Consider the following 57,671-nt stretch of genomic DNA (forward strand, 5'->3'; position numbering starts at 1 on the left):
TTTCGGTGGGCTTGACTTATTGTTGCCTACCCTGGTGTTTGACGTCCCTGCAAGAATGTATCCGCCATCTGAGGCACTTATTACTTTTCTCAGGTTGTCCTGCGGAAACATCATACTAGAATTTGGAACTCCATAGAATTCCTTTTCCCATATTTTCTCTCCGGTGTTTGAAATTTTCAACAGCCCATACCTTTTAGCGTTCGAGTTTGTACCTAGAATATATCCTCCATCACCTGCAGTTAGTATCGATACCGTATATCTAGAATCTTGCCAATCAAGCGATTTTTTCCAAAGGAGCTGTCCGTTTGCATTAAGGCTAATAATTTGTTTTGAGTACCAACCATTTATCGCAGCGATACAGCCTCCATTTACAGACTCGGTTAAATGGAAGTCGATACTATCTTGAAACTGTCCAATATCGGTTATCCATTGCCGTGTATACGATTCAATTTTGATGTTTTCAGTCCTTGTTAATGTGACTGTTTTATTACAAACAGTTTCTACTACGACTGTTACCCTAAATTCGCCACTCTTCGAAAAGTTTTGCGTTACTTTGGTTTTACTGTCTGTTTCAATTTGGACCGTCTTTTCGTCGCTAATAATTGTCCATGCTACCTTACCGATCGATGCGCTATCGGTGCCGATAAGTTCAAAGCTCACGTCCTGCCCCGAAATATGTTGTATTTTAACCTCAGTTGGCGTAAGGCATTGATTTTGAGGGTCTACTTGACTGTTTTTTTTCTTGCATGCTGCAACGAATACGAAAATAACAAGTAGTATGGGAAAGGTTCTCATGTAGCTATTATGGAAAGAGTTGGGTCTCGAGTCTCAAAGGTAACGCTTTCTTAATTAACACGGTAAACGTGCTTGTCGCTGCTTTCACTTGGCATTATTTAGTAGCATAATGCTAATTAACGCGACTAACGCTCACATTTACTAATCTCGAAATTCGTTATCTTAGGCTAGGTATCCACTGGCAGCACGTTGAGAAAGATCTGAGCTTTGAAGGATTTTAATTATTCAAGTGATTGAGTCCCCAGGGACAAATCTTCTCCTTTCCGAAAATATTCTCATCAACAATGTCCGAGGCTTTCAGAACAGTCCATGTTTTTAATCTGCTAACATCATCTCGCGCGCTTCTATTAATTCCTCCTTTCTTTCATATTGGTCCAACGCCTCTGGATTCAGCGTATGTGATATGATCCGGATTAGTCTCCGTCTTAAAATACACTTCATGTACCCAGTAATTAACTGCCCGGCCGTGCCATGGCCGATCATCTGGTAATGCCATTTGACTTCTCCGGATCCGTATTCTACCATACCAGAAATTGAGGTTTCGATTGAAACTCTCATCAGCTAGCCCAACTATTTCGCTCTTGGAACGATCTGATCCGCGGGCGTGATCTCCATTCATACTTCCGTCCGGTAGGAGCCATAGGCCACAAAGATAACTCTTGCTCGGTTCTATCAGCCCAAGCGCGCTGAAGGCGACTGAATTTTCCTAGGTGGGCGAAGTGGGCTTTGTCGGTTTCGTATTGATTTTCAAGCGAATACTCAACTCACTGTGAACAGCTATATTTAGAGCAGATTCTGAAAGACGAGATCATCCAACATAAACATTTGAACTCGAGAGCGGCCTCGATACTCATACACCAGATGGATAAGTCCCAATGTCAGCTTACATTACAAGTTGGGCCCACTATGTCGTTTGCAAGAGCTCTTGCAAGTGTTTCTCAAAACCAGAATTTTTGGGATCTTAATCTCCAGGCGCGAAGTAGCGCTCGGTTTTGGAGCATGGGAGATGAGCAGGTTTAGTAACAGCATCAATACGAGTCGCCCCTTACGTTAAGGTGAGTTCGAGAACGCTCTCAGCTAAATCAATCGTATTCAGGACGCTGACAGCCTACCACCTTTTGTATAAATACACCGAATCAAGCTTCTATTTCCTACTGTTCCAGCGCGCTATTTACGCGAATTATAGGTATCGAGTCCGGCCCCAGAAACTGCTGACAGTGCGTTCTTTTTAGACAAATTGTAGGTTATCCCGAAAAACATCTTTCCCTCAAATCGTTGGTAATACGGAATATTGAATGATGAATAGGAAATGTCCTTTGATTTCACAATGATGTTATTTCCATCAGAGATGAAATTGTTTGCTGACAAATCCAGACGCTTTACCAGGCCAAACGCACATCCGGCATGCAAGATAATACGCTCTGACTTACCGAGGTGAACTGCGACAGATGCTAGTGCTTGTAATGACTTATTACCGGCGTAGGCAACGCCAAAGCTCAGGCCGCCGTTGACCCATTTTTCTCCATTTCGCCTAACAATATTAACCATTCCGCCAAACGCAAAATCCGCCCGTCCAGCATTTTGGCGTTTGATTTGAATGCTATCCACCCCAGATGTGTCGGTAGAAATCAGGACCTTATTAAATACGTCGTCGAGAAGTCGACTACCAAAGAATCCCACACTGAAATCAACCTTCAGGCCACCCTTTAGCCAGTATTCGTAGACATATTCGGAGACCTTGATGTCCTTGCTGGCAACCTCTTCACGCCTTATGACAAACCTTAAAACATCACAGTTGCCAAAATTGGCCGTTGTTGGCATCAAGTTTTCACTCGTGGTTGATTTCTGTACAGTGCCCAGGCTTGTCAATATTTTGTTAAGCAGGATGGAGTTCTTATTAACATTTGTCGCGATCTTTTCGTAGAGAGCGACATTGACGTCGAGATAGCTCATCAGCATTTGCATATCTGCGTCGGTTTGCCGGACATAGATTAGAAAGTCGCGCAGTTTTTGAGTTTTAACATTGATTCGATGAAGCATTGTCGAGTCAATTGAATTCAATGCCAGTACTTCGTTATGAAAGGTTGCGTATTTTACCGCATGGTCCTGCACAAGCATTCCTATATTGGTAGCAACCAGCAACACGTAATCCTGATAGATTTGAAATCGCTTTTCAAGTATTTGCTCGCGAAGCGAGCTCAAGCTCTCCTCTACCGAAATACCGTGATATTCTCCCACCGCTGGGCGCTCCCAATCCAGCTTGTATTTCTTTTCCAGTTCAAGAAAGTGCTTATTTTGGAGACCATTCTTCATGTCATGTGGCTGTGCACTGATATGAGCCAAGAAGTTTTCCAGAGTATCGAAATCGCTGTATCTGTTTTTGAAATCATTTGCAAACTCTTGTTTAGCCACGTCTATCGAATAGTATAAGGTAGCAGTGTCGGCAACCGTCGACATCAATCGTCGGATAATTGCATTGTCTAAATTAAGGATGGGCAACTTGCGGATGTAGGCGATGTAATCCTGAATTTGAATGGAGCGATCAAAACTATGCCCACGTAAGCGTTCGCTTAGTTTACGATACTTCTCATTGCTGACAATGAACAAACTATCAAGATATCTTCGCTTTCTAATTACCTCAATGGCGGCCTTTTCCTCAGCAGCAGCCATTTCCTTTTCCCTTTCTTTTTCAGTTTTTTCTTTCGTTTCTGCCCCAGTGTTCGTTTTTTGATCCAACTTAACGTCGTGATGCCCGTGCGCAACAACAGATTTTGGAGGGGAATATTTCGTAATGCGTGCTAGATCCATGTATAGTCCTTGCAAAGCCTTACTGACTTTCCTAAGGGAATCCGCAGTAGCAACCCTTTTTGCGTTGAACTCTGCTAATTTCTTCCGAATCTGACTCTTCGTTGTATCGGTTGAGAAAATATCGGGGATGACAATATCGGGATTAACAACGCCATTACCACTAATCGTCTTCGACTCCTCAGAGTCTATCGTAGTTGCGTCAGTAAAATGAGAAATTACTACGTTGTTGACTGTATAGCGATATTTAAGAGGGTTAATGTCGGTGACACGAAAAATTGTTGTCGCATCAAATTTCCCATTCCCGCCCGTTATCTTGGATTTGCTAGGAATCGTTCCATGCAAGCGAAGGTCCGATGTTGATAAGCGATATTCGGCCGACGAAGTTGTCTGAGCAAACGATGCTTGACCAAGGGTCGCCAAAATAATAACGATGAGATATTTCATGATAAAGTCAGGGAATATTAGTGCAGTGTTTTCCATTAAAATTTATCGAATTATTCTAATAACTCATTGGTTACAAGAGGCTAAGTTATTATTCGGCAAAGAATAATCTTTCCAATATCTCGACTCGGGCCATGCAAAGGCGGCCCTCTGGCGATGCTATAATTACGGTTCACCGTACGTATCAGCGATTCGTTATAATTTCATTTTGTACCACCAAAGTGTAATTCTATGTGGCCGATTCCAATGTTAGGATGATATATTGGCGAACCTATCGGTGAGTACAGAAAGATGATCGGATTAGTAGCACGGGATGCGGTATAGATAATATCTATTGACGCTAGAGTCCGATCTATTTGATTGGACTTTGAATGCACTTAATTCCGTCAATCAGGAAAAGGACAATGTAGTGAATAATCGATAGTCACATATTTGTGGGATTTCTCACATAATGCCAGCCTCCGAGGGGCCGCCGATCTATCTTAAACTGCTTCCAGTTGAGAAGGCGTTACTCGATCGGTTGAAAGAGGCAAAGTGATCAACGCTTCCAAATTTATCCACGATGCATTGCCTGTTTCAATTTTATCCGCCAATAGCTCCGCCCGACCACCTGGCAAAAAATATAAAATTTATACACGTACCAGGACTGCGGTGGATGCGGATGCATCCGCATCCAAAAGTCGCGCTCTGTGTCATCGAGTTTTTTAAGAATGCGCCGGCTTTCAACCAGATAACTCATCAACGTTGCTGGTTAAGCCTGGACACACGCATTAGATCAATCTAGGAGTTGTTCCGATATCCCAACGGATACCTGAAGTCGACTGAAAGTTAAACTTAGGTGGCTATTGGTAAAATATCCATGTCCAGGCCAACCGTTTCCAGTTTTTAATGAGTTGGCCCGTAGAGTTTGCCCATCTCTTCACTGTACAGTGATCGAAAAATTTGCCAGCTTCATTGACCGTAGACCCATGTTGCAGAAAATAAATCCTGACGCGAGTTTCGTCAGGGGGGCATTGACTTCCAAGGCCTAATGAAGATAGCTTCTTCTTCATTTGACCGGATGAGTTTTGAACTTTTCAAACATTTTATCGATGTCTGCCCGGTCGTAATAAATCACACCGCCAATCCGCATAAAGCCAAGTTGGCGGCTTGCGCGCATAGCATGTAGTTTTCCGGGCGATACGTCAAGTAACTTTCGTACTTCTCGAGATTTGAGCCATTGTTTGGATGGCAAAGCAACTCCGCCTGCAAACAAGCGTCTCATTTCTGAGAGCACTTGCTCTTTAAATCTTTCCAAATCCGCTAATGTAACTAGTTGATGCGTGAACAACGCTGAATTCTCCTCTGATTGCTTGCCCTTCTTTTCCATTGCTTTTATTTTGCGTTACCAATCAAAAACATCCATTACCATGTACAATCGATGTTTTTGACCGGAAAATAATGAGCAGCATTTGATACTTTTTTCCTCTTTTTCCCAGCGGAACAAAAAGAATGAAAGGCAGTTGGATGCCGGAGACATCGAACTGCCTTTGGGGTTTAATAATCCGCGAATACATGACCTTCGTATTCACTGTAACCTTCTAAAAATAAATCTTTCGCGAAGGCTTCATAGTCGAAATACCTTTGGAGATTCGCTGGCACGCCTGACAGCAGCCCGGTCTCTTCGACGTATTGGTAGGCATATTCAAGTTCTGGATCTTTCATCGATCCGCCAAAGAATCCGCGGTAGCTGTCTTGGAAACTTTCGATTTGATCTTCCATCTCGTATCCGTTGGACGGCCAGTAGTTGATCTGCTTGCAGTAAATCTCGAATGCTTCGGCAGTCTCATCGTCCATTTCACCGGCAGCCTCAAAGTAGGCAAACGCATCTTTATGAAGACTGCATTCAGATATCAAAAAATCCGGGATATTTCCCCAGTCCTGGAACATTAGCTCAGGGTCTAGCTCATTCCGGTGGAATTCAAAGCAGTCTTGAAGAAATTCTTTAAGATTCGCATAGTCAGTCAGATCAAACCACTTACCGAAGAGCGACCCACTGTTGTACTGACCGTAGGTTCCCACGTAGATTCTTGGAGCATTTTCGAGATTTCTCATGATTGAAAGGCATTTAAATAGCTTAGGCCCTGCACTGTGCTCAGGGCAATCGCTGCCTTCCACTCAATGAAAAAATGACGGGGCTTGTCCCCTTGGTTGCAAGCCCATCTGGCGGTTTAAGGTGCGGCTGGCTAAGGCGGGTTCAGCTAAAAAGGCGGATGACGAAGTGCAGGCTTGCAACCGTCATTTTTTACTTTGTAAATTTCGTTTGCACTGAACGCATCCTCTAGTGACTCTTATCGGCAATCCAAACAAACTACTAAAGGCATTGTATTCACCTCCACCACTAAAATCCAATTGCAGTCACTCGCTCGTCGAACACCGCTTCGGCTAAATCCAGCAGGCTAAAGACCCGTGCAGAGATTAAATTATGATCCTGCTCGCTGACTTGATAATGCTGATTGTATCTGGTCTCTAAGTACGCGTCTTCCAAAAGCTGCAATAGCCTTTCTTCATCCGACGAACCCCCAGGAAAGATTTCATTTAACTGAGGCGCTAACCTATGGTTGAACCTTTTAAGTGATCTGATGGAATGGGTGCGCCGTTCGCTTCCATAAAGTGCGATAGCGGTAGTGCGAAATGTAGTTTCAGTAGCTTGCTGAAGCATAAACATCGATAGCGCGTGCTCACTTACCCGCTGGTAGTACGCTGCTCCCTCAAAGAACTTTCGGGCTTTGCTCATTCCGATTGTAAAGCCATGCCTTGACTGCTCAATCAATCGTTCGAACGTTTCGGGAAGTACTTTCGGCAATGGTGAAGAGTTCCTTTGGTAAACTAGGTTGTCGGTGGTGCAGGCCAAAGAGAAATACACGTGTCCGCTGGTAAGCGCCTGATGAATATCAGACAATTTGTGAACCGAGCAGCAAAGCTTTTCATCACTGGTACTGAATAACTCAACGATGGACTGATGCTCTTTGAAGCTCTTTTGATTATCATCGGCAAACACAATCAGCAGATCCTTGTACGGCTTTTGATCCGTTGATTGAGGCGCGGGATGCTTGACCTCAAATATCAGAAGTGGGTCGAGTGCTGCAATTAGTAATTCTATGATGGCTTTGCTCCCCGCCAGTTTCCCAAGGCGGCGTTTCTGATACGGAACCCCCTGGTCGTGTCTTGAAATCAGGTAAACGGCTTCGAGAAGCGATTCCAATAACTCGTACTGGATGATTTCAGCACATTCGCCAGTCGCTTCGCAAATACTCACTTTGCTTAATCCATACTCCACCCAGTCTTCCAGAATCTCTTGCCACTGGTCATAGCTGTAAATCCCAAAAACACGCTTGATAGCCAAAAGCGGCTGCTCCGTTTCAGCGAGCGACAACCGACGGATCATGCCTCCATGTCGGTCGTTGAGCTCCCGGACATCACGCATATACTGCCGATCAGCTTCAATTTGCGCAGGACTGAAAGGATGAAAATCGCCCGCATGCAGATCAGTTCCATCATCTTCGGCAACATCTAATAGCAGTCTACATGCCAAAATAATCTTTTGCAAATGCCTTTCTAGGCAAAGCACCGTAGATGGATCACCCAGAAATGAAAAAGGTTTCTCTGTCGTCACTGCTTTCAAAAATTGCCACAGTTCGACACGCATGTAGTCCAGATCGGTCGCATGAAAGAATTCTGCGACCAGATCGCGGGCCTCAGCAAGCTTCTGTTCGCTCGAATCCCGATTGCCGTTTGTTGTTAAGTTTACAGTCTCCATAGGCTTCTCTTTTTTTGACAAAAAAGAGGCAGCGGGTGAACGTGCCGAACCACTGCAAGTTGTATCCTACCAAAGAACAGTGGTAAAACACTTCGCACCCATTGTTGATCTTAGCGTAGATATTTCCTTTATTTGTAACCATGAGCACAGCAACAAAGCCAAACCACATAGGCCACAAGATTGGCCGTATTCGTGAACTCCGCGGTCTGAAGCAGGAGTTTGTTGCCCACGAATTGAAGGTGAGTCAGCAGACAATATCAAAGATTGAACAAAGTGAGGTTGTCGATGAGCAAATGCTTGAACAGATCGCCAGCATACTAGGAGTTTCGCCAGAAGGCATCAAAAACTTCAGTGAAGAGGCTGTGTTCAATATCATCTCTAACACTTTCAACAATACCAGTAGTGATAGTTCCACGCTTATAGCTAGTTCCCTAAACTATCAGCCGACTTTCAACACTATTGAAAAGATCGTAGAATTGTATGAGCGTTTGCTTCAAAGTGAGCGAGAAAAAATAGAACTTCTAAAAAATAGGTAATAGCAAAAAAGCCGCAGGATTGCGGCTTTTTTCGTTTTGTGATTGATCTTTTGATAAATCGAATTCTACGGCGTCTATACGCGTGGCTTCCTACCACGAGGTTTTCCTGTGTATTCAGGCTTGGGTGCCTCGGTTTTAATAGCCAGCTCAAATCCTTTCGTGGCTTGATCAAAGTCAAATGTCGAGATTTTGAAAATCAGCTTTTCACTTTCAAAGTTGACATTCCCTTTCTTCAAAATGATCGCAAGTGGAATTACATGGCCTCGACCACTTTTCTCGAATGAGAAAGTTTGATCGGAACTTGCAGATGGTACCAGATATACGGATTTGATTTTCCGCTTTCCCTCCTGGGTACCTATTTTGAATTTGGTGGACTCTGGATCAATCCCCAGATCACGCAGTGCAGTTGCCGGAAAAACAAGCTTGCCTGAATTAGAAATGTAACCAGTTGGAAGCAGTGCTTCTTTTGCAGCCTCTTTGGTTTTTGATACGTTTTCCTCTGGGGAAAAGAATTTAATTGCTCTAAGCTTCATGGGTGTAACGGGTTATTTTTGGCTAAAATAGGTTTTTCTTCGCAGAAACGTGCTTCTACATGCCAATACCTTGCTTTTTCTGTTTTTTGAACTCAGGTTTTACTTGTTTTTCCACACCCATTTCTAAGTTTTGCGAGAGCCGCTTTTCGATAGAAGAAAGCGAATAGTTACGCCCAAGATCTGATCCTTTGATCTTGATTTTTTTTCGGACGTCAAAAAAAATACCTCGTCCGGTGTAAGTTTTGTAGCCCTTGGCTGCCAAATGCCTTTCTAATTCATCGATCGACGCTATGCTATTTATGGACTCATCAATTGACCTTCTAAGTTTTAAATGACTCTGGTCAACTAATGGAATTTCGATGCCACGTGATTTATTGATCCGCATATCAGGCGTTTCGGCTAATCCCAATTCCTTTTCCATTCTCCGGCAGAACTGACCTGTTCGGGCGTAATTCTTAAAATGATCCGCAGTGTTCTTTCCGTTATGGTTGATCCGGTTTGCAACAATATGGAAATGTGAATTTTCACTACCCTCATGTCTGAAAACAAGCATCTGGTTGTCATCAAATCCAAACTCTTTGGCAAACTCGGTAGCGATTTGGGCTACCGTTTCGTTTCCAGGCCTTTCACCTGGCGCGAAACTAAACGACTGATGCCAAACGAATTTACTAAGTTTGGTATTTTTCATGTGGTTATCGATGAATTGCTTGGCCACATAGTTCATATCAAGCCGTCCGTCACTGTGTGTTTTGACGGCAAGGTTTTGAATGTGAACCAATTCGCCTCTGACCATATCCGCACCAAGCTCGGTTTTGATCTTTACGGATAGCTCCTTTCCATAATAGCAGTAGTCCAATATCCCTTTGGCGTAACTGCCCAAACCAGCTTTTCCGATCATTGCTTTACCCGCTTATGCATCGTCCGTAATGCTTTTTCGATTTGATCATGCACCGACTCGGGATCAGAATCCCGAACCTTCCAAATAGGTGCCAGCTCTGCTAACGGTGAGGCGTAGTACGCTTCATACTTACTAAGCAGGTCACCAGCGAGCCGATGTATCGATTTAACTCTTTCGAGCAAGAAATGTCGACTCCCTGATTCACTCGTGCTATGGTTTAAATAAACCGCTAGCTCATCCGCCTACCGGCAAATCTGGGAAAGACTTTTCTTAAAACTCGGAATCTCAAAGTTTTCGAAAATCCAAAGCGTTATCAGATCAGCGAGCAGTTTGATGCGCTGGCTGCTCTGTTCCCACTGAGCCGAAAGCATCTGATGACCCTTAGTCTTTAATACCGCAACAGACAAAGCGCCAGCGAGCTGTTCCAGTATCCTGATCGTGTCCGCAGTTGCCTTCGGGAGCGTCCGTTTCTCCGGCCGTTTGAACGGAATGTCCAGTGCTAATGTCAAAAAGAATTGGCTTGCTGAAAGTCCGCTTTTTTCGATTAACTCATTAATCTGTCTTTTCTGATCAGCACTTACCTAGACCGAGAAGTGGTCCCTTTTGGCAGTGCCTTTTTCCTTGGGCGGTCTGCCTTTTTGTTTCTGATTTTCCATGTCTCTTTTTTGATTAGCTATGAGCCGGAAGGCGAATAGCAGGGGTCCAGGGGTTTTCCCATGGCCAGCTCCCGCCGGGGAGTCGCATTTCGCGACGTACCGGCGATAGCTGGCTGTGGAGGAAACCACCGTGCAGGATCTTTCCTGACCTCTTTTGGCTCAAATTTTCCTTTAAACGATTTTTCTGGATTACTTTTTGACTCTTCAGGGCAATTTCTGACTCTAAATAACCATAAATGACCCTTTGAGAGCACATTTAGACCTTTTTGTCTCTCTTTGGGATCAATTTTTCCTCTGCAAAGGTACTTTGACCAATTTTCGTCGCGAGTCGAATTCGTAAGACTTTCCGAACACATATTTGCCGCTTTTCGACGGAGAGAGAATGAGATACTCGATGCCACCTGACGTTTCCGTCTCACCTTCGCGGATCAAGGCCACATAGTCCGGTGCATTTTTGTAAGCTGAAACGAAATCCTCGATCCGCTGGTAATCCACATACGTACTCATGTATACGTAGTACAATATTCCAAGAACGAGTGCTGTAATCGAATACGGCAATCCCTTACCTAGGCCATGCATAAAGGCTTCCAAGATCGAGTTAAATTGTATCGTCTTTACGGAATCCTTGATCTTGCCGCTAAGCCTTTTGTTCTCATCAAGGACGGCCCTGAGCTGACTATCCATGTTTTGAAATTGAGCTTGATTGTCCAGCAATATGATTGCAGACCAGTCGTCCATCTCGATTTCATACCTGGCCAGGTACTCTGCTTTGATCCTGGCCAGGATTTGTTTGCTGATTGATTCGCTAGACATCGGCAAAGTTGATTTGAAGTTCTCTTTGAAGTCTTAGTCTTGGCCCCATGGTGTAGGTATCCAGCGCAAGGCCTTTCCGGATGCCTGTCAAGATTTCTGCCCCGAGAAATGATTCAGGCTCAAAATCTCCAAACCTGCGAAACACGAGCCCTGAGTCCTTACAGTTTTCTCTAAGCTCCTGGGTCAAGTGTGGAAACTTGCGAAAGGTGGCCATGCTCTGCCATACGACGATTTCAAAGTCCGTTTTAACAAGGTCAAACATCCTTAGTAAATAATCGATGGATGGATTGTATGCACCGCCACCGCCAATCACAATATGAAACGTGATTTCAAAACCTAGTCCTTCGGCAAATGCTTTGAGCGGTATGTCGTATTCAATGAGCGATGGAAGCTGTTCGCTTTCAGGAGCGCCAAAATCAAAATAGGCGTCTTCAAAGTCTTCCTTTGCGATGCTCTGCAAATAAGCCAACAAATTATCACGGATCAAAAGGCCTTTCTCGTCTAACAGGTTCGCAACATCGGATTGATCCTGATGGACGAATTTGAGCTGACGTGTACTGGTCTGCGTTGAAGCGTCCACGTCAATGAACAGGCACTTGGGGTCTTGGTAGTGCTTGAGTGCAAACAGGTACATCAAAATGGATTTGCCTACGCCTCCCTTGGCTTGCACTATAAAATGTAAGTTTTTCATCGGTCAATATTTTTTAGATGGTTTAACATATGGCTCAGGCTCAGAGCGGGGAAATTTCATTGCCGCTTTGGGTTGAGTCTGCCCTTCGGTCATTTCAATTTTTTGAACTGACATTTGCTGGTCACCCCACTTTTTCATTTTAGAGCGGATGTATTTGACATCATACAGCGATACCACCTCGGTCGAGAGCTTCTCGTTGATCACATCCACAAGGAACCTGGCTGACGTGGTAGAGGTGAACAGATCGCGATACAGCTCAAAAAGCATGCGCTTACGTTTTGGGTCTTTACGCTCACAGAGCTTTAAGACCAATTCCTTGGTTATCTCCATAGCGTCAATGGTTAAGCTTGTGAGGTTTCCCCGATTCAACCCTGTCGTGCCAGTACCGGAGGACTGCCTCGGAGAAATACAGTTTTCCCGCATGGCGAATAAATGGAAGATGTCCCTTTGCACAATGGTAGTAAAGCTTTTGGGCAGAGACAGTTTTGAACATCCGCTTGGCTTCGCGCACATCAACGAGATAATCAGAGCTGGCCGCAAGATCGGAACGGATTGTTATCGGCGCTGCGTAATGAGTGGTGAGGTTTGTGTTTGGATTGTGGCTACACGAATCCGGAGTTTTCATTTTCATTTTGCCTTTCTGTTTGATAAAACATGCTGGCAAAATTCAGAGTCAAGTGTCAGGATTTCCTTCCTGCAATTCGCCCGAGAATGAAAAGAAGTGTTTATTTATAAGTCGCGAAGGAGCAATCTTACCTCCGTTAGGTATTTAGTGCGAGGATTTCTTTCTCTGCCGTCAAACTGACTCAACTCTTCTGCCTGAAAGGCCTTTATAAAAGAGCTTTGCTCAAAATCATGCACCAACCAAGAGTTGAAGGATGCGGCGATCTGCGGTGCATCTGCTGTCATCTTGATATAGCCTTTCTCCATTAGAACGTAGTAAAGCGCGGCGATGTAAAGCCGTCCGCCCTTGGCCTGTTTACAGTACCTGTAAGTATCTGTATCGCCGATCGGGACAATCCACCGCTCAGTCAATAAAATAACTTTCAGGCGATTAAATTTGAGCAAGCTTTCGGCGATATCTACATCTGTAAATTGTTCTTGAAAGCTTTCCGACGCCCGCGTACGTGCCGCCCTTTTTGTAGCAGTCTCTGGCTTTGGTATTTGCTGGACTAAAAATGCTAGCTCTCTTTTCCACCCATCCAGATCGATAGATTTGTCGGTTATTACTTCTAACGATAAGGTATTAACCCAATTTGAAATTGAAGTAAGAGCATCATAGATGGCTTTCTCAGACCCATAATCTTCTCTTGCCAAAAGGTGCTCAATTACCTCCGGATTATGTCGTAGGATGAATGCTGTGCGACGCTTGACTTGTCGAATCCGATCTCGCTTGGACTGACCGAACCACCAATGTAGCCAGTCAGGCTTGGAAATGCCTTGCTCGTGCGAAGTAATGAACTCCCCGACATCGTTCCTCCTAACCGTAAATGAATACCTGTTATGATATAGAATCAGAAGCCTGCTCAGGCTAGTTAAGTCATCCTCGTAAAAAGTGCCAGACAATTCTTCGATCATATATTGAAAAAAAGGGTAACGGAGATTGGAGTGAAGATTCATAACAATTCCTTTGTAATTGTTGGTAAGGCAATATAATCACCAATAGTTACATTTTAAGCCTCTATACTTGTTCCGTAAAAATTTTTATAAATAAAAATTAGTCAACATAGCCATACCTTGTTTTGAAAATTAACTACTCATAAAGGCGCAGGAAGGACATTCCCTACGACAAAAATGTCAATTTGCAAGTTGACAGGAGAAGCTTTGGCAATGAACGGGCTACATGCTATTTTGCGACTGTAGACCTTCTGTAACTAAAATGAGTCATCTTAACGAAATTGTTGTCGAGAAAAAATTCAATTCTGCTATTGACTTTCTGGATTTTCTTAGTCCAACGAGAGACAGTTTTGGCAAGGGGAGTTGGGTCTATCGTGGGCACGGAAATGCAAACTGGGACCTATTGCCTTCATTATTTCGAACTCCACGCGATATTACCGTCAATAATTTTTTTAACTCGTGCCTAAAATTCTATCGAAGCAAGGGATTTGAAGACAGCTGGGAGACTTATCCGTTTCCCGATCGACACGTAGTTACACAAATAACCCACCAAGTCGAAACAAGATTTCTGCGTAGCTTTGCGAATCGAGCCAATAAAATCGGCCTTCCGGTTCCTGATATTGAGAAGATTTTGAATAAACCGAAAGATCAGCTACCGAATTTTCCAGAGTACGCCACAATGGAACCTCCCTTGTTTAAACTGAATGCAAAATACTACTGTGAATTTCTTATGGACGAAAACCGCAGGCCGGGGCTTTACGCAGGATTAGCTCAACATCACGGGATTCCGACAAGGTTGCTGGATTTTACCTTTAATTCAATGAAGGCCATTCATTTTGCCGTTAAATCCGAAACTCCGAATGATATATGTGTTTGGGCAGTCAACTCAGACTACTTTGAGAGAGACATGTTTACTCCGTGGGAAGAACTACTTTTCCAAAGCCAGGGCCACAATATGATTTCCCAACACTCTGTTCTGAGAATGCCAACTAGCACAAATCTGTTTCTACATCATCAAGAGGGACTATTCATTTACCCTGATCTGCCGTATGACTTCTACTTCGGAAACAACCGCTATCCGACTATTATAGACCATTTGAGCTTCCTGGCAAATAACCCTTTCGATGGTTCGCCAAAACGTTTTGGCGACTACGCTTACAAGTTAGTCCTGGCTTCCGAACACTACAAAGACCTCAAGTCGCTAATTCGAAAACTCGGATTAACTTTAAGTTCGGTCATGCCAACCTATGACAATGTTGCAGAAGAAATTAGACAGGAAGAAACGGATTTTTGGTAGCAGCCTGCTCTTTATTAAGGCGGTTAATATATATTCGGTGCCTTGCATAGAAGTTTTATATAATTAGATAAAACAAGTTTGTCAAGCAATTTTCATAAAACCGTAAAAAATGTTTACCCGTAATCCTTCGTTCCGTTTTACGTAGAAAAGAAAACGATAGATCGCTTGTGCAATTTCAAAATTTTATTTATGTAATGCTTCAAGCCAACCCGAATTCGTATTATCAAATACACTGATTGATACCAAACCGCTACAGCATGGGAAGAAAAGGTGATCTAAATATTCGTATTAACAGAATGGCCCGCATTGTGATCGGCACAACTTGCATTTCGTCTATGGTGCTCGTTGTTTGTTTTCTCTGGAACGAAATTGAAAACTGGTCTACAGAACGTGAGATTGACGACGGTAAAATCGCAAACTTTTTTACCTCATTGGAGGCCATAATCATTGTAGCCACTTTATATTTCGTAGTTGAGCAGCTTAACGAGACAGCGAAATCAAGAAAAGGCTCAATAAGACCTGACTTGCTACCCATGCAGACTAAGTTACAAATGCGGGAAGTTAATGCTGCAATGATGGTTTGGCCACGGCAAATAGATGAAGCGACACAATTTGCGATCGGAATTTTCTTTACTGACAGGCTAGAGATTAGGAATCTTGGTGCTGGGATTGCCAAAAAAGTCAAAGTCTCATGGCAATATGATACCGAAACTGTGACTAGAAAGCTGAAAGAATATAATGAAGTTGGAACACGGAGCATCTGGAATTCTCGTGTTGACGAAAACAGTGAAACTGAATTCATTTTGACTAACTCTAACTACTTGGGATACGTTCCGACGTACTATCTTCTCATGTGGTCTGATAGTCAAGCTTGGACGAGAGTAATATTTCAAGAAGAAGAAGAGAAAGTTCCGCTTTATCTTAGGATTCAGTGTACGGATGTGGAAGGAAACGAATACATAAACCGTTTTGCTGTCGACGTGAGTCTTACCCAGGTCGACGAAAACAATATTTTGCTGTTAGACTTTCGGCATTTAGCTTGATACCCAATTCTCCAAATCTTGTAAGTTCCCCTCTTAGATCCCAAATTTTTGGCCTTCGTCGAATTTTGATCTGCGTTAGAAAGAAACAATTTCTTGTTTCTTGGCAAATGTTGTCGGCGCTAAGCCAGCCAATGCTTGATGACGATGAAATCGATTGTAATCTTCCATACTGTGTGGCGATTTCTACTTGCAATTATTTGTATTACTCACTATCCGACGTCAGTCCCAACTTGTTATATGCTAGAAGGAGCCTCTGGGTGTCTATTCCGTCAATTATGCAGTATCTTGAGAGCCTATCAACACGTGAAGCAAACGCATGAACAGTTTTTCTAACATCCTGAGAGACATTGTGGCAGTGTTGGACGATAAATATATCTGCTGGTTCATCAAACAGACGCACTAGTTGATCCCCGTTCTTGCCCAGATCTCTCATTCGCATTGTTTTGAAATGCGAAGGTCCTTTTAACACGAAAGCCGCCTTCCGTCTTTTACCAGCCAAGCTCAAATTGCAAGTAAATAAATCCGACGATTCGCCGCCCCAGTCTTTCTCGATGTGACGTTCACCAAGAATCTCAGCGATATGGCGCTTGATGGCCTGTTCCGGAATCTTCCTATTTCTTTCCAAATCCAACGAATTATCTGCTCTTTCTATCAGTCTAACTTTTTTGAATTCTTCTATATCTTCAATGTCGAGCTCAAGATCGCTCGTTTGGAAAGGCCGATTGATGCCACCTCTGATTATTCGGTCGCCAACTAAGAATGTACGCAAAATAATTTCATCCTCTGAGCAGCTTTGAATAAACCCTAGCATGAACTTTCGGTTTCTTCGCGACAAGAACTGTAACGCAGAAGTTGAACACAAGTGCTCAGCATTAAGTTGGCCAACAATCGTTTTGGGAAATTGGTCCAAACTACGGGAAAAAGAAAAATAGGCTGGCTTACTGCCCTCAGACAGCTTAGTAACCGCTTTTGCAATCCCCGAAAAATAGAACGCGCCCTCGACCCAGACTACTGTACCCTCAATCAGCTCCACTCCCTTAGTAAGAAGCTCCTCAATTGCTGGAATTTTTCGACGCTCGAGATAGGACAAAAGTGCATCCGTAAAGACTGTATTAATATACGCACGTTTTAGACCACCTTGATAAGTATCTGCATGCAGCAGATACTGTTCTAACGTTCTCCGACCAAAAGAATCTAACATTGACATTGCAAGAGGCTGATGACAGAAGAAAGCGTCCATACCGTACTTTTGATCCATACATTTAGTTTTAAGGTTGATGTGATGTGAAATTTCTAACCAGTCCGTAAAAAACCAAAATCGCAGACTGACCGTAAGCGGGTAAATGAAATTTATGGGAGTATCTGTAACGGAAGGCAACAGCCTCCACTTCAATTATGAAGGTGGTCAACAGTCTGCGACTCAATAGGTCAATCGAATTAGACAGGTGCTGCTCACCATTAATTGTATAGCTGGTGTACCAATTACTGTTTTTAATGTGAGCAATGCAAACTAGGCAAGTTCGAAATTCTCGCTAGTCAGAGGGCAAGTGTGCGCACACCTACTACACCCTGAATTCATTTTACCATAAATGCATGTTTGATTGACTGCTCGATACTCGGCGACGATGCGATCAGACGAATAATCCCCTAATTTGTGCAAGTCAATAATATGGGCAGCAATCTTGGAAGCCCTGATTGCTTCGATAGAGGATTCAACAGAGGGTATTTTTCCTGTGTGTTCCTCTCGTGTAACAGCGGCTATTATGTCGACGCAATTCTCCATACCAAGTATTGTCGAGCCAATGGCAGAGGAAATGTGATCCTGTCCGATGGCGATATCAGTTGGAATTGGGCCGAGTGGCATTATAGGATATTCCATTGCTCGATAGTATTCTGCGATTCGTTTAAGTGTTCTAGGGGAACTGTGCCCAGGACCTTCGATGATTACATCAACACCTCTGTTGCTGATATAATCGGCTATTTCCTTTTGAAGCTTAAATTCCTCAAGCTGACATTGATCAAGGCTGTCAAAAATATTGGCGGAACGGAAGGATGCTCCAATACTTATAGTGGTTCTACCAATCTTTGCTGCTTTCACAATTTCATCTAAAATCCTAACATAAACGTTTTCAACTGCAAAGTTTCGCTTAACAAGGTCGTTCATAACCAATGTTCCCCCTCTCGAGGTGGAGGGTACCAAGCGTGTGTTTGAAAGACGCATGATATACAAGTTTGAAGTTGGGTGGATTGTGATAACGCCAACTCCGCAGGCTATCTGTTCTTGAATAATCGACAATAGCTCTCCATCATCAACAATCCCTGAGTTTTGGCGGCATTGGTAAATCGGGAGCGTTGCGACAACATAATCAGGATAATTCGCAATGATATACTTATAAATTGACGCCTTGCTTTGCTCAACACTCAAATCAGAAATAATATCCGGCCTTTCACTGACATCGAGCTCATTGATGGCGTCAATTTTTCTAAGCTGATTGTATATATCTTTAGAGGTAGTTGCTCCTGTTAACACCGAAATTAAGGTTTTTCTTTTGTGTCCGACCTCCTTAGTACCATTTCTATAGACCAATGTTGCGTTTCGCATTTTGATTGTATTTAACTAAGAATTTGTTTAACCAGAGCAATAACATCGGCTGGGGTGGCTGTTTGGGCTTTTACTTTCTGCACATACGTCGGATCAAAATAAGTTAATCGATCTGTAACAATTGGTTGCTCCAAAAATTGCCAGGTGGAAGATCTAGAGTCTTTGAAAAAAGGAATAACTATACAGCCGACTTCAAGCGCCACCTCAATTTCCGCTTTTGTACCCATTCCCCCATCAAAGGCGATCATAATCTGCGTTGCTTTTAGCAGGGGAAGTCTCCAGTTCTTCAAAACACTCAATAACGACGGGTCATTGGAGAACTTTTTATTAGAAGCATATGGGTTGGGGAAAAACCGGAGCCTAGTGCCTAACTCAATCTGCTTTGAAATGATTGCTTCCGTGAAAATCTTAGCAGCCGTTCGCATTGGTCCTGTGGACTGCCCGTCATTTAGGGCAATGTCATCAATTTCAGCTAGTTGTCTACTGATTTCTTCGATCTCAAATCCATGATCTAAAATATGTGAGCCGCTCACAAAAATACTTTTTCCACGCGATTTAAGGGAGAGTATACGTAGTATCTCTGTTAACTGTGAAAAATTTTGAATTCTAACAACTCGAATACCATATCGCCTAAGATTACTACACCAAAATGGAAATGCACTGTTTTCCGGCTCATCCTTGCAGATCATGTAGTGTTGACGAGTATTTCTACCAGCTAAACGTCGCGCCTCTGATACTATATTTCCTATATTCACATCGTTATAACCGTAGCCTATGAACAAGAAAGACTTCTGAATTAAATCCAATCGAAGCCTCTGGGACAAGGCGGGACGATTGATAAAAAAATCCTCATAGTCCGATTGCGTGATAACAATTTCATCACGATGTGAATTATAAATGCACCCATGCATTTTGATTATTTCTATTTGCGAGTTCGGTAAATCTCTTGAAACTGAATCATCACTGAATTTTACGTCTTGAATGTGACTTGCAAACGCTTTTTCAATCAAGTTGTCATAATTAGTTGTCCAAATAGTTTTAATATTCGTTTTCGCAATTAGCTCGTGATAGGCATTCGGAGAAAAAGATCGTCTCAGTTTCTTTGAAATTGAATTTATGAATGGCCCTCTATTTCCGGATTCTTCGTTGATAACATACTGAGCCACCAACGGGAGATTTGCCGCAGCTAAGTCCTTGATCCCAATCTTGTTAGCATGCGGAGCTAACAAGCTACTCCAATCGGGTAGATTTGAGGGCTTGGAAATGCCAGCACCTATGAAGTATGCGGCATTTCCCGAAATCATTTCCTCAGTAAAGTCCTCAAGAAATTGTATTATCTCCGGCAGAAAGTCGCCCGTTGTGTCTTCATTCATCGTAACGAGATTTAAGTATTTTCTGTGAAATTGACATGAACGCACTCTATCTGAAAGTGTCCTATTTCAAACTAACCCGAATATTAACCTATCCCATCGGAGGCGACATTTGTCTCTCTCTCGAAATGGTGCGCCCCATACTGGAAAACGACGAATCAAAGGGAGAGACTTTTGCGATATTGGGACAATAACAATCTTCGTACATATCGGATAAATTTCCGTTTCGTGCCCCATTGCATCCTATGGTAGTGCTGTGCTCTGAAAGGCATTGAAACCTACTAAAAAAACTCGGTTCTACTAACACCAAATTTGGTCTGGTCTACATTGTAATTGGTCGATGATAAAAATGTTACTGTTTATCTTTCCGGGCATTAAATTCTCTTCACGTCACAAATTTTCATAAGTTTCTCCGATGGAATGGTTGCCAAGTGGAGCAAACTTTGCACAATCCATTGCTAAGCGGGCAAAATGCCAATGATGGGTTCCAAGTCAATACCCGTAGAGTAAGAAAGATTATACTCTTTGGTGGGTACATAAGTAAGAGCAATCTCTGGATGAGTGAGAAAGACATCGTAGATCGATATAGCGGACAATTTTGGCCCCAAAGAAGATACAATTATATTATAATCAGGTTTAAGCCGTTTTATTTGATCGTCCAAAATTGCGGATGCGGCGCGCAGGTCATATGCATCAATTTCAAAAAAACTAACAGTGGTCTGCCCCTTGCATTCTGCGGCATGCTGATCTTGTATATTCCTTTGCTGGTTGTCAAATTGGATTCCCTTCTGGATACCGAGTACAGTTAGTGAGGGCTCGTAGAATCTAACCAGTTGACTAGTCCGATCATAGTCGAATCCAGTCAAGATTATTAATGCAGTTGACTTTCCAAATTCCGCAACACCCGAATGCTTATACAACAAGCGCGGCTTATCCGGCTCCTTACATAGCCAATCGCCATAGTGTAAAGGCTTGAAATAAATAAATCGCAGCTCTATATTTTTCTTTCGAGCAAAGAAAATGAAACTCCAAATTGTCTCGCGTGGCATCGTAGAGACGTCTAAGATACTATTTTCCTTCTTGACAGCTGGGTGTTCAATAATACTCCCAATCTGACTCCAAGCATCCGCTGTCCTCGAGTATGAAAGTTCGACTATTTGTAGCTCAATTCTTTTTTCTAAGCATAATTCTTTTATTCTTCCGAGGTTAGATGAAGTGTATTTAAGATAATCCTTGAAAACCAGCAACACCAATTTTGAGACAGAAATAATGCCAGATGTCTTCATGACTCCCAAATAACACCTCTCCTCCCAGCCAAGAACTGAGATCAAATTATACTTAATTTTATTCGAAAGGAATGTTGATGGTGCCATTTTGTTTAACTTCTAATTTATCAAACGGGATTTTTTTATCCTTACTTGCAGCATTCCATAACGCCGAGGCCCTAATACTGATTGTAGAATGCTGCCCAACAGGGTCTAAACCTCTATCAGGGAGCAGTAATCTGTTCAATTCATAATAAAGTGTGTTTTCACCATTGTCCTTGTCACGTCCCAATCTAACATAAAGTAATTGTGCTTTCTGAGCAATATTGATAATACTATCTAACCTTCGCATAGCATCCCTACTTGCGTCGGATATTTTAAACTTAATTGCCCTTGGCTCAGATATATCACTGTAAAGTCTTTGTCTCAGGAGAATAGCCAAGTTGTTAAATAGGTTATATATATATTCCTTTTGTAACTCCGAACATCCCTCAACATTTCGATGCAGACTGTTAATACTTTCCCATTTCCTCTTGCTCACTTTTTCAATTGCTTTGCTTTGTATATGCCAGGGAATATGGTCAATTTTCTTATTATCACCTGATTCAGACATTGCCATATCGAACATCTCATAACATGGCGTTAGTAAATTTCTTATCACTCCGGTTGAAAGCTGAACAATGGTGTCAAAACCCGAGTATGGCGGCAAATTAGCCTTGCCGGAACGAGATCGAAAATATTCGGCTCGAGCATATTTATATACATAATCGTTAATCTGCTTAGGAGTTCCTTTCGGAAATTTCAATTTGGCCTTTGCTAATGTAATATTCTTAGCAGTAGCCAAATCTTCCTCCATCTCAGGATTTATTGGAAAGAAACTTTCAGGATTCTCGTCTATCCCAAGATACAATTTCAGTCTTCTGCCAATAATATCCCTGGCCATTTTTCCAAAGTCGGAGCCTGAGCTTCGGTACGGGTTTTCTCGCTCTACCTTTGTAAAGTCGTGCCCCTCAATAATACTACCTCCAGACGCGGTGGTAAAGGAATATTCTCGATCAGATGTGATGGCTACTTTAAAACTAAAATCTGAGTGGTCCCGATAAGCAATCCAAGAATTGACGGTCTGAATCTGATAGCTATTCAAATCGTGAGCATCGTCCAACATAAACAAAAAGTGCGATTTTGAAAAAAGCTTCACACTTTTGATCATACGTAGAACAGGCAGAACTAGGGAATTAAAGCTGTACGTATTGTAATAAAACTCATCGGAGTTTTGGTCGTTTACTTTTCGTTGAGTGTCAATTACCTCTTTCTTTACAAAAAGTTCGATTGATTTGAGAAAGGAATGTGATGGATGTAGTTTGCTGCTTGTTATATATTCAAACTCCGTTTTTAAGGTTTCGTTTGAGTTCTCAAAGGCTGTTTCAGTTTCATCAGCACTTTGCAAGTTTGAGGCCAATTCATGCAAAATGTACAGCGACAGATAATGCTCTCCGATGAGAAAGGCTCTAAAATCGGCAATTAGTTCAAATTCCTTCTTGTATATTAGTGGTGTCTTACATGGAATATGAATTCCGATTTTTTCAAATGTAAATGGTATGCCGAGATTTTTAGCTTTTCTATACTCTATTCTAAAAGAGTTGTAAAGAAGTGTCATCGTCTTACCGGTACCTCTTTCACCTGAAAGAAAGATGTTTCGACTCGATAGTATGAATCGTGAAAAGTTATGATCTTCAATATAGAAGTCTAAAATCTCTTCATCTGAGAGATTACTTGCGGCTTCAAATTCAAATGGATTGCGCATCTGCCTCTGTTCTAGCTGTTCTTACTGCGGAAATTATGTTGGGAATTTTGTAATTATCAAATCTTTCACCCAGCTCCTTGTAATCCTCACCAGGGACCGTGACGTCGTCTAACACACAGTTGTTTAATTCCAGTGTTGATTCCCCATTGATTTCAATATTTATAGTTACCGACGTTCTCTTGAATGCACTGCAGTAATCTGAGTGGTGACGGGCATATTTCCGTTCTTGATCCAGCTTATGTACGCGGAGATATATAAAACTGAGCATATCTGAAAGATTCTTCTCTTGCTCAGGGGTTAACTGACCATTGACATCTCTCATTTTTATATCATACGTTAAACCGATCCGCTCGTTATTTCTATCGATAAAAATTGACGTCTGAGACGCATACAAATGATATGGTTTACTTGGGTCATCAAAAAGACCATGTTTGTTCATAAAGTAGGATGTACGCTGAGGTCCCTCGGCCAATTCATCAGCAAACCGGAGAACTACAGCCATATCTCTCAATCGAATTTGGTGGCCGTCTATGTCGCCGAAAATGTCAATATCCTTCATTGTGTCTGCCGATCCGTCTCTTCCTTTTCCGCTATGGGCCTCAGCGGCCTTGCTTACAAAATATCGTTCTCTGCTATACTTTGGGTTTTCTCCGATAATATGATCATAGATTTTCGCAATAGTGTCAAATTTCCAATGTTCTTTTCTTTCATAAACATTACCGACGTCGTGAAAGAGAATCGCCAAGCCAAGGAAGTACCAGTCCATACCAGATAAATTCTTTGCTTTACCTTCATCTAAAATCTTAAACGCATTTGTCAAAACATTCTTTATATGAGTTGCTGTATGGTCAGTGAGATTTGGTTCATTTACTGGTATTTGCGGATACAGTTCTTCAATCAGCTTATTTCTGATATTCTTGTAATGAGTGTAGTATGCGTCACCTTCTGTCTTATCAAAAGACTTGGTTAGCGATTTAATCATTTGTTTCTCAAACTTCTGTTCTGACCAGATCATTCTCGTACATTAATATTTTTTTAAACACTGCTTTTGCTAGAAGGGGGGGGACGGCATTGCCAACTTGTTGCTGCTGGAAGCCTATAGTTCCTTTGAATTCAAACCAATCTGGGAACGATTGTAGTCTTGCTGCCTCTCGTACGGAAAGACCTCTATCTTGACTTGGGTGAATCAACATATTTTTGCGATAATTCCCAATAACAATCGAAGGTAAATTTTCAACCAATCTATGATAAATACCCGTGTGACATCTACTGACATCTTTGTAGTTAGCCATTAAGTGCTTAGGAATATTTTGCCAATTCCCTCCCTGCGGAATATGCTTGTACCTATCTACTACTAAACCTGAATTATAGGTGACCTCGTGGTTTGGCGACGACTCTAGATCGCCTCTGAGATGTTTAGCATACGCAGAATATGCTTCCGATCGATAGGATTTCCAAACATCTTTTGCTCCGACATCAAGAACCGGCAAATCTTGTAAAGCGTCCTTCACAGTCACCACGGTATCCCTTTTTGCCGGAAATTCGAAATCAATCCCGTGAAGATTACCGACGATAAAAAATCTTGTTCGTTTTTGAGGTATTCCGAAATCAACAGCATTCAATTTTTCGTAGGAAACATTATAGCCAAGTGAGGAAATCTCATTTACTACTCGTCGCAGGAAAGTTCCGCTTTCAGTATCAGAAAACCCCTTTACGTTTTCAAAGATGACCCACTTAGGAAGTGGAGTGACAAGAGTAATCACTCTCACAAATTCCTGAAAAAGCCAATTTTTCTCGTTTGAAGAGGATCGTGTTTTTTGGTTTGACGTCGAAAATCCTTGGCAAGGAGGACCGCCAAAAAGAATAACATTGTTTCCTAAATTTAGCCGGATCTCTTGCAGCGATCGAATGTCATCATCAAAAACCACTGCGTTTCTGAAATTGTGCTTGTAAGTTGAGGCTGCATGGGGATCGTTCTCTACCGCAAATTTCACATCAATACCCGACTGCATTGCCCCGAGTGACATTCCACCTGCACCTGCAAAAAGGTCAATTCCTGAAAAACAACTCTGCATTTTATGTAACTACGTATATTGGAAGGTTATCCTCAGTTTGGCAAAGATTAACTTGACAAGATACAGAATAGTTATTTGTCAGAAAAATGCAACACCACCTAAATTGCCTGAAAAAATGCAAGTCGTTAGATATGAGTTTACTCTAAATTATGTCTAGTCATTGTCGTTAATCGCTCGATGTCTGACATATCTACGATCGTCTAGTGCCTGAACCCATGTTGGTAGCATCTTTAGGCACTTGCTAGTTATGATTGACGTGCGTCTATGTTCGGTAGAGCAATGGTTAAGGCAAGTAAAATAAATACGCATAATACGGGGGCCATGCCGACTGCATGAAAAGGCTCTCAATGGGCCAAAGCAGGAATTGTGCCTCGTGGTGGCGCTGCCGATCAAAAATGGGAAGTTCCAAATCATCCCCAATGACGTTGAATTGATCGCATCGATTGACAAAGCCCGCTTTGTTTATTTCCTCTGAATTTTAGTAAGTTTGCAACTGTTGTTCTTGGCAACCGCCCCAAAGTGAACCATTTCATCTGGTAACCTATCCGGTAACCTGGAATTTAGGATTAGAAAGATTGCTGTTTCTGAGACAGTTAGGCGATAAAAATGATTCCAGCGGGATCACAGAAGGCACACGAAAGTGTGCCTTTTTTGTTTAAAATACATTGATAATCAGCACATTTTACAAAAAGGCAGGTCAGTCTGAATCATAATGAACCAATCCATTCGGTCACCTATTCGGTCACCTGTTGGATTTGGTAAATTAGGTGACCGAATCAGATGTTTGATTGAGGCGGTTTTGATTTAAGGTTCTCCACGGACACAATTACCAACCTTAAAATGTGCGAGCATGAAGTTCAAACAAAATCTGTCATTGCTATTCTGGCTCTACCGGGGCAAAGCCTCGAAAGACGGAAAAGCACCCATCTATGTCAGGATTACCATCGACGGCACCGACACAGACATTTCCCTTGGCAAAAAGATCCATCCCGACTTTTGGAACAGCGATGCGAAGCTAGTGACTGCCACAACGGCGGAAGCCAAGATGATCAACTTGAAAATCGTCCAGGCACAGGCCGAGATCGAAAAACACTTTCTCGTGCTGCAATCCCAATTCAACCGCGTGACACCTTTGATGCTGAAAAATGCTTATCTGGGCTTGCCCTTGACTCATTCCAAAGCAAAGCCAAAAAAGGCCGCAGGACTAAGCCAAACGCTATTAGCTGCCTTCGATGAATTCATCGCGATCTTTGAGAAGAAAGCCAAGAAAGGAATCCGCTCAGAAGGAACACTTCGGCACTGGCGATCCACCAAACGGAAGGTCGAGGCATTCATCCGTTTCAGGTATCAACGCAAGGACATCGAAATGACCGAGATCGACCAGTGCTTTGCCGAAGAGTTTTATGACTATCTGACGCTTCACCTGGACGAACCGCTTTCTGAGGTCACTGCCAAGAAGCTGGTGAAATGGACAAGGCAGATCGTCAAAACGGGTGTTAAGAAGAAGTTTATCCCTTCCAATCCACTGGAAGGGTTTGTTTGCTCGGGTGGCAACAAGGAGGTCATGCCATTAGAACTATATGAAGTCGAGGCAATCCACAAAAAACAGATCGACATCGACCGGATCAGCGAAGTGCGCGACGCATTCATTTTTCAGTGCTTTACAGGCTTTGCGTATCAGGATATGTACAACCTTTCTCCCGAGAATATCGTGAAGGTTGGACGAACAGGTGAAAAATGGCTGATCAAAGATCGTGGCAAGACCGAGGTGACTGAAATGGTACCGATCTTGCCAGTCGTACAAGAGTTGATCGATAAATATCAGGGTCATCCTTATTGCAAGGTCAATAACCGCTTGATCCCTGTCAATAGCAATTTCCGGCATAATGTTTATCTGAAAGAACTTGCGGTGATCTGCGGCATTAAAAGACCATTGAATACACACCTAGCCCGTCATACCTTTGCAGACCTGGTGCTCAATAACGGCGTACCACTCGAAGACGTTGGCAAAATGCTCGGACATCGGAACATTCGTACGACCCAGCGCTACGCTCGGGTGAGAAAGCAACGGATTAGCGACCATATGATCTTGGTAAAGCAGAAGCTATTCACGAATTCCGGAAAACTTAGGAGGGTATCGAGTTAATAATGTTTCAAGCCGCTGGCATCGCTGCCAGCGGCTAACCCAACTGGGCAAGTTCTAAGGGACTATCAGTACCTGAGTTGATGAGGAATTCGCCTACTTGCCGATCTACCGATAAGCTTGCCAACAATAGAGAAAGTAATCATATTTTTCGTGCTCAAAAGCATGCTCTACCCATCGCGACAAATCTGATGACTGCTGCGGGGTAACCTCATAGACCATGTACATTAACGGGTCATCGTCATAGCGCTCAAAAATTTGAACCAACTCGTCCAGCGAAATTTGATCAACATACAAAGTTCCAACTTCATCTTCGGTGCCCTTTCTGAACCAGATGATTTCACGATTCACGTTCATGCCACTAAAAATTTTGTCAATGATAGGCCAATTTATCACCAATCTCTATAAGGTGTGTGTGAAGGTTTGTTGCGGTCACTAATCCTCTAGTATTATTTACCCTTATACCGAGTCCGAAACTTGATAAGCATGGAAGCGCTTGACACCGTTTTCAATCTCTTTTTTGTAAAAGCTGCAATATGTCCTGTACAAATTATGATGTAATGTAAAACATACTTGTCTATTTGTAAAATCTATTTTACATTGCAGAGACAACTTAACATCGCAATCTTATGAGGCAGCACGATTGGTTATTTCCACATGCATTCAGGAAAATTGGTTTGGCAATTGGAACACTATTGCTTGTATTTTATTTGATACTAGTAACTAATTTGGGTCAGAACTATTATGACAGCCTTCAAAACTGGTCAAATGAGAAAAACTGGTCTGGTTACACAGAAACCGTTGCCAATGTATTTATTATCGGACTTGCTCTTTCACTTATCCTGATTGCATTTTCCAGGGAGAAACAAGAAGATGAAATGATCCAGAGGCTCAGGTTACAGGCATTGCAGTGGAGCGTATATGTTAACTACCTCGTACTCATGCTTTGTTCGCTGATATTTTACTGGCTAGATTTTCTCAACGTATTGATCTTCAATATGTATACCATACTCGTATTCTTTATCATAATGTTTCGATGGACATTGCACCGGATGAACAAAGAGTCATTATCATGAAGAATCGCCTTAGAGTTGCACGCGCAGAACATAATATCTCGCAAGCTGAATTGGCAGAAAAAGTTGGGGTAAGTCGGCAAACTATCAATTCGATAGAAGGCGGCCGATACACTCCTTCTGCTGTGTTGGCGTTGAAAATAGCCAGGGTATTCGGCAGCATCGCCGAAGAAATATTTATCTTGGAGGATTCTGACTAAAATCTTAAACTGGAATAGAGCTCGCCTGAACCGTAAAGGAATACGATCAAGGTGTGGAATTGTTCCGATGTTTGAAAAAGTCCTATCACCTTCTATTCCAAATCCACTGCCAAGCCAGACGTTTCCAGTCTCCAATTACCTCGCCCCGCGAAGAGCGCCAAGACCGTCGTGAATAATACCGATGGAATTCACTCGCCGCTTCCTTAGTCTTTTTACATTGAAGAAAATAAATCTCCACATGTTCCGGCCTGGGAGGCACATCACATCCTCGACCGTAAGTCTGATATGCGGTATTCATGCCTTGCCAATCAAAATTGGTACTTTAGCCTTTTGGATCATCGCCTCGATGTCGTCCCTGTCGTAATAGATTACTCCTCCTAATGTAATAAACGCGAGCTGACGGTTAGCTCTCAGAGCTAACAACTTACCCGGTGAAATGTTTAGGAGTTTTCTTAATTCAGAAGATTTGAGCCATTTCTTTGCGGTGTCTGGCGAAGATACCCTCGTCCTGTTAATTGCTGCTAAAAGCTCGTCTCGAACACTTTTCAAGTCTGCAAGCGTAACCAATTGATCTAGCGACAGGCCGCCTTTGCTTTCATCCGCTCCCCTCATCCTTTCCATCACTTTTTCTGTTTTAATATTATCAAGAAAACAAATCTAAAATTCGCAGTGTGGAAATCCTAGACCCTTTCGATTTCTAAATGGGTGACATTCAAATTGACTCGATGTTCGCCAGTTTGCTTATGTTTGTCACCATTGAGAACGTTGGCCCTCGAAATATGATAACAGAGCAGTTAATCGACCGCTGGACCACAGGGAAATGGGCTGTGATACGCAAGCGCATTCTAGCTACTCCCCGTAAAATGTTTGCGATATTAAAGGATCATCCAAAAATCGACGGGCGTATAGACCTGAGAGGATTAGTATTTGTGGAAAATCCAAAGGATTCTAGACCATTGATCCTTCGCCGGTTGAATTGGGAGTCTGTTGATTTGTCCTATGCTGACTTGCGAGGAACATGGTGGACTAAATGCAATGTAAAAGGCAGCCTTTTCAGCAGGACGGATTTCAGAGAGGTGCATATCGAAGCCTCTAACTTTTCCGAATGCATTTTTTCACGCTGTGATTTCCGGGATGCTTATATGAACACGTCGCGCTGGTCAGAATCAGGCTCGTTTGAAAATGTCGTGTTTCATCGAAGCAACTTATGCCGGGTAATTTTCGGATTTCCTATCCTGCGCGACTGCTCTTTTGAAAACTGCAAATTGTCGACTACTCACTTTAGCGCGAGTCAGTTTTGCAACACCAAGTTTATTGGCTCGATCGAATCCGTCTTTTTCCAGGGAAAACTAGACCCGCCTTTTAGTTGGTTTGAGAAACTGATATACGCCAAGAAGAAGTATTCCATTTTCAATCCGATGGAAAATGTCGATTTCTCCCAGGCCGAATTAAGAGGTGTGTCTTTCCTCAATGGAATTGATCTACGACAATGCAAATTTCCTAAGGGGGATAACTATCTGCTAGTTACTAATCCGGCCCGCACCTACAAAATAGCGGCCGAACTGGTCAGGAATACTTGGCACGCCGAAGAACAGCGCCATGCACTTATTTTGATCAAAATTTACAACGCAAATGAAAGCCATGGCAAACCTGTCGATTTTATCGATATCTCCTTGCCTTCCGATAATGGAAAAAGGCTTGACCTGGGGCGTAAATTTTTTGAGACGCTCAGGGGAGCAATGGCGCTGGAATCCAAGTAACGAAATTAGGGTATACTAAGAAACTTATTCATAATGAAGTATGCTTAGAGAAACTAGATTTCCAAGGAAATATCACTCGAAGGAATATGATTACAATGCCGCGCAGTCATTGGTCAGTATCGATAAAGAATATGGCAGAATGGCTTCCGACAGGGAATTAAGCATAGTCTTCCGGATCATTCATCAACAAAATATGACGTGATTACGCCAATCTAACTGATTTCCTTCCATTACTGAGAACAGAACCCCGTTGTAACTTCGCCCGTTGCAATAGGCATTCGCCGTACTTGGCAGCTGTCTGAATGTTCGATAATATTCAATGATGAAATCGTTAAGCGAAAAAAACAGTCGCCTTAGCCATGATTCATCCTCGCTCAGAATTCGTCTTTCCTCTTCCCACATACCCGCAATGTATCTGTTTGATTCGATTCGTACCGTGTACATCATTTTGGTAGCTTCGTTTCCAAACATTTCAAACGTAAAAAGGAATGGCGTGTCGAGCCCGAAAGCTGTACCCCAGGGTGGAAGCGGTGAAAAGCAACTTAGCTTGTATTGGCAGATTATTTCTGACATATAAAACTCCTTGTTTGAAGAAAAATAGCCTAATCTATCATCTTGTACAAATCTTCCTGTCCTTTCGAGTGAAAAAAGGAACAGAATTTAACACTATGCTTGAAACACGCTAAATTTCCAAGTGGCCGATTTCCCATTGGCAACTACATTTTTGGCGAAATCTTGCGCTGGTGGGTATTCGGCAGCAGTTGACCGTTAGATTTCGCAGCGGGCGGGCGCCCTCATAATTCATTCCAAGTAACATGATTTCCACCTAATCGCTTTACTTTTTAAAAAGAGTAATGGGTCGTCGGAAGAAGTTGTTTCCGAGATAAAGCTGAACCTATTCCCGACCCATACTTAACCAATGAGTTATTTCACCGTGGAACCGCATGTGCGGAAATGAAGGGTTAACACCAGATGGTTTCTCTATTTTGGGCGTTGAGGGGTGACGGCCCCGAAAGTTATCCGCGTTGCAAGATCGCAGAGTTACCAGCAAGTTGTGCTTCGGCTTGCTTTTGAGGCCCTGTCTCTCCGGCAGTGGGCTGAGCTCCGAGGTAATTATTATCAGTTTTACAAATGTGGTTCTTTGTTGGCTATATAGTGGCGGGTTGACAAGAATTTCCTGATAGTCGGACGCTGGTAGCTCATATTTCGCATCAGCTTTTGCAAAAGCAAAACCTCCGCTCTCTTCATCCAGCATTATGGATCGCAGTCAATTTAGGAGCATAATAGCCAATAATCGCCTCCATTCTTCCAATACTTTTGAAATTTTCAGGGTTGGAATTAATGCCGTGAACTTCCTCAAATAGCTCTTCGAGTATCTTAATCTTTGCGAAATCCGGTTCTATCTGCTTCATCTCCCGTCTACGTTCCCTTGAAGTATACGCTATTAATTGGTTCAACAATGAGCTGGTGACCTACGTTAACACATACCAGTCGAGGGTATTTCCCGGAGCAGCAAGGTCAAGAGCCTTGCTTTCGACCGATTGCCACTCTGGGTCGCCGGTGCTCAATGAAGCCGCTTTACCATTTCCCTGATTTATCATTTTTCCGCACTTGCCATTCGCATTTCATTACTTTAATGGGTCGATTTTAGAAATATTCCCAGGATAGCTAAGTTGGCGGAGAATAGCCAACAGAGTGCCGATTTAGCTCCGATTCGTTGGCAGCAATCGCTTCTTGCTGCTAAACCTCAGACCGAAAGTGCGCCGCGTAATTTTAAAAGGATATAGGTAGGACAGAGCTTGCAACAATCCACCAAGATGAAACAGAATCACCGCCCTACCAAAGCCCCAAGATACTTTCTTTCAGCCGTTGCACCAACGCTGATTTATTTTTCGAAGATCAAAAGCCGTTTCCGCTAGTCTGCCAAGTAGCTGGTATAGGGTAAGCAAGTCAATGTAAACTCCCCACTCCTGAGCAGACTGGCTACTTAGGGAGTAAAGGCAAATCCGGTTAAGTTCCTGTTTCCACTTTTTTAGGCTCTTATACTCAAAAAATTCTGTCAAGCATTGGATAGTACCGGCAGGTAGTTCAATTTCTCCTTCCGGTCTGACGCCAGCTTTGCTCGTGACTTCGGCTGATAGTTTCGACTTCGCTAGCCGCTTTTCCTTTTCACCGCTCAGAATCAGGTAGGCGGCATTGATGATCGATTCAACCTTTTCTAGAAGGTATAGTACATCGGCTGGGTAACCCTTGTCGTAATATTTTTCTTGACGGCACGCCTGCAAAACATCGTACAATCTCGCCTTAAAGGTTGTTAGGTCGTACGCGTCAAAAAAGGAATCAAGAATCGCGTACGGGTCATCGAATCCATCACGATGCCAGATCGAAAGGCGTTTAAGGCGCTTATTCAGCTTCTTGGGTAGGCTTCCTCGATCTGGCCGCCTCTCTGATGGTTCCAGCTCCCCGGAAGATTCACGAGGCTTAATATGATCGCGTTCACCTGCTTCGGCTTTTGACAAAGATCGATGCTGACCCAACACAAACGATGCTTCAAGGTACACCACTAAATTCTCAAAAAAGTAGAGTTGCTCTCCAGGGCTGGCATCTACATGCTGGCCTTCGGCCGATATCGATGTTGAGAGCATCTGCCACAGAAAGAACCTGCAATCAGCAATCGTATAATTTCTCCAAAATTCCGGGAGTATTTTCTCCGGGCGCTCGGTCTCCAGACTTGACATCCAGATCGGTTTCAGATCGTTGACATTTTCAGAAATATATCTCATCATCATCGCTGTTTGAGTGAAACAAATGCTGAAACTCGGAACTTGCGCGATTCTAAAAAATGTAAAAACTATGGTTTAATAGCCCAAAAACAGCTATTTTAGGCTTTTGATCAGAATCAGAGAAACCTTATCTTTAAAAATGAGTACTTCGCCACAAATGACAAAACACATTCACCAAGGTCGCAACGTCAGGCGTTTTCGAGAAATGCTTGGAATAAAACAGGAACGGTTGGCGTTTGAGCTTGGGGAAGAGTGGTCTCAAAAGAGAGTTTCGTTACTTGAGCAGAAAGAAGTCATTGAACAGGATATATTGGATCAGGTCGCCAAAATTCTTAACGTACCCTCTGAGGCTATCAAAAACTTCGACGAGGAAACAGCGATTCATAACATCCAAAACAACTATGACAATTCGGTAATCCACGCTGGCCCAACGGTCAATTTCCAGTGCACTTTCAATCCAGTTGAAAAATGGATCCAGGCGATGGAGGAGAATAAGAGCTTGTATGAGCGACTTTTGAAATCAGAGCAGGAAAAAGTCCAACTGTTGCAAAAACAGCTGGATCAAGGGCTAAAAAACACCTGACGAGACTAAGCTCAAGAGCGCGGAGTAATTAATTTGAGGATCAACAGTGGATATAGTGAACCGACACGTACCCAATTATGCTATCGTCTTTTTCGAAATTCTACTTATTGCTGGCTATTGGGTTACTCCAATTATCATGCCATCGCGGTGACCCCGTACTAGAGGCGATCGTCGATGACAATCAAATTTTTGAAGAGGCTTCGGGTTTGTACAACGCTAGCAAGCTATCGGTCGGTGGAATCTCGAAAGATTTGGCTACGCCCGGTAATCGTGCCACTGTTTTGATAGCCAAAAACTCTGATGGAAAGCCAGTCATGGACTATACTTTTTATCAGGCTTCGATAATAAATGCGCGCTTCGTGTATGATATTACGTTAAAGCGGAATGGTCAAACGATTACGATTTTTAGGAGACTTGACGAAAAGATTGGAGAGATTAAGGGAAAAGACATATTTATTGACTATGCGGATGGGACCGAAGTGCAAACCCAATTCGAGGGCCAAAAAGACTGAATGGCCTCCTGCAGCATGCGAATTATAGCCTATCTCCAGAATACCCCTTTAAATCACTTTGACAGCTTCTAAATTTTTTATTGCAACCCCTCCGTAATTGTGAAGAGGCTAGCAAGAAAAAATTTAACTAACTCTTATGTGTGAGGTCCCAATACAACTCCAAGCAAGTAATGCTAGCGTTTCGGCAGAGTATATCTAACTTTTACCATATAAGCAGCAGGTGCAACAAGTAAATAACCGTTTTGAAAAGGCGCGGTTCTAGATGCGATCAAGAAGCCGTCCAATATGGACAGTCAACGCCAGGATGATCGAAGCTAAGCGAATTGTATGGAAAACTAACTAGATCCAAATTTGCAGATCTGCCTTCACTCTGTAATGTAAATTATAGTTAACTTCGAAAGTCACCATCATGTCATTGACTTTTTCCGGCGGTGATTTATCAATTCTGTATGTTTCTAAGGCTTATCGTATGAAGAACCAGATAGTCAATTTTATGAAATACTTAAGGATTTCAATCGTGACATTGTGGTGTTCATCTTTTGTCTGTACGAAGTCCTTTGCGCAAATTTCCTTCTGGTATAATTTCAAGGGAACTGCTAGTTTGACAATAAACTATGTCAATAATTCAGATCAGAAAATTTGGCATATATTCACCTACAAAATGTTTCCTGATCAGGAAGTTAGGCTGAGTGATACGATTCCGGTAGGATCTGGAAACAGGAATTACTTGCTCCCCATTGGTTTGCCCCAGAAAGTAACCCTGAAAACCACTGGTAAAGAACTGACACTTCTCTTGACCCCTGGTTCAACGCTTGTCTGCAATCTGGACTTTAAAAATCTAGCAAGATCCTCAATTGATGCCCCAGATAGCCTGAGGGCCATTAATGAGTATCTGATAAGAAAGGATCTTTCAGTAGCCACACCGTTCAAGACAAGGCGGACCTTGGCTGCGCAAAGATCCGCAACATTGGAGGAATTTGGCACTAAGATGACCGAGCTGTATCTTGAAGAGCTTCAATTCTTCAATGCGAATAAAGGTGAGTTGCCTAGGTGGTATCAAAGTTTTGAGTATTGGGAGAACCGCTATTCTGATGCAACGGAGCGGATGAATGCCCCTCTACAACGCGAATTATCGCGACAGGTGAAAGATTCGATTCCTCCCACATATTATCGTTTTTTGGATTCCCTTGCGTTAAACAACGATGCCGCAAAATATTCTTATCCATATTATCTTTTTTTATACGAATTATTCAACAAGCGACGGACTGATTATGATCTTGAACACGGGTCAAAGTCTAATTTTCTTGACTACCATATCGAGCAAGCAAATAAAGAGTTGTCGGGCGAAGCTTTAGATTTGTTTAAAGCATTTACCATTCAGTTGGTATTTAACCACTATAAAAGGGAGGTTGCTAAGGATTACATCAACAACCGCGATTCAATTTTTTCTAATACGGTCTGGCTGGATGAATTAAAATCGTTTTTTCAAAGTAAAGATAACCGAGCTGGGAAGGGAAAGGTACCACCCAATTTTGTTCTTATTGATTCTAGAGATTCGCTGACTTGGCTCAGGTCTCTAAAAGGCAATATTATTGTGCTTTCTTTCTGGTTTGCCGGATGCAGGCCCTGTATTGAGGAATTTCCGGCTGAAAATAGATTGGCAGATACATTTAAAGACAGACCAGTCAGGATTGTCAGCGTCTGCGTAAATACTTCCGAAGAGATGTGGAAGAAGTGGAGCGAGCGGTTCGGACTTAAAACGATTAATCTTTGGGCGAATTCACAGTGGGAGAAAACCATAATTGAAAGATATGATCTGACTGTATTTCCAAGATATGTATTGATTGATAAAGATTATAAGATCGTTGAAACTTATGCGGATCGACCGAGCCAAGGGCTGGAAAGACAAATCAAATCTCTTTTAGAAAACTAGATTGATTTCAATTTACAATCACATGGCTGTCAATTGAATAATTCGCATGATGAACAGTCGGAAAGAATCCAGACTCTAGTCTCTTTAAGTCATTTTTGTCAATATAGAAACAAAGAGGCCCATCTGTTATCTGTAGTGCTGGGATCCTACGGGGTTTGCAAGAAAAGTTTGGTTGACTCTTATGAACGATGGTTTTCAGTGAGCATGCAGGAATTCGATCTATTCCTTGGTATTGTCTTACCAATCCATGGAGAGAGGTCGCTTTTGAGGTAAATGCGGCTGAATTGAGTAAAAAGGAGTCAGGAAAGCGCCAAAAGCAGGATTTTTGTTCCAAAATGGTCTCAGAGGCGCATTTTGGACTTAATTTCCTTCTTCCCACCGAATTTGGCTCAATAGTGACGTTTCCCAGGCTTGCGCTGCCTCTCGGGTAAGGAATTGTACCTACTTCAGACACGCGAAAATTAGATGCTACCACCTGTCTATCCGTGGTAGGCCAGATGTACCGTTGCTACACAAACGGGAAATCTGGCTCTGCGAGGCGGCTGTCTAAAACGGACTTCACCGGGCCAGTCATTTCGGAGTATCATGGGCTCTTCTTCACTTTTGATGACAAAACGTAATTAAAAATTACACAATTATTTGGCTACATAGCCCACCTGCTTCTTAAATTCTACTCCAATTCTGTCTAAAAGCTTATAAATCTGGGAGCTTCTATACTGGGTGTTGTATTTCTTATTGATCCATTCAAGCAATAGCGGGCCAGACCAACGTTTTTGAGAATATCCAAACTCATCAGGAGGGCAATTCAAGACAACATCTCGAATGTCTTCAAGGTCAGATAATGACAGAATTGACCTTCTACCGCGCCCTGGGAGGTCGTATAGCCCTTCGATGCCTTCGTTTTCGAACCGGTGCACCCAATTAATGACCTGTTTAAAGCTGACCCCATAGATTCTGGCAACCTGCCGACTCGATAGCCCGGTGGCTACTTGATAAACCATATTCAGTCGAGTTGCAACAGATAACACTGGGTCGCTGTGTAACAATGACCGAATATCTTCGGCTGCATATCCTTTAATTTTTAGTACCGGCTTGCCCATCTCTCTGGATTATTTGAGCACTAATGTATATATTATATGTGTATTTAATAAATATAATTGTGCTCAACAGTCGCCTTATACTACCCCCTGGCATGAAGCTTGGAGAGGTTAAGATTAATCTTTGGCAAGGAAAAGTATTGGTCAACGCAAGTTCCTTGCAAAGGTACTCCAGATGCCCTCTTTGTAAAAAGAAGAGCAAGTCAATCCATAGTTATTATCAACGCCAGCTAGCTGATTTACCTGTTTCTAACTATCAGGTGAAGATCAACCTCCGAAGTAGAAGGTTCATATGCCGAAACCACATCTGTGCACGCAAGATATTTACTGAACGGTTCTGTTCAGAATTAGGCACTTACAGTCGCCGCTTGCAACGCAGCCGGGACCTTTTGACAAAGATCGGTTTGGAATTGGGAGGTGTCAAGACGGCGATGATTAGCCGGTGGGTGGGTAGCTCCGTAAGTGCAGCCACAGTGATCCGAATGATAAAATCGCTGCCGGCTGTCGATAGCATTATATGCTCCGGTATCATCGGGGTAGATGATTGGGCTTTAAAAAAGGGCCGAACCTATGGTACAATCCTGGTGGACCTACATCAGAATAGGGTTATCGACTTATGGGAAGGTCGCAGTGCGGAAGCGCTCGAAGCTTGGCTCAAACAACACCCGGAGGTGCATACTGTGGCCAGGGACAGGGCATCGGCCTATTCATTAGGTATTCGCAAGGGTGCCCCGCAAGCCAGGCAGGTAGCCGACCGCTTTCATTTGCTGGTTAACCTCAGAGAAGCACTCGATAGAGCAATGCAAAGACAAAGCGAAACGATCAAAAAATGTTTCGTAGCCTTTCATGACAAGCAAAATGCACGTAATCAATCCATTCCTCTTAACCATGAAACTGCAACCGGCAAGCGCATACAAACTGAAAATTCCGAATTATTCACGGGAAATGTTAGTCCCCGTAGGCAGTTTAAATTTGAGCAAACCAAGAAACTCTATGCTCAGGGACATAGTATCAACGCAATAGCTGCTCACCTGAAATCAAACAGGAAATCCATAAGGAGATATATCCATTTGGATGTCTTGCCAGCTCGGAATACCCCAACCACCTCTGAGTATTCGACCAATTTCGATCACTTCATTCCATACATCCAACAGAATTACGGGCCACAGACGACTTATAAGCAGCTTCTTGCGGACATGATAGCACAGGGCTTTAACGGCAAATACACCAGCTTTTGCGAAAGAATGAATCGGCTTGTAGCGCAAAATTTAGTGGGGCAGCCCCTTGATAAACCCCAACCACTTGCCAGACAGCAAACCTGGTCAAGCACCAAGCTGGCCTTCATTGCCCTAACAGATACATCCTTATTGCCAGCTAAGGATCTGGAATTCTTTACTTTTCTCTGCCAGCACAGTGCTCCAATTCAGAAGGCCGCTGAGCTTGCCCAACAATTCAAAACACTCTTGGGCAAGCAGCACCATGGCAGTTTTGACGAATGGCTGGAAAGTGCCTCGCATCCCGACTCCCTTTTGAAAAACTTTGCAAAAGGCATCAAGAGCGACTATCACGCGGTCGAACAAGCAATTAATTCCGATATCTCAAGCGGGAAAGTAGAAGGCCATATTAATAAGCTGAAAACAATCAAGAGATCTATGTACGGAAGGGCCGGAATTGACCTGCTTACAAAAATGTTACTGGCTAAAAATAGATAGCCCCACCATCAAAAGTGGCGAAGAGCCCCATATCTCCGTAATAGACAGCGGCTCACTCGGAACTCGTTCGGCTTTCATAAGCCATTGATAAAAGCGCTACTGCCTTGAACTGAAAGCTAGATGCTACGGACGCTGGCCCCGCCCACATTCGCGAACTCTAAGAAACTGCCATCGTAATCCCGGATGTACAGGGGAAACACCGGAAACCCTACACCAAAACGTCTAAATACTTGTGAGGAGGCCAATTGAGAGAAGCAAACATTTTGGGTAGGTCTACATGAGTGTTCACGGGTCTCTACCGAGAACGTGGTTCCGGAAAACACATCGCCGTAGCTGTTGTTAACTGCGTATAGATCTATGGGTTAAGAGAAAGTACCATTGGATACAGTTCATCTATATTGGTTGTATCTTTAGGGTAGTGTATCTGCTTACCAAAGCTATTCTGCTTGGAGGCAATGGTTTAGTTTTTTTGGTTTAAGCTTAAATAACAATGGCTGAGGTTGAGTGGCCTTTTTTTATCCAATGCGATTATAAATCTTTGTTTTTATGTAAGTTTGGACACGCCGTTACTAGCGGGCAATGTTGAATCTATGTACTGACCTCCTCAGGTATTCAGAGGGTTGAAAGTAGAGTTTCCGGTATCATTTACTCCTTCACAACCCTAAACCACCTTTCTCTCTGATTTGATGTCAATTTGATTAGATAAAGCCCGTTGGCCACGTCCGGCGAGCCGAGATCGACTTCCAAAACTGGCCCAGCCTGCTGAAATTCCAATTTTCTGCACAGCTTGCCAGTCTGGTCGATCACTTCGATGACAGCCGGGCCTTTTATTTCCGTTTTTGGTTCGAGGCTGAAAATCCCTTTTGACGGATTTGGGAAAACGTGCCATTCCGGATTATGATCAAAAACGACGGACCTCATTGATGAATACGTGAAGCTACCGTCCAAGTCGACCATTTTCAGACGGTAGTAACGCGTTGAGCCAGGCCTGCCCTGCCCGTCGAGAAAGTAGTATTTTCTGGTTCCACCCATACCTTGCCCGGCAATCGTTCCAAGGTCATGGAACAATCCCATTTTCAGATTTTCGGAACCCACCGCCACCTCCACCACAAAGTGACTAAAATCTTTCTCGGAAGCTGTCGACCACTGCAAATTTACCGTAACACTTTCACCGGAACTCCGTTTCTCGGCTGTGAAACCAATCAGTGTCACTGGCAAAGGCGCTCCTGTTCCAATGTAATTTTTCGCGAGCCAGAATTCCGAGAAGCTCTTTATGGCAAATTCAATGTAATATCCGTTTCGGAAAGGTACCTTCGTGACTACATCGTGCGTAAAATAGTCCCATGCTTCCCTTGTATTGTTGGTCAGGTCACCATCCTGGTTTGGTCCCGAATATTTTGTCACAGCGAGGTCGTAAGCCGATCTCGGTTTACTTACGTTCGGACTGTCTGCCGCCTTCACCATCCTTTCAATATCTTTCTCGGGAATGTACAATCGAACTCCAACCGGCGTCTCAAAATTTTTGGCCGAACTTATTACAAAATTCCGATCCAGCACCAACTGCTTCTCGCTCACCCGCAACGGCCCATCATTGACGAAAGTCCTGAGATTGATCCCCCCGATATCCTGCCCTTGCGGATGTACCGACGCGACGATTTGGTTATCAATAATATAGTAGGTCCAGTCGTTACCCGGCGCATTGGCAGGGCCGATTTCCTGGGGAGCGGATCCTCCTTCATAAATATCGTACCCTAGATTGCTATAAATATGAATATCGTCGATGGCAATTCCCTCTCCATTGCCGGCGGCATTGCTTTTAAAAACAAAACGGAGCCGCATATTCCCGGCTGTGGGCAACTGCGTCGTAAATACCCGCCATCCGGCAGCAATCTCTCCACCCCAAAATCCCATTCCTTGTTTCTCACTATTGTACCAATTCACACCGGCACCTTTTATACCTAGCCGATACCATCCGTATCCGTAACTGTATTCGACATAAAGCATGTCACAAAGATCCCCATTGCAGGACTCCATGTTCATTTGGGCACTAAAACTCAACAACAATGGATACGTTAGGTTCAAATTGAGGCACGGGGAATACAGGTAAGACTCTTCGTTATTGTTATAAGGCCCGGTAAGGTTTGTCTTCCAGGCGCCATTCCCGCTAGCGGCACCCGCAACACCGGCGCTATTAGGCGTACCAAACTGCCACGAAGAGCGGGCTCCCTCGGTATACCAACCTCCGTTTCCGGATTCGAAATTTTCCAGGTAAAAACCATTCGCCGAAACAACGCCCGGGGTGAAGGTTTCAACTGTAAGTGTGTCATTTGCCGGATTGATGTCAGAACCTTTTTCACACCATATTTTGACAAGGTGCTTTCCTTCCTTATAAATTTCTCCGGGATAATAGACCGTAAGGGTGCTGTTTTCACCTTTCCGAATCACGTTAATGTTGTATTCCGACACGTTACCATCAACAGAGAGTTTGACGGGAACATTGAAACAGTCGTCAGTACCACTATTCTTGAACACTGCATTCATAGCATAAGAACCGCGATAGTCACAAATCGAAGCTGAGGGCACATCCAGTGTCACGACCTCCACATCACTAGTGGTTTTGAATAGCCTGATATCATGAATTGCGTAGCCACCTTCCGGAAAAACATTGGAAGCCGAACTCGCCCACCTCACCTGAAAACCCGCCGAAAATTCCTGACCGTTACTTCGGAGCAGTTGCGAAATCTCCACCGATGCCAGTTTGTAATTATTGTCTATGTCTGTGTCTCCATAGGGTCCTCCATTAATAATATAGGCTGTAATCCATGGATCGTCGCTGTTTCCGCGAATGTATACCCTGTTCAAATCGTAATTGTAGTCGCCACCCCGGTAGGTATGGCGGAAATCAAGTCTGATATCATCATCGCGTACCCGGTATCCCGACAAGTTAAAGGTGCCCTCTAAATAACTCAGAGTCGGAGAAAAGATACGTTCAGGTGCGTCCAGAACAAATGTGCTCTCAGATAGCCAGTAAGGAATCGGAGGCGCTTGCGTCCTTAACCGGCCGTAACCTTGAATCCTTGTAAAGTCGTACTTCTCTGCGTTCTGAATACCTAAAGTTGACGCCCTGATATCCAGAGCCGGTAGGGCCGCGGTATTCTGGAAAAAAGGTAACACCAGCTTTGGATTGGGAATCTGCCGCAGCCAGACTGTAAGGGAGTCGTTTCCGTTTACAGGGTCACCGGTGAGCCGTATACGGACCAGTAACGTTGCTTCGGTGATGGATGCCAAATCTACACGCTGCTGAAAAGTATATTCTGTGCTCGCGACTGCCGGTAAAGTAATATTGACTTGCTCCCAATGCATTTCGCCATCAAGCGAATAACCTATCTCGAATGGCCTGGTCAGTGGCTGGTCGTCCAGATTTTTAATTCGAACGGTAACGGGCTGACTGGCAGAGTATGCCGTTTTCGTGAACAGCCTCACTGTTGGCAGAGGTGCGACGACGGCTTCTATTTTGACGTCATTGTCCGAAATTGTTCCCTGACAGGTTCCGTTATCAGGCTTTCTGATGATAGCCACTGAGCGTCGCCCTGGCACCTGATTTTTCCGCGCCCTAACCGATACATAGTAAGTGGAGTCTTTTGATAATCCCGCCAATGTGTATTTCAACTCGGTTGTGACTGCAATTGCCCTCATCTCGTTTCCGGTCGATACCATGACTTCGTAGTCCGAGGCCCCGCTGACCGCATTCCACTGAACTGCAATGTAGCCTTCACATTGAACGGATTGGAGCGTCGCAGCCGGAACTCCCAGAACAGAGAAAGGGCCGCTTACATTCGCGAAAGCAGTGCCATTCCGGATTACTCTCACTTTCGTATTACCCGTCGCCGCATCGGGTACAGTCCAGGCCAATTGACGTTGGTTTGCCGCTACGCTGGCATTAAGGGTTGTCCAAACACCGCCGTTGTCAAGCGAATAGGCCACATTGAATGTGCTTAACGTATCTCCATAAGATTCCCAGCAGATATTAATGGCATCGCCTTTTGTCAGATGCTCGCCTTCCAAAGGATATGTGACAGTTAAAGAAGGTTCTATGATATCGTAAACAACAAAATATTCCTGCACACCCTGAGGAATCCGTGTAGCCGACACTTGAATCGAATATGTACCCGCGGCAGGATCATCCAGAACGATTTGCTCGATGTTATTGACCGAATCAACACCTGACACCGCGGCGGCCGTCGGTGCAGCCATAGAAGGAAATTTGGGCAAGACTTTGGCACCTCCCGACTGGCTTGCCGAAAGGTCAAGATTGTTTACCAGCGCCTTTCCTCCCGCGAGCACTGACGCGCCAGGATCATTCCAATAGATCATGATTTTCAATTTGGTAGTATTTGCCGGCACGAAGATCTGATGCGTATTAGTAGCCAAATGTGTGATCTGTCCACTAAAATAATGGCCTTCGTCTAACATAGTTACCGAACGAAGCAGGTTCATCTGCCCAAAACCATAAGTATAATCTGGCCCTGGCAAACCCTGGTCGTTAGCACCGTTACAGATCAACGCTTTTATCAATGCATTTTTAGGGTTACTCTGCTGGTGCAACTGACGATATCTCTGGTATAGCAATGCCGCGCCGCCTGTGACTGCTGGCGTAGCCATGCTGGTTCCCGAAGCACTCTGGTAGGTGTTGCCTGGTATGGTTGAAACAATACTTGTTCCCAGGGCGGTTACTTCCGGTTTGATCCGCCCATCCTGAACCGGCCCTTTGGAAGAGGAAAGGTTGATCACGCCGTTTAGCTGGGTATTTCCTACTGTCAGCACGTTCTTTGCTGAATGGTAGCCGCCGTGAACCGTGCCAAAACCACCGGAGAGTCCCTGGCAAATCGCTGATCCACTATTTCCGGCAGCAAAAACGTGTTGTAGATTGGGATATTTAAATGCCTGTTCATCCAACCAGGAGCCATCAAAAGAGTAGTTGCCAAAACCGCTACAGTTGTCGGAGCCGCCGTACGTATTGCTGGTTACCACCATCCCATAATCCTGGACGAGCAGCGCTGCATTCGACAATGTCCCCGACAAGTCCTGATAAACGATTTTAGATCCGGGCGCATAACCCCGATACTTTTCGTTAAGAAGACCCGACCCGGCTGCCGTACCTCCTACGTGCACACCATGCCAAAAATTGCTGATTGTACCATGATTGACGACACGCGAACCGATATCCGGATGTATGGTGGGATTTGAAAAATCTCCAAGACCTATTACAACTCCGTCACCTGTAAGCTTATAGCCCATAATCGCGGTAGACGCAAGTATGTTCGCTCGGGTACTCGCCGTACTTTTGTCGTTGAGCATTTCTCCCGGTGCCGTAACCGGTGTGATGTATTGTACCCAGGGAAATCCCGCCAGGCTCCGAACACTGCCCTCCGGAATTCTGACGTCGAGAACCCGGTAGGACTTCAAATCGCCCGATACCAGCTCGAAGCCAGCTTGGGCAATGTCACGCATCACCTCTTCTGCTGTGAACGATCGAGCGAAGCTTAGTCTAACATCGAACTTACCGGCAACCTTGCGGGCATGCTTGGGCACAATTCCGGACAACAACGATGGTTCCACGACATCTTCCGCCCCAGGCTTGAACACAGCCCGTACCCCCATGCTTTTCAGGTTCCTTACATTGACAGAACTGGTCAATGTTGCCGTATAAGCATTCTCGGGAACATAATCCAGCAATTCAACACCGACATTCTTCAGGCGAGACTGCGTCGCTTGATCAGGAATTTGGTTAAACTGGATAATCACCAGCGATTTTCGCTCAGGCACTGACCGGTGATAGGTATGGCTGGCCGCGAGTTCGTCCGCGGTACTTTCGGACAGCGACACCACTCTGTTTTTCAAAAATAATTGACACCCTGGTAAATGCTGAGCGACGGTTTTCAATGAAGGAAATAATAGCAAAAGTAATAGACAAGCCGTCCGCTTTCTTGAAACCATACAATTGTAACCGATAGGTAAGGGATTTACGAATATAGCTAATTAGGAATGATTCTCAATCTGCAACAAAATCCGTAGTCTAAAGACACTAGTAAAGTTGGTAGATACATTAAGATCGACATTTTCTGGCCTAGATTAATCTGTCTTTTTTGATCAGCACTTACCCAGACTGAGAAGTGCTCTCATTTGGCCGTGCCTTTCTCCTTCGGCGGTCTGCCTTTTTGTTTCTGATTTTCCATGTGTCTTTTTTGATTAGCTATGAGCCGGAAGGCGAATAGCAAGGGTCCAGGGGTTTTCCCATGGCCAGCTCCTGCCGAGGAGTCGCATTTCGCGACGTACCGGCGATAGCTGGCTAGGGAGAAAACCACTGCCCATGTTCGAATCTGTTCGAAAGCGTTCGCTTCCATTCTAAAAAATTCGGATTTGTTTGAAAGTGTTTGAATTCGTTCGAAAGCGTTTGAAATTGTTCTGTCTTTAAGCTGTCTTTAAGCAGAATAGCTATACACTTTTTGGGACTAACTGCACATTAACTATACACCTTGTTTTTTAAGGGTCGATTTTACTATACAAGCTTGAATTCTCGACTTTACAGTTTTATCGTGGATTTTCAATCCGGTTTTCTCGAGCGTCTGTATGTCTTCCAGCGCTTCCGCAGAACGATGCTTAGCTGGTGCGCTTTTTCCGGAGTTAGAAAATCGCAGCTCGCGTGCGGCCTATGATTGTTGTAAATGGGTATAATCCGGTTTACCGCGATCAATGCTTGCTGATGATCTTCAAAGACCTTATCCAGGTCGAACTCGTCCTTCAATATCCCATTTACCCTTTCCGCGATCGCATTTTCGTACGGGTCACCCTTTTCAGTCATACTGATCATGAAATTCGCCTCTCGAAGACATTTGATGTAGTCTCCACAGCAATATTGAATGCCTCTGTCAGAGTGATGGATGATCTGCTTTTCCGGATACTGGCGCTGATCAATTGCATCTTTCAGCGCTCTGAGCGGGCCACAATGTTCTAAGGTCGGGTGCAAACAATAGCCTACAATTTTGCGCGAATAAGCGTCCGTTACTAGCGATAGATAGGAAAAGCCGTTTCTTAACGCCAAGTAGGTAATATCTGCAACCCAAACTTCTTCCGGTCCTTGAACTTTCACTTCCTTGATCAAATTGGAGTACTTTTTCAGCCAATGCTTCGAAAAAGTGGTTACAGTTCTCCACCTTTTTCGTCGGACGGTCAATCCATATTCCGCTAACAGATTGTCCAGCTTTTTAAAGTTGACATTACTATACCAGGTGTGGGAGCGTAACCCGGAATTATCTTACTGCGGAATCATCAGCGGTATGTTTCTCGTCAGCGACAAAATCAGGCTTGTGGGGCAATTGCAGGGATATAATCCATTGACCCTAACTTGACTTTCAAATCGCACAAGTGCCGGTTTTCAAAAATTATGTCGGTAGAATAATAGCCTGCATCTTTTGGCACTTCGTAATGATGGCCTTCAGCGAAGCAATTCAATATAAATTCAAAGTATTCCGGACTTAGCATATTAAAAAAGTTACTCGGGGCTAAGATAACGGCGATTAGCGCTGCAGCAAAAATTGCATCCCTATACGATTTTCCTGACCACTATTTGTGACAAGCTGGGAAATCTTACAAAATCGGGAAAGCTTACACAAGCAGTGAAATTACCAACGGATATCTACCACCGATCGGCGCGCGCCATTCGAAGTAGCCTACGCAAACCGGGTCATATTACCCAACAACGTCACTGTAATTGAGCAGTATTCTCCGGTCTGGAAAGAAAAACGTGGCCATGTTTTTGCCGTCATGCCCCATTCCATAGGATGGACTGCGCAAAGCCGAGACACAACTATCGGCAAAGTTCCCGAACGGTTGGCAGAATATCCTGGATTTACTTTTCGACATGGCTCTTGCTTTATGGCAGTATTGAAGGAAAAATCGGTCGCGGATGCTTTTGCCAGCTCACTATAAATAAGCATTTAGCTACATAAGCATTAAAAAATTGTTACCTTACTTCTGTCTTTAAGCACCAATCATTAAAAAAAACCTTCCAATCATACGTTTGGAGGGTTTTTCTGTCCAGTCGGAATCGCACTATATTTCTAACTGTAACCGACAAACAATTTACTTGTAATTGATTCGCAATTATTTATATTTTGCTTGCATGTAACCGCTTATATTAGAAATTGGGCGTAAATATTACACTCATTGCTTTCATTCAAGCTTGAACAGTATGAAACAACATCGAGTTGGTAGTAGTATGGATCCTACCAAAGCATCAAAGATATGATTTCGAACTAGCACTTTAGTAATAATTTACCCTAGACAGTGACATATATGATACTACGAGACGCAGAATTTTGTTGGGGAAAGCCATTGATCACGATGGTATTTGCGCTCTTTCTCATTTTCTTATTGAGCTGTGATAAAGACAAGGGAGAGCGTACTACTTCCATTTACGGAAGAGTAACTGATCAAAACCAGCAGCCGGTAGACAGCATAATGGTTGAGGTAGACGGTATGAGGAACCTCGATTCAGAGGAGCTCAAGTACACTTATACAGATGAAGATGGGAACTATGAACTCGTCCTGGAAGTGCCTGAGAAATATATATCAATCAACGTTCTTATCCCATATTTACCCATTCGAAACCCGAAATTCCAAGAGAGATATAAAGTTGAAAAAATTTTCAAGAATGGGCAACAAACGAGTAGTTGCTGTATCTCAAGTGTTGGAGGAAAAGTTCAATGGGATTTCGAATTAATGCCTCAGTAATCGTTTTATCACTTCAAATACATAACTAATGAAACATTTCTCCAAATGTATCAAGGAAAAGCTATGTCTTTTCCTTTTAGGCTTACTTTTCCCCTTCTCTACGATAACTGCCCAAGATTATCTTATCCAGAGACAAAATGCGCTTAGTAAGCTTGATCTGTCTGGACTTAACAATGCACTATTTTTGAACGCCGCCGTTACAAGCCAGAATGAAGTGACGTACTTAAAACGAATCTTTTACTCAAAGTCACTCAAACCGGAACCTGTCTCATCAGAAGAGTGGCAAAACTTGTATGAACGGCTTTACGACGCCGATTTACGACCTACCAACCAAAAAATACCTGAATTGACCCAATTAGTGGAAATAAATCCGGCGAAACTAACGCGGAGTGACACTATACCGTTGGGTATTATCGATCTTGAGAGTGTTTATCTCACGGAACACGAACTACAAGAAAACGAGAAAAGCAAAAAGTCTGGTCAGCCCGCGAATTTTGCGTCATATGAAAAATTTAGGATTCTCTATGCGGCCGCTCTTCAAGAGGAGCTTTATCAAGCCGATGCCTTTTTCAAAATAAGTCCGAAACTTCTAATAGCAAATCACCATGCCAAAATAACTGGCTTGAATATTGACTTTGGTGACGGAAACGGGTATTCGAGCTATGACATGACTGAGCAACTTATTTCTCACAGTTTTGAAACGACCGGAAAACATCCAATAAAGATCCGATTGAAAACGTCAAGTCGTATGTATGAGTTTGAAACCTACGTTAATGTTTTGCAGCTCGAGAGGGTAAAACCACTAACGGAGTTTCATATTTCCGCGCCAGCTCTCGTTTCGGACTCAACAATGTCAGAAAAAACCGCTAGAACGAACATTGCGGGTGCAACAATCCGCATCGTCTCTGGTTGTGACGCCATACTGGATAAACCGGTAATAATTGCAGAAGGCTTTGACATGGGGAACGATTTTAATCTCGATGCTCTTGAAGCTAAATTTCGAGAACCAATGAATCAATGGTTAAGAGAAGGCTTTGATTTGGTTTTTCTAAACTACGATGATGGAAGAGCGCCCATTGAAAATAATGCCCAGGTCATGAAAGAAGTCATCCAACACATCAATAACATTAAACAAGGCAACATTCAAACAATTGTAATAGGCGCAAGTATGAGTGGGCTGGTAGCTCGGTATGCAATTCGCAAAATGGAACAAGACGGAATTACGCATAATGTTCGTTTGATGATCTGTTATGATACCCCTCATCAGGGAGCCAATATGCCCGTTGGTGTTACTCAGCTGCTATGGGAGTCCAATCCAACCTTACTCACAAATGTAATATTGAAGTTTTTCGCGAAGGGATGGCGCGACTACTATAATGCAATGCTAACTCCCGCTGCTACTCAAATGATGCTTCATTGGGGAGGTCAACTTACAGGCGGAGTAGGCTCAAAGGCACCAGCTTTTAATGCATTCAGGACCAATTTAAGTAACTTGGGAAATGGCGGCTATCCCCAACTTAGCAGGAATATAGCTGTTATACATGGGAGTATGAACGCCCAAGATCGCGCAATTTTTAATGACTATAATTATGGTAGCCGACTTTTGAGGAGCTGGACACCATTTGGATTACAGAATTCAAATATCGATATCCACACAAATGCGTTAAACCAAAACTCGAATGTTATTCGTTTCGCCACGTGGGGAATATTCTTCAAACGGCTCGGAGTTACAAGAAGTTACAACAGCCCTTTCAATGATGACTTTTTACCTGGCGGCAGGACAACCTCCCCGGTACCAAATAAGTTATTCGATAGCACGTCCGAATTCGAATTTTGTTTTGTCCCAACCTTTAGCGCCATTGACTATACTGGCCCTATTACATCCCAAAACCAGCGCGAAATGTTGGATGTTAATGCAGTGAACGCTGTTACAGGTGTAGGACGGCAAACTCCCTTCGCAGCAATCTACGGACAAAATTTCAATACGGTTCACGTAGTTGCTAGATCATTGAACTGGACGGCTATTGGCGTGGCAGAGGGTCTGTTAGTTGGAAACAATACTACGATTTGCCCATCGCTTCCTGTTCCGCCACAACCAATTATCTCGGTCTACAGTGTATGCTATCCATTTGACGAAAGCAGAACCACAGAGAACAATACCGCTAATATCTCCGTTTCCCTGGCCACACCGTCTAACGGCCAGTATATTCACAACTGGACGATCCTTCCTACCCAACAAACCTTTACAACCACAAGCGACCAAATCACTTTCCAAGCTGAACGGCCCGGCCAATATCAGGTAATTTGTGTGCGCACGTATCCAGGACGGCGGGACTTACAATCACAGCACGATGTGACGTTCACAGTGTCGGTCTGCGGAGGTGGTCAATCCCTGGCACCAGAAAACCCAAAAATACCTACTTTAGTAATAGATCCCGATATCGACATTCGTGATGTTTGGGAAGGAGATTTTCTTCTAACTACACCACAACCCGATTCCGCCGCCGTGTTCGCTCACTATCAGGGTACGCTTCCCCAAGTCCTCTATGCTTCAACACAGAATGGTACATTTATTCCTGCAACCTCGCTGGAAACGTATGGAATGTTTCCGGAATTCGCGGACCTGTTTGCAGAAACCGATCCACGAGGCCCACTTCCCGTTGTACTTAATGAATTTAGAGCAACTGCGGAAGGCAAAACATCCCTTCTTTCATGGCGTACAACCAGTGAAATCAACAGCGAACGATTTGACATCCAACGGAGCAGGGATGGCAGGGACTGGCAAAAAATCGGAAGCGTACCGACCAAAAACCGTGGTACTCAAGACGAAGATTATTCCTATGTAGATTCAAGCCCAGGAGGCAATGTAGTCTACTATCGCCTGAAAATGGTTGATACCGACGGCACCTTTGCATACAGCAGTATTCAGACCCTAAAATTCTCCGATGCCGATGTTGTCGTTTATCCTAACCCAGTAGAAGGAGGCAAACAGCTCCAATTGCTGCTTAATGACAGTAAAGTCGACAAGATCTATCTTTTTGACCTGGCTGGCAAGGTGGTGTACCAGGCTGATGGCCCTATCGAGCAAATCAATACCAAAAATTTGATGAACGGCAGATATGTTCTAAAAATTCAGCTAAGAGACGGCACTGAAAGCAATCATATTATCATAAAAAGATAACAAATCCGTAGAAGTCAAGCTTACTTAAACAGGCAGTTGGGGAATTAACCCAGACTGCCTGTTTTTTTATATAGAGCGACTTAGCCCATCGGTAACTTTCCACTGCACAAATCCTGTCCTTCTCCCTCCTCACTAGGACTTGCAACTTCGCTGAAAAGAACAGCAAGTGGTTCTCAAACAAGTAATCAAACGCAAAGTGGCAATGGACTGGATCGGCGCTGACGACGACCGCGGCCGTCCCTCTATCCATTCGGTAAAATACCGCAAGCTCGACGGTACGACCGGCTATAAACGGCGTGTATCCAAAAGCAACAGGACTTTGCCCGGTGAATCCAAGTTCAAGGGCAATCTGAATGAAAACCACGAACACCTATTCTTCAACCACGACGAGCCCGAAGAATCCAAACAGTATTTCCGAATCAAGATCGATCTGCTAACCCATGTAGACGGTCACCTCATAGACCACACTGATCAAGAATATGCTTCAATTAGGTGGAAATAATGATCAACTAAAGGACCTTGACCACCAAGTTTAGTGGTACCGTGAAAACGGACCGACTTAATCCTGTGCGCCACTTATCCCAGAGTGATATACTTTTCCACTCTTCATTACAACACAGGCTGAAGAAACAACCCCAGCGAAACCCATAACAGAAGTCCACTTGATGGCGCCGGTGTTAGCATCGAGGGCATAAGTGTATGGGCTAAATTCAGATGCGTATACCACATCACCGGTGACGGTCGGACTTGAAACGGTATTTTTGGACAGCGGAAAGTCCCATTTTTTCAATCCGGTGACCGCGTCGACTGCGTGCAGTTTTCCAACCTCACGGCTGCTGAAATAGACGATGCCATTACGAACCGTGGGACTGCTCGCGCCATTAAAAGTGGTAAACTCCCATTTTTTTGTTCCGGTAGCCGCATCTAAAGCGTACAACTTCTGGTTACCCGCCATGGCATACACCACGCCGCCGGCAACTGTTGGAGACGAAGTAATACCGAAACCTTTCAGAGCTTCCCATTTTTGAATTCCGGTCGCAGCATCAATTGCAACAAATTTTTCAAGATCGCCTGTGTAGACCAGACCGTTAGCAAATGTAGGACTAACGCTTAAACCCATATCCGTCCAGCCCATCGCAAACTCCCATTTTTTCATACCGGTAGCGGCATCAATCGCATATAATTTTTTCGCGTCATTCTCGATATATACTACACCGTTTACAACCATTGGGCTCGAAGAAATTGGTTCACCAGTCGGGAACTCCCATTTTTTTGTACCCACATCCATATTCACTGCGTATAGCTTTCCATCACGGCTTCCGAAATATACCAGCCCACTGGTTACCATTGGGCTCGAATGAATATCACCATTAGCAGTAAATTCCCATTTTTTTGCTCCGGTAGCGGCATCAAATGCGTGTAGTTTTTTATCAGTACTCCCGACATACACAACACCATTTGCAACGGTGGGGCTGGATAGAATTCTCCCACCTGTTACAGCCACCCATTTTTCTGCCCCATTAGCTGCATCAAGTGCGTATAAGTTAAAGTTATAACTACCCAGGTAGATGGTTTCGGCAACATCATGTTCAGGCTTGGGTTCGCGGACAGATTGTTCTTTCTTGCACGACGTGAAAATATTCACGAATACCAGGAGCACAAATAGATTGATAAACTTCATTTTAAACTGGTAATAACAGGTTTCGACAGCACAGATGGTATGCGTCAATCGCTAGCCTAGTGGAATTATTTTTTCTCGGTGGGGAAGCAATCTCTCGTAGATAGAATCCTGCTTACCCAAATATTGGTCGGCTTCCATTTGAGATCATCGGGCTTGCAGCCGTTATCGGCAGTAAACTTGACTCTCGACACCGACCTTTGAGGCGTCTTGATATGATACGCAATAGCGATCGATATTGGTATAATATAGGCAAAATGTATATTCATAAATCAGCGTCGGCAGGGAATATTCATAAAGTTATTGGATCTTTACAAGTAATTTCGCAACTCATTTACTGTTCGATTTTTCAGGACTTGACAATTCCCAGCAAAAGTAGCCTCATGTATGAATTCTAATGCAAGGTGCCTTCTTGATTTGGACTTGGCGATCACACTTTCGCCGTTAGTTTCAACCAATTTGATAAACAAACATAATCAACTTTTAAAAAAGAATGTGGATGATTTCAGCGTTGAAGACATTAGATTTATGATCGGCCAAAGAACTGCGTTAGAAATTCTACTTCCACGAGCCATTGAGCTGTTAAACGAAAATATTATTGCAGAAGGAGACCTTTTTGAAGGAGACCTATTGCTGAGTGTGGTTTCTCTCGACGAAATTTTTTGGAGCCGAAACATAAGGTGGTATAACCAGATCAGTGAACTGATTAATAAATCTCTCACTGATGTTGAATTAATTCCACTTTCAAAAGTTGTGTTGAAAGGGGTCAACCATTTCCTCGGTCTTCGTGAAAACGGTAACCTCGTTAACGACCAATCAGGTAGTAAATCTATACACTAGGATTGATGGGTTCAGTATGCTAAATTTGTAAAGGGAACACTTTAATTGAAGCCAAATAAAATCATTTCATTCGGTCCCCAATTCGGTCACCTATTCGATAGGTGCGAATAACTTAACTGACAATCAACTACTTTCGTCCATATTTTGCGATCCCAGCGGGACAACTTATAGCGCTTCAACGAGCGCCTTTTCATTCATAGATGTCGCTATTGTGAGTTCTTAAAAAGATTTGCATGTCACTTCGATTCAATTCAGGTCAAAACATCTGGTAACCTTTTCGGTAACCTGCCGTACCTGCAATAGTTGGTCAACCCACTTTGCAAAGTCGGTTAAGCTTGAGTATGTAGACATGTATTGTTCCTTTGCGTATTACTATTTTGACCGCCAGGCCCAGGAAATGGATTAAGCCTCATCAGACAAACATCATTTCATGCTCTGCCATTGTTCGAAATTAATGCTTCATATGTCAGCTTTTCCGGCCGGCACCAGAGCCACGATATTGATTTCTCCGCCGAAATATTCCGGTTGGCCATTGGATACGACTTTATGAGGATCATTCGGATGCTTTAAGTACCGTGAAACAATCTCATGAATTTCAAAACGTTCCGGATCGGCAATGTCCAGCTTTCCATTAATAGGAGCACCGCCTGCATACTTCGTTACAAACCAAGCAACGTCGGCCGAGGCGATGGGTTGGAACAATACATTGGACAAGTGTACCTCGTCTCCTTGTGTAGCTTGGTCCGCTATTCCTTTCAGAAATTCCATGAACTGAGTGCTGCGAATAATGCTGTAAGGAATTCCCGACTCTTTGATCAGTTCTTTCTGAGCCTGTTTCGCACGCATATATCCAATGTTGTTCATAATGTCGACCCCAACAATTGAAAGTGCGACGTGATGTTCTACACCAGCGTTGGCCTCCGCTTCCAGCAGATTGCGTCCGGCGGCCCGGAAAAATTCCAATACTGCGTTGTCTTCGAATGATGGTAAGTTGGCAAGGTAGACAACGATGTCCATACCTTACATAGCGTCTGCCAGCCCCGCGCCCATAATGGTATTAATACCGGTGGCGGGCGAGCCTGCGACTACAGTATTCCCAGATTCACGATGTAGGCTGACTACTTTTGCGCCGATAACGCCTGTTCCTCCAAGGAATACGATTCTCATGTTTTTGTTTTTTTAATGGCTGGTCGTTTTAAATCCTAATAGATCTAAACACGCACCAATTAATTGACAATCAAATTCATATCAAATTTGAAAGGTATCTTTCTGGCTGTATTTCGTCAGAATACGAACTATTGCATTTCATATAGACAAAACAAGGGCTGGAAATGTTTGTCATTGAGCAATATGACCTTTGAACGCTTAATAAATTTGACGCCAGGCATTCAGCGCATTACGCACTGTATTTAGCGCCGCAACAAGTAATTGCTCGAAATATCGTCACAAAATCTTCCATCTTAAATAATTAAGCTATTGTAAATCAATTTATTGCTTAGTTGGCATGCGCCTTGCAATGGTATACAGCAATCGGGCAGACATAACCGGGGAATCAGTTTGACTCCCTGCCTGCACAACAAACTTTCTCTTTTCATTGAAACGAAGATGACGGGTGCCAGCTCACCGAGGCTGCTGTAAGGGGTATGCACTTTCCACCCGTTCGTGCATGGGACAAACCAACGTCGGCGCGCCGTTCCCGCGAAGTCCGATCAGCAACACGGTGATTCAATGGATGGGAAATTCAGGGTTAACTAAGAGGAATTAAGAGAACATGAAAAAGAAACAAAAAAAGCTGTCCGTGAAGGACTATGCGACCGACCCCAAGCTGTCCAGAGAAGTCAGGGAATTTCTAAAAATCGTCAACACGTTGGGCGGGCCAGCCCTAGAAACGCTCCCGCTCGCCGACGCGCAGGCTGGCCTCGCCAATGCACAGGCATCGGTGGAAGTGGATGTTTCGGGTGTTAAAATAGACCTGAAAACCATCACCAGTGACGGATACACGGTGGATCTCCACATTGTCCGTCCCGAAAATACCGTCGATACATTGCCTGCATTCATGTTCATTCATGGCGGCGGCTGGATATTGGGCGACTTCCCGACGCACCACCGCCTGGTCCGCGACATTGTGCTCGAATCAGGAATGGCGGCTGTGTTCGTCAACTACTCCCGAACTTCCGAGGCGCGCTATCCGCAGGCGATCAACGAGATTTATGCAGCTACTAAATGGGTTGCTGCCAACGGCCACATGATCAATGTCGACGGCGGCAGACTGGCGATTGTAGGCAATAGCGTGGGCGGTAATATGAGCACCGTTACCTGCCTGATGGCCAAGGAAAAAGGCGGACCAGAGATCAAACTTCAAGTAATGATGTGGCCGATCGTGGATGCCGATTTCGAAACCAAATCCTACCGAAAATTTGGGAAAGACCGTTTCCTGAGCACTTCACTAATGAAATGGATGTACGATCTCTATATTGAAAATCCCCAAGAACGCAAAACCATTTATGCCTCGCCACTGCAAGCGACGTCGGAGCAACTAAAAGGCTTGCCGCCGGCACTCATCCAGACCGCCGAAAATGATATCCTCCGGGACGAAGGCGAAGCCTACGGCCGCAAACTCGACGAAGCCGGCGTACCCGTGACCACCGTCCGCTACAATGGAATGATCCATGATTTCGGCCTGCTCAATAGTCTGGCCAGCTTGCCTGCCGTTCGTTCGCATATCCGCCAGATTGGTGCGGAGCTCAAAAAGTACCTGGCCTAGTATCAATAGCTTTCAAAATTCACCGTTAAGCATTTTAAATCATGTCAAAACTCAACTCAATATTCGTCGGAGTGATCGCTACGGCGCTCTTTGCATTCGTTTCCCGCCAGCAGATCGAATCGCGGCAGAAGCCGGAAGACCCAAAAAAGGGCGTCAAAAACATCGTACTGGTCCACGGCGCATTTGCCGACGGGTCAAGCTGGTCGAAAGTGATCCCGCACCTGGAAGCAAAAGGCTTCAAAGTCACCGCGGTGCAAAACCCGCTTACCTCGCTCAACGACGACGTTAATGCTACCAAACGCACTATCGCTTTGCAGGACGGACCGGTGCTGCTGGTGGGCCATTCATGGGGCGGCGTGGTGATCAGCGAAGCGGGCAACGACCCGAAAGTGGCAGGCCTCGTATATGTGGCAGCGTTCGCGCCGGACAAAGGTGAATCACTAAACGATGTAGCCAAAACCGCGCCCCCCGCACCGGGTAACGAACAAGTCCAGGCTGATGCTGCCGGCTTTCTCTCCCTGACGCCCAAAGGCATTTTCGAAGATTTCGCGCAGGATTTGCCGATGCCGGAGCGCAAGCTGATCCTTGCCACGCAAGGCCAGTGGGCCGCATTCACGACGGGAGAAAAAGTAAGCAAAGCCGCCTGGCACGAAAAACCGTCGTGGTTCATTGTGGGCGGGAACGACAGGATGATCAATCCCGACCTGCAACGCACTTTGGCAAAGAAAATGAATGCACAGTCGCTCGAACTGAATTCCAGCCACGTGCCGATGCTCTCGCAGCCTGCCAAGGTGGCCGCTTTTATCAGCAATGCGGCCAGCAATGTGGATAGTAAAGGATTGGCTTCCAAATAAATATGATTTCAAATCCCGGGCCACCTTTCACTTCTTCGAAAAGGTGGCCGGGAATTCATCTGATTTACATAAGACTACTCCGATGAAACCCCGATACAACCGCCGAAATTTCCTGAATGCACTCACGTTAGCTGCGGGGCCATTGATGGTGCCGGACGCTTCCTACATTCATATGTACCGCATGGGGAGGGGGAAGGCGGATGTTCCCGCAACTTTCCGCCAAGACCCAATGTCCGACATTCGGCAGATCGAGGCCGGAGAGCTGTCCGTCGGTTACGCCGAACTGGGCTCGAAAGACGGAAGTCCGGTCATACTGCTCCACGGCTGGCCGTATGACATCCATTCTTACGAAGCGGTAGCGCCGCTGCTCGCTTCCCGCGGTTGCCGTGTGATCGTACCGCATCTGAGAGGCCACGGTTCAACCCGTTTTATATATGAGGCCACGCACCGGTCGGGGCAGCAGGCGGCAATTGGCAATGATGTAATCGCCTTAATGGACGCATTAAAAATTCCCCGCGCGGTACTGGCCGGGTACGATTGGGGAGGAAGAGCTGCCTGCGTGGTCGCTGCGCTCTGGCCCGAACGTTGTGCAGGCCTGGTATCGGTAAATGGCTACCTGATCCAGGATATTTCAAAAGCTGCGCGGCCGCTAGCTGCCAAAACAGAGGCGGGATTCTGGTACCAATACTATTTTCTGACCGAGCGTGGCCATGCCGGGCTCA

47 protein-coding genes and 1 pseudogene (2 of these 48 cut by a window edge) are annotated in these 57,671 nt (G+C 44.0%); 19 read left to right on the forward strand and 29 right to left on the reverse strand.

What is annotated here, in order from left to right; genetic code table 11:
* The 5 genes from AAHB90_RS15710 to AAHB90_RS15730 form a co-directional block, all read right to left on the reverse strand.
* Positions 1 to 795, reverse strand: partial view of a hypothetical protein gene (locus AAHB90_RS15710; protein WP_342086159.1) — the 5' portion only. Its footprint begins 639 nt before the window's first position; the window shows 795 of its 1,434 coding nt (coding positions 1–795); the start codon lies at positions 793 to 795; the stop codon falls past the left edge of the window.
* Between the two features lie 1,167 nt (positions 796 to 1,962).
* Positions 1,963 to 4,047, reverse strand: coding sequence for a hypothetical protein (locus tag AAHB90_RS15715; protein ID WP_342086160.1), 2,085 nt, complete (start codon positions 4,045 to 4,047; stop codon positions 1,963 to 1,965).
* Positions 4,048 to 5,092: 1,045 nt separating this feature from the next.
* A complete protein-coding gene (locus tag AAHB90_RS15720; RefSeq protein ID WP_342086161.1) occupies positions 5,093 to 5,413 on the reverse strand; it encodes a helix-turn-helix domain-containing protein in 321 nt (106 codons plus the stop codon).
* Positions 5,414 to 5,580: 167 nt separating this feature from the next.
* Complete coding sequence (locus AAHB90_RS15725; RefSeq protein WP_342086162.1) at positions 5,581 to 6,138, reverse strand: antirestriction protein ArdA; 558 nt, start codon at positions 6,136 to 6,138, stop codon at positions 5,581 to 5,583.
* Between the two features lie 286 nt (positions 6,139 to 6,424).
* Positions 6,425 to 7,843 (reverse strand): HEPN domain-containing protein, encoded by a 1,419-nt coding sequence (locus AAHB90_RS15730; protein WP_342086163.1) that lies wholly within the window; start codon positions 7,841 to 7,843, stop codon positions 6,425 to 6,427.
* Between the two features lie 140 nt (positions 7,844 to 7,983).
* On the opposite strand from AAHB90_RS15730, the gene AAHB90_RS15735 reads away from it, so the two are divergent.
* Positions 7,984 to 8,379: a helix-turn-helix domain-containing protein gene (locus AAHB90_RS15735; RefSeq protein ID WP_342086164.1), complete on the forward strand. Its 396-nt coding sequence runs from the start codon at positions 7,984 to 7,986 to the stop codon at positions 8,377 to 8,379.
* Between the two features lie 74 nt (positions 8,380 to 8,453).
* Here AAHB90_RS15735 and AAHB90_RS15740 read toward each other — a convergent pair whose 3' ends face one another.
* The 8 genes from AAHB90_RS15740 to AAHB90_RS15775 all read right to left on the reverse strand — a co-directional run bounded on the left by AAHB90_RS15740 (position 8,454) and on the right by AAHB90_RS15775 (position 13,548).
* Positions 8,454 to 8,912 carry a hypothetical protein gene (locus tag AAHB90_RS15740; protein WP_342086165.1) on the reverse strand — a complete coding sequence of 153 codons (459 nt, stop codon included), beginning with the start codon at positions 8,910 to 8,912 and terminating at the stop codon, positions 8,454 to 8,456.
* Positions 8,913 to 8,967: 55 nt separating this feature from the next.
* Positions 8,968 to 9,810: a relaxase/mobilization nuclease domain-containing protein gene (locus AAHB90_RS15745; RefSeq protein ID WP_342086166.1), complete on the reverse strand. Its 843-nt coding sequence runs from the start codon at positions 9,808 to 9,810 to the stop codon at positions 8,968 to 8,970.
* 242 nt (positions 9,811 to 10,052) lie between these two features.
* Positions 10,053 to 10,319: a hypothetical protein gene (locus AAHB90_RS15750; protein WP_342086167.1), complete on the reverse strand. Its 267-nt coding sequence runs from the start codon at positions 10,317 to 10,319 to the stop codon at positions 10,053 to 10,055.
* Between the two features lie 429 nt (positions 10,320 to 10,748).
* On the reverse strand, positions 10,749 to 11,279 hold the full coding sequence (locus AAHB90_RS15755) for a hypothetical protein (RefSeq protein WP_342086168.1): 531 nt from the start codon (positions 11,277 to 11,279) through the stop codon (positions 10,749 to 10,751).
* Positions 11,272 to 11,970 (reverse strand): hypothetical protein, encoded by a 699-nt coding sequence (locus tag AAHB90_RS15760; RefSeq protein WP_342086169.1) that lies wholly within the window; start codon positions 11,968 to 11,970, stop codon positions 11,272 to 11,274. The genes AAHB90_RS15755 and AAHB90_RS15760 overlap by 8 nt, the downstream gene beginning before the upstream one ends.
* Before the next feature lie 3 nt (positions 11,971 to 11,973).
* Positions 11,974 to 12,300 (reverse strand): hypothetical protein, encoded by a 327-nt coding sequence (locus AAHB90_RS15765; RefSeq protein ID WP_342086170.1) that lies wholly within the window; start codon positions 12,298 to 12,300, stop codon positions 11,974 to 11,976.
* 4 nt (positions 12,301 to 12,304) lie between these two features.
* Positions 12,305 to 12,601 carry a hypothetical protein gene (locus AAHB90_RS15770; RefSeq protein WP_342086171.1) on the reverse strand — a complete coding sequence of 99 codons (297 nt, stop codon included), beginning with the start codon at positions 12,599 to 12,601 and terminating at the stop codon, positions 12,305 to 12,307.
* 98 nt (positions 12,602 to 12,699) lie between these two features.
* A complete protein-coding gene (locus AAHB90_RS15775; protein ID WP_342086172.1) occupies positions 12,700 to 13,548 on the reverse strand; it encodes a hypothetical protein in 849 nt (282 codons plus the stop codon).
* Between the two features lie 301 nt (positions 13,549 to 13,849).
* Between AAHB90_RS15775 and AAHB90_RS15780 the strand changes: the two genes are divergently transcribed.
* Positions 13,850 to 14,884: an FRG domain-containing protein gene (locus AAHB90_RS15780; RefSeq protein ID WP_342086173.1), complete on the forward strand. Its 1,035-nt coding sequence runs from the start codon at positions 13,850 to 13,852 to the stop codon at positions 14,882 to 14,884.
* A 257-nt stretch (positions 14,885 to 15,141) separates the two neighbouring features.
* On the forward strand, positions 15,142 to 15,927 hold the full coding sequence (locus tag AAHB90_RS15785; protein ID WP_342086174.1) for a hypothetical protein: 786 nt from the start codon (positions 15,142 to 15,144) through the stop codon (positions 15,925 to 15,927).
* A gap of 202 nt (positions 15,928 to 16,129) precedes the next feature.
* Here AAHB90_RS15785 and AAHB90_RS15790 read toward each other — a convergent pair whose 3' ends face one another.
* The 3 genes from AAHB90_RS15790 to AAHB90_RS15800 all read right to left on the reverse strand — a co-directional run bounded on the left by AAHB90_RS15790 (position 16,130) and on the right by AAHB90_RS15800 (position 19,902).
* Positions 16,130 to 17,185 carry a hypothetical protein gene (locus AAHB90_RS15790; protein ID WP_342086175.1) on the reverse strand — a complete coding sequence of 352 codons (1,056 nt, stop codon included), beginning with the start codon at positions 17,183 to 17,185 and terminating at the stop codon, positions 16,130 to 16,132.
* A gap of 252 nt (positions 17,186 to 17,437) precedes the next feature.
* Positions 17,438 to 18,529, reverse strand: coding sequence for a phosphomethylpyrimidine synthase ThiC (locus AAHB90_RS15795; protein WP_342086176.1), 1,092 nt, complete (start codon positions 18,527 to 18,529; stop codon positions 17,438 to 17,440).
* A gap of 11 nt (positions 18,530 to 18,540) precedes the next feature.
* Positions 18,541 to 19,902, reverse strand: a complete 1,362-nt coding sequence (locus AAHB90_RS15800) for an SIR2 family protein (protein ID WP_342086177.1) — start codon at positions 19,900 to 19,902, stop codon at positions 18,541 to 18,543.
* Positions 19,903 to 19,937: 35 nt separating this feature from the next.
* Here AAHB90_RS15800 and AAHB90_RS15805 point away from each other — a divergent pair, with 35 nt between their 5' ends.
* Positions 19,938 to 20,093 (forward strand): hypothetical protein, encoded by a 156-nt coding sequence (locus AAHB90_RS15805; protein ID WP_342086178.1) that lies wholly within the window; start codon positions 19,938 to 19,940, stop codon positions 20,091 to 20,093.
* A 264-nt stretch (positions 20,094 to 20,357) separates the two neighbouring features.
* Here AAHB90_RS15805 and AAHB90_RS15810 read toward each other — a convergent pair whose 3' ends face one another.
* Genes AAHB90_RS15810 through AAHB90_RS15825 form a run of 4 tightly spaced genes read right to left on the reverse strand, consistent with a single transcriptional unit; the run spans position 20,358 to position 25,043 of the window.
* Positions 20,358 to 21,272, reverse strand: a complete 915-nt coding sequence (locus AAHB90_RS15810) for a hypothetical protein (protein ID WP_342086179.1) — start codon at positions 21,270 to 21,272, stop codon at positions 20,358 to 20,360.
* Positions 21,244 to 22,968 (reverse strand): ORC-CDC6 family AAA ATPase, encoded by a 1,725-nt coding sequence (locus AAHB90_RS15815; RefSeq protein WP_342086180.1) that lies wholly within the window; start codon positions 22,966 to 22,968, stop codon positions 21,244 to 21,246. The genes AAHB90_RS15810 and AAHB90_RS15815 overlap by 29 nt, the downstream gene beginning before the upstream one ends.
* The gene (locus tag AAHB90_RS15820) at positions 22,952 to 23,983 is read right to left on the reverse strand and encodes an HD domain-containing protein (RefSeq protein WP_342086181.1); all 1,032 of its coding nucleotides are present in this window, start codon (positions 23,981 to 23,983) and stop codon (positions 22,952 to 22,954) included. Before AAHB90_RS15820 ends, AAHB90_RS15815 begins: the two co-directional genes overlap by 17 nt.
* Entirely contained in the window at positions 23,958 to 25,043 is a 1,086-nt protein-coding gene (locus AAHB90_RS15825; RefSeq protein ID WP_342086182.1) for a DNA cytosine methyltransferase, read from the reverse strand. Before AAHB90_RS15825 ends, AAHB90_RS15820 begins: the two co-directional genes overlap by 26 nt.
* Positions 25,044 to 25,893: 850 nt before the next feature.
* Between AAHB90_RS15825 and AAHB90_RS15830 the strand changes: the two genes are divergently transcribed.
* Entirely contained in the window at positions 25,894 to 27,189 is a 1,296-nt protein-coding gene (locus AAHB90_RS15830; RefSeq protein WP_342086183.1) for a site-specific integrase, read from the forward strand.
* A 105-nt stretch (positions 27,190 to 27,294) separates the two neighbouring features.
* Here the strand turns inward: AAHB90_RS15830 and AAHB90_RS15835 are convergent, their stop codons facing one another.
* Positions 27,295 to 27,543, reverse strand: a complete 249-nt coding sequence (locus tag AAHB90_RS15835; RefSeq protein WP_342086184.1) for a DUF7683 domain-containing protein — start codon at positions 27,541 to 27,543, stop codon at positions 27,295 to 27,297.
* A gap of 371 nt (positions 27,544 to 27,914) precedes the next feature.
* On the opposite strand from AAHB90_RS15835, the gene AAHB90_RS15840 reads away from it, so the two are divergent.
* The gene (locus AAHB90_RS15840) at positions 27,915 to 28,262 is read left to right on the forward strand and encodes a hypothetical protein (RefSeq protein WP_342086227.1); all 348 of its coding nucleotides are present in this window, start codon (positions 27,915 to 27,917) and stop codon (positions 28,260 to 28,262) included.
* Positions 28,259 to 28,459, forward strand: coding sequence for a helix-turn-helix transcriptional regulator (locus tag AAHB90_RS15845; RefSeq protein ID WP_446717907.1), 201 nt, complete (start codon positions 28,259 to 28,261; stop codon positions 28,457 to 28,459). Before AAHB90_RS15840 ends, AAHB90_RS15845 begins: the two co-directional genes overlap by 4 nt.
* Before the next feature lie 294 nt (positions 28,460 to 28,753).
* On the opposite strand, the gene AAHB90_RS15850 is transcribed toward AAHB90_RS15845, so the two are convergent.
* Positions 28,754 to 29,080: a helix-turn-helix domain-containing protein gene (locus tag AAHB90_RS15850; RefSeq protein ID WP_342086185.1), complete on the reverse strand. Its 327-nt coding sequence runs from the start codon at positions 29,078 to 29,080 to the stop codon at positions 28,754 to 28,756.
* An 80-nt stretch (positions 29,081 to 29,160) separates the two neighbouring features.
* On the opposite strand from AAHB90_RS15850, the gene AAHB90_RS15855 reads away from it, so the two are divergent.
* Positions 29,161 to 30,219 (forward strand): pentapeptide repeat-containing protein, encoded by a 1,059-nt coding sequence (locus AAHB90_RS15855; protein WP_342086186.1) that lies wholly within the window; start codon positions 29,161 to 29,163, stop codon positions 30,217 to 30,219.
* 1,244 nt (positions 30,220 to 31,463) lie between these two features.
* Here the strand turns inward: AAHB90_RS15855 and AAHB90_RS15860 are convergent.
* Positions 31,464 to 31,631 carry a hypothetical protein gene (locus tag AAHB90_RS15860; protein ID WP_342086187.1) on the reverse strand — a complete coding sequence of 56 codons (168 nt, stop codon included), beginning with the start codon at positions 31,629 to 31,631 and terminating at the stop codon, positions 31,464 to 31,466.
* 450 nt (positions 31,632 to 32,081) lie between these two features.
* Positions 32,082 to 33,008, reverse strand: a complete 927-nt coding sequence (locus AAHB90_RS15865) for a hypothetical protein (protein ID WP_342086188.1) — start codon at positions 33,006 to 33,008, stop codon at positions 32,082 to 32,084.
* A gap of 133 nt (positions 33,009 to 33,141) precedes the next feature.
* On the opposite strand from AAHB90_RS15865, the gene AAHB90_RS15870 reads away from it, so the two are divergent.
* From AAHB90_RS15870 to AAHB90_RS15880, 3 genes are all read left to right on the forward strand, one after another.
* Positions 33,142 to 33,585, forward strand: a complete 444-nt coding sequence (locus AAHB90_RS15870; protein WP_342086189.1) for a helix-turn-helix domain-containing protein — start codon at positions 33,142 to 33,144, stop codon at positions 33,583 to 33,585.
* 77 nt (positions 33,586 to 33,662) lie between these two features.
* Entirely contained in the window at positions 33,663 to 34,097 is a 435-nt protein-coding gene (locus AAHB90_RS15875) for a hypothetical protein (RefSeq protein ID WP_342086190.1), read from the forward strand.
* A 409-nt stretch (positions 34,098 to 34,506) separates the two neighbouring features.
* A complete protein-coding gene (locus AAHB90_RS15880) occupies positions 34,507 to 36,030 on the forward strand; it encodes a TlpA family protein disulfide reductase (RefSeq protein WP_342086191.1) in 1,524 nt (507 codons plus the stop codon).
* A 635-nt stretch (positions 36,031 to 36,665) separates the two neighbouring features.
* Here the strand turns inward: AAHB90_RS15880 and AAHB90_RS15885 are convergent.
* Positions 36,666 to 37,130, reverse strand: coding sequence for a helix-turn-helix domain-containing protein (locus tag AAHB90_RS15885; RefSeq protein WP_342086192.1), 465 nt, complete (start codon positions 37,128 to 37,130; stop codon positions 36,666 to 36,668).
* A 92-nt stretch (positions 37,131 to 37,222) separates the two neighbouring features.
* Here AAHB90_RS15885 and AAHB90_RS15890 point away from each other — a divergent pair, with 92 nt between their 5' ends.
* A complete protein-coding gene (locus AAHB90_RS15890; RefSeq protein WP_342086193.1) occupies positions 37,223 to 38,839 on the forward strand; it encodes an ISL3 family transposase in 1,617 nt (538 codons plus the stop codon).
* A 645-nt stretch (positions 38,840 to 39,484) separates the two neighbouring features.
* Here AAHB90_RS15890 and AAHB90_RS15895 read toward each other — a convergent pair.
* Positions 39,485 to 44,740, reverse strand: a complete 5,256-nt coding sequence (locus AAHB90_RS15895; RefSeq protein WP_342086194.1) for a S8 family serine peptidase — start codon at positions 44,738 to 44,740, stop codon at positions 39,485 to 39,487.
* A gap of 703 nt (positions 44,741 to 45,443) precedes the next feature.
* Positions 45,444 to 46,106 (reverse strand): annotated as a pseudogene (locus AAHB90_RS15900) (IS3 family transposase); the annotation flags it as partial.
* Between the two features lie 1,088 nt (positions 46,107 to 47,194).
* On the opposite strand from AAHB90_RS15900, the gene AAHB90_RS15905 reads away from it, so the two are divergent.
* The 3 genes from AAHB90_RS15905 to AAHB90_RS15915 all read left to right on the forward strand — a co-directional run bounded on the left by AAHB90_RS15905 (position 47,195) and on the right by AAHB90_RS15915 (position 51,315).
* Positions 47,195 to 47,632 carry a carboxypeptidase-like regulatory domain-containing protein gene (locus tag AAHB90_RS15905; protein WP_342086195.1) on the forward strand — a complete coding sequence of 146 codons (438 nt, stop codon included), beginning with the start codon at positions 47,195 to 47,197 and terminating at the stop codon, positions 47,630 to 47,632.
* Positions 47,633 to 47,660: 28 nt separating this feature from the next.
* A complete protein-coding gene (locus AAHB90_RS15910; protein ID WP_342086196.1) occupies positions 47,661 to 50,813 on the forward strand; it encodes a T9SS type A sorting domain-containing protein in 3,153 nt (1,050 codons plus the stop codon).
* Between the two features lie 166 nt (positions 50,814 to 50,979).
* Positions 50,980 to 51,315: a hypothetical protein gene (locus AAHB90_RS15915; RefSeq protein WP_342086197.1), complete on the forward strand. Its 336-nt coding sequence runs from the start codon at positions 50,980 to 50,982 to the stop codon at positions 51,313 to 51,315.
* 57 nt (positions 51,316 to 51,372) lie between these two features.
* Here the strand turns inward: AAHB90_RS15915 and AAHB90_RS15920 are convergent, their stop codons facing one another.
* A complete protein-coding gene (locus AAHB90_RS15920; RefSeq protein ID WP_342086198.1) occupies positions 51,373 to 52,494 on the reverse strand; it encodes an outer membrane protein assembly factor BamB family protein in 1,122 nt (373 codons plus the stop codon).
* A gap of 384 nt (positions 52,495 to 52,878) precedes the next feature.
* Here AAHB90_RS15920 and AAHB90_RS15925 point away from each other — a divergent pair, with 384 nt between their 5' ends.
* Entirely contained in the window at positions 52,879 to 53,331 is a 453-nt protein-coding gene (locus tag AAHB90_RS15925) for a contact-dependent growth inhibition system immunity protein (RefSeq protein ID WP_342086199.1), read from the forward strand.
* A gap of 459 nt (positions 53,332 to 53,790) precedes the next feature.
* Here AAHB90_RS15925 and AAHB90_RS15930 read toward each other — a convergent pair whose 3' ends face one another.
* Positions 53,791 to 54,348, reverse strand: coding sequence for an SDR family oxidoreductase (locus AAHB90_RS15930; RefSeq protein WP_342086200.1), 558 nt, complete (start codon positions 54,346 to 54,348; stop codon positions 53,791 to 53,793).
* Positions 54,349 to 55,102: 754 nt separating this feature from the next.
* Here AAHB90_RS15930 and AAHB90_RS15935 point away from each other — a divergent pair.
* The 3 genes from AAHB90_RS15935 to AAHB90_RS15945 all read left to right on the forward strand — a co-directional run.
* On the forward strand, positions 55,103 to 56,095 hold the full coding sequence (locus AAHB90_RS15935) for an alpha/beta hydrolase (RefSeq protein ID WP_342086201.1): 993 nt from the start codon (positions 55,103 to 55,105) through the stop codon (positions 56,093 to 56,095).
* A 41-nt stretch (positions 56,096 to 56,136) separates the two neighbouring features.
* The gene (locus tag AAHB90_RS15940; RefSeq protein ID WP_342086202.1) at positions 56,137 to 56,949 is read left to right on the forward strand and encodes an alpha/beta fold hydrolase; all 813 of its coding nucleotides are present in this window, start codon (positions 56,137 to 56,139) and stop codon (positions 56,947 to 56,949) included.
* A gap of 82 nt (positions 56,950 to 57,031) precedes the next feature.
* Positions 57,032 to 57,671: the 5' portion of an alpha/beta fold hydrolase gene (locus tag AAHB90_RS15945; protein WP_342086203.1), read on the forward strand. 407 nt of this gene lie beyond the right edge of the window; 640 of the gene's 1,047 nt are visible here — the first part of the coding sequence; its start codon is at positions 57,032 to 57,034; its stop codon lies off the right edge, out of view.

The sequence above is a fragment of the Dyadobacter sp. OTU695 genome (assembly GCF_038440355.1).
Taxonomy (GTDB): Bacteria; Bacteroidota; Bacteroidia; order Cytophagales; family Spirosomataceae; genus Dyadobacter.

Excerpts from the sequence above, each read along its gene's own strand:
- AAHB90_RS15715 (WP_342086160.1), bottom strand. The coding sequence starts at position 4,047 with ATGAAATATCTCATCGTTATTATTTTGGCGACCCTTGGTCAAGCATCG.
- AAHB90_RS15720 (WP_342086161.1), bottom strand. The coding sequence starts at position 5,413 with ATGGAAAAGAAGGGCAAGCAATCAGAGGAGAATTCAGCGTTGTTCACG.
- AAHB90_RS15725 (WP_342086162.1), bottom strand. The coding sequence starts at position 6,138 with ATGAGAAATCTCGAAAATGCTCCAAGAATCTACGTGGGAACCTACGGT.
- AAHB90_RS15730 (WP_342086163.1), bottom strand. The coding sequence starts at position 7,843 with ATGGAGACTGTAAACTTAACAACAAACGGCAATCGGGATTCGAGCGAA.
- AAHB90_RS15735 (WP_342086164.1), top strand. The coding sequence starts at position 7,984 with ATGAGCACAGCAACAAAGCCAAACCACATAGGCCACAAGATTGGCCGT.
- AAHB90_RS15740 (WP_342086165.1), bottom strand. The coding sequence starts at position 8,912 with ATGAAGCTTAGAGCAATTAAATTCTTTTCCCCAGAGGAAAACGTATCA.
- AAHB90_RS15745 (WP_342086166.1), bottom strand. The coding sequence starts at position 9,810 with ATGATCGGAAAAGCTGGTTTGGGCAGTTACGCCAAAGGGATATTGGAC.
- AAHB90_RS15755 (WP_342086168.1), bottom strand. The coding sequence starts at position 11,279 with ATGTCTAGCGAATCAATCAGCAAACAAATCCTGGCCAGGATCAAAGCA.
- AAHB90_RS15760 (WP_342086169.1), bottom strand. The coding sequence starts at position 11,970 with ATGAAAAACTTACATTTTATAGTGCAAGCCAAGGGAGGCGTAGGCAAA.
- AAHB90_RS15765 (WP_342086170.1), bottom strand. The coding sequence starts at position 12,300 with ATGGAGATAACCAAGGAATTGGTCTTAAAGCTCTGTGAGCGTAAAGAC.
- AAHB90_RS15770 (WP_342086171.1), bottom strand. The coding sequence starts at position 12,601 with ATGAAAATGAAAACTCCGGATTCGTGTAGCCACAATCCAAACACAAAC.
- AAHB90_RS15775 (WP_342086172.1), bottom strand. The coding sequence starts at position 13,548 with ATGATCGAAGAATTGTCTGGCACTTTTTACGAGGATGACTTAACTAGC.
- AAHB90_RS15780 (WP_342086173.1), top strand. The coding sequence starts at position 13,850 with ATGAGTCATCTTAACGAAATTGTTGTCGAGAAAAAATTCAATTCTGCT.
- AAHB90_RS15785 (WP_342086174.1), top strand. The coding sequence starts at position 15,142 with ATGGGAAGAAAAGGTGATCTAAATATTCGTATTAACAGAATGGCCCGC.
- AAHB90_RS15790 (WP_342086175.1), bottom strand. The coding sequence starts at position 17,185 with ATGGATCAAAAGTACGGTATGGACGCTTTCTTCTGTCATCAGCCTCTT.
- AAHB90_RS15795 (WP_342086176.1), bottom strand. The coding sequence starts at position 18,529 with ATGCGAAACGCAACATTGGTCTATAGAAATGGTACTAAGGAGGTCGGA.
- AAHB90_RS15800 (WP_342086177.1), bottom strand. The coding sequence starts at position 19,902 with ATGAATGAAGACACAACGGGCGACTTTCTGCCGGAGATAATACAATTT.
- AAHB90_RS15805 (WP_342086178.1), top strand. The coding sequence starts at position 19,938 with ATGAACGCACTCTATCTGAAAGTGTCCTATTTCAAACTAACCCGAATA.
- AAHB90_RS15810 (WP_342086179.1), bottom strand. The coding sequence starts at position 21,272 with ATGGCACCATCAACATTCCTTTCGAATAAAATTAAGTATAATTTGATC.
- AAHB90_RS15815 (WP_342086180.1), bottom strand. The coding sequence starts at position 22,968 with ATGCGCAATCCATTTGAATTTGAAGCCGCAAGTAATCTCTCAGATGAA.
- AAHB90_RS15820 (WP_342086181.1), bottom strand. The coding sequence starts at position 23,983 with ATGATCTGGTCAGAACAGAAGTTTGAGAAACAAATGATTAAATCGCTA.
- AAHB90_RS15825 (WP_342086182.1), bottom strand. The coding sequence starts at position 25,043 with ATGCAGAGTTGTTTTTCAGGAATTGACCTTTTTGCAGGTGCAGGTGGA.
- AAHB90_RS15830 (WP_342086183.1), top strand. The coding sequence starts at position 25,894 with ATGAAGTTCAAACAAAATCTGTCATTGCTATTCTGGCTCTACCGGGGC.
- AAHB90_RS15835 (WP_342086184.1), bottom strand. The coding sequence starts at position 27,543 with ATGAACGTGAATCGTGAAATCATCTGGTTCAGAAAGGGCACCGAAGAT.
- AAHB90_RS15845 (WP_446717907.1), top strand. The coding sequence starts at position 28,259 with ATGAAGAATCGCCTTAGAGTTGCACGCGCAGAACATAATATCTCGCAA.
- AAHB90_RS15850 (WP_342086185.1), bottom strand. The coding sequence starts at position 29,080 with ATGGAAAGGATGAGGGGAGCGGATGAAAGCAAAGGCGGCCTGTCGCTA.
- AAHB90_RS15855 (WP_342086186.1), top strand. The coding sequence starts at position 29,161 with ATGGGTGACATTCAAATTGACTCGATGTTCGCCAGTTTGCTTATGTTT.
- AAHB90_RS15860 (WP_342086187.1), bottom strand. The coding sequence starts at position 31,631 with ATGAAGCAGATAGAACCGGATTTCGCAAAGATTAAGATACTCGAAGAG.
- AAHB90_RS15865 (WP_342086188.1), bottom strand. The coding sequence starts at position 33,008 with ATGATGATGAGATATATTTCTGAAAATGTCAACGATCTGAAACCGATC.
- AAHB90_RS15870 (WP_342086189.1), top strand. The coding sequence starts at position 33,142 with ATGAGTACTTCGCCACAAATGACAAAACACATTCACCAAGGTCGCAAC.
- AAHB90_RS15875 (WP_342086190.1), top strand. The coding sequence starts at position 33,663 with ATGCTATCGTCTTTTTCGAAATTCTACTTATTGCTGGCTATTGGGTTA.
- AAHB90_RS15880 (WP_342086191.1), top strand. The coding sequence starts at position 34,507 with ATGTCATTGACTTTTTCCGGCGGTGATTTATCAATTCTGTATGTTTCT.
- AAHB90_RS15885 (WP_342086192.1), bottom strand. The coding sequence starts at position 37,130 with ATGGGCAAGCCGGTACTAAAAATTAAAGGATATGCAGCCGAAGATATT.
- AAHB90_RS15890 (WP_342086193.1), top strand. The coding sequence starts at position 37,223 with ATGAAGCTTGGAGAGGTTAAGATTAATCTTTGGCAAGGAAAAGTATTG.
- AAHB90_RS15905 (WP_342086195.1), top strand. The coding sequence starts at position 47,195 with ATGATACTACGAGACGCAGAATTTTGTTGGGGAAAGCCATTGATCACG.
- AAHB90_RS15910 (WP_342086196.1), top strand. The coding sequence starts at position 47,661 with ATGAAACATTTCTCCAAATGTATCAAGGAAAAGCTATGTCTTTTCCTT.
- AAHB90_RS15920 (WP_342086198.1), bottom strand. The coding sequence starts at position 52,494 with ATGAAGTTTATCAATCTATTTGTGCTCCTGGTATTCGTGAATATTTTC.
- AAHB90_RS15925 (WP_342086199.1), top strand. The coding sequence starts at position 52,879 with ATGAATTCTAATGCAAGGTGCCTTCTTGATTTGGACTTGGCGATCACA.
- AAHB90_RS15930 (WP_342086200.1), bottom strand. The coding sequence starts at position 54,348 with ATGGACATCGTTGTCTACCTTGCCAACTTACCATCATTCGAAGACAAC.
- AAHB90_RS15935 (WP_342086201.1), top strand. The coding sequence starts at position 55,103 with ATGAAAAAGAAACAAAAAAAGCTGTCCGTGAAGGACTATGCGACCGAC.
- AAHB90_RS15940 (WP_342086202.1), top strand. The coding sequence starts at position 56,137 with ATGTCAAAACTCAACTCAATATTCGTCGGAGTGATCGCTACGGCGCTC.